Source organism: Candidatus Competibacter denitrificans Run_A_D11 (assembly GCF_001051235.1).
Lineage (GTDB): Bacteria > Pseudomonadota > Gammaproteobacteria > Competibacterales > Competibacteraceae > Competibacter_A > Competibacter_A denitrificans.
On record NZ_CBTJ020000108.1, the window covers coordinates 1 to 57,671 of the forward strand.

The 57,671-nt window shown below is 61.0% G+C and carries 50 protein-coding genes, 3 pseudogenes and 1 other annotated feature (1 of these 54 running past the window's edge); of the genes and pseudogenes, 25 read left to right on the plus strand and 28 right to left on the minus strand.

Going from position 1 to position 57,671, the window contains the following annotated elements:
* From BN873_RS20550 to BN873_RS16735, 4 genes and pseudogenes are all read left to right on the plus strand, one after another.
* Positions 1–423: hypothetical protein (locus BN873_RS20550; RefSeq protein WP_048676466.1), on the plus strand; the 423-nt coding region annotated here is incomplete at its 5' end.
* Between the two features lie 248 nt (positions 424–671).
* Positions 672–1,130 (plus strand): CFI-box-CTERM domain-containing protein, encoded by a 459-nt coding sequence (locus BN873_RS20555; RefSeq protein WP_048676470.1) that lies wholly within the window; start codon positions 672–674, stop codon positions 1,128–1,130.
* Positions 1,130–1,708 carry a PD-(D/E)XK nuclease family protein gene (locus tag BN873_RS16725; protein ID WP_048676474.1) on the plus strand — a complete coding sequence of 193 codons (579 nt, stop codon included), beginning with the start codon at positions 1,130–1,132 and terminating at the stop codon, positions 1,706–1,708. The genes BN873_RS20555 and BN873_RS16725 overlap by 1 nt, the downstream gene beginning before the upstream one ends.
* 723 nt (positions 1,709–2,431) lie before the next feature.
* A pseudogene (locus BN873_RS16735) lies at positions 2,432–3,319 on the plus strand (IS982 family transposase).
* Here the strand turns inward: BN873_RS16735 and BN873_RS16740 are convergent.
* The 5 genes from BN873_RS16740 to BN873_RS16760 all read right to left on the minus strand — a co-directional run bounded on the left by BN873_RS16740 (position 3,316) and on the right by BN873_RS16760 (position 14,436).
* The gene (locus BN873_RS16740; protein ID WP_139031762.1) at positions 3,316–3,531 is read right to left on the minus strand and encodes a hypothetical protein; all 216 of its coding nucleotides are present in this window, start codon (positions 3,529–3,531) and stop codon (positions 3,316–3,318) included. The pseudogene BN873_RS16735 and the gene BN873_RS16740 sit on opposite strands and share 4 nt — an antisense overlap.
* Before the next feature lie 257 nt (positions 3,532–3,788).
* Positions 3,789–9,317: a DEAD/DEAH box helicase gene (locus BN873_RS16745; protein ID WP_048676481.1), complete on the minus strand. Its 5,529-nt coding sequence runs from the start codon at positions 9,315–9,317 to the stop codon at positions 3,789–3,791.
* On the minus strand, positions 9,314–10,393 hold the full coding sequence (locus BN873_RS16750; RefSeq protein ID WP_048676484.1) for a hypothetical protein: 1,080 nt from the start codon (positions 10,391–10,393) through the stop codon (positions 9,314–9,316). Before BN873_RS16750 ends, BN873_RS16745 begins: the two co-directional genes overlap by 4 nt.
* Positions 10,390–13,209: a hypothetical protein gene (locus BN873_RS16755; protein ID WP_048676486.1), complete on the minus strand. Its 2,820-nt coding sequence runs from the start codon at positions 13,207–13,209 to the stop codon at positions 10,390–10,392. Before BN873_RS16755 ends, BN873_RS16750 begins: the two co-directional genes overlap by 4 nt.
* A 21-nt stretch (positions 13,210–13,230) precedes the next feature.
* Entirely contained in the window at positions 13,231–14,436 is a 1,206-nt protein-coding gene (locus BN873_RS16760) for a Druantia anti-phage system protein DruA (RefSeq protein ID WP_053085434.1), read from the minus strand.
* Between the two features lie 202 nt (positions 14,437–14,638).
* Here BN873_RS16760 and BN873_RS21460 point away from each other — a divergent pair.
* From BN873_RS21460 to BN873_RS16775, 4 genes and pseudogenes are all read left to right on the plus strand, one after another.
* Positions 14,639–14,740: pseudogene (locus BN873_RS21460) on the plus strand (transposase-like zinc-binding domain-containing protein); the annotation flags it as partial.
* A 36-nt stretch (positions 14,741–14,776) separates the two neighbouring features.
* Positions 14,777–15,001 (plus strand): hypothetical protein, encoded by a 225-nt coding sequence (locus tag BN873_RS20185; protein ID WP_139031763.1) that lies wholly within the window; start codon positions 14,777–14,779, stop codon positions 14,999–15,001.
* Between the two features lie 19 nt (positions 15,002–15,020).
* Positions 15,021–15,308 carry an IS1 family transposase gene (locus BN873_RS19150; protein ID WP_242434460.1) on the plus strand — a complete coding sequence of 96 codons (288 nt, stop codon included), beginning with the start codon at positions 15,021–15,023 and terminating at the stop codon, positions 15,306–15,308.
* Positions 15,309–15,320: 12 nt separating this feature from the next.
* A pseudogene (locus BN873_RS16775) lies at positions 15,321–16,537 on the plus strand (IS3 family transposase).
* Positions 15,599–15,715, plus strand: a sequence feature (AL1L pseudoknot). (Overlaps the previous pseudogene by 117 nt.)
* Before the next feature lie 304 nt (positions 16,538–16,841).
* On the opposite strand, the gene BN873_RS16780 reads toward BN873_RS16775, so the two are convergent.
* Positions 16,842–18,122 (minus strand): hypothetical protein, encoded by a 1,281-nt coding sequence (locus tag BN873_RS16780; RefSeq protein ID WP_048676494.1) that lies wholly within the window; start codon positions 18,120–18,122, stop codon positions 16,842–16,844.
* A gap of 427 nt (positions 18,123–18,549) precedes the next feature.
* Here BN873_RS16780 and BN873_RS16785 point away from each other — a divergent pair, with 427 nt between their 5' ends.
* Both BN873_RS16785 and BN873_RS16790 read left to right on the plus strand, forming a co-directional pair.
* Positions 18,550–19,086, plus strand: coding sequence for a hypothetical protein (locus tag BN873_RS16785; RefSeq protein ID WP_048676496.1), 537 nt, complete (start codon positions 18,550–18,552; stop codon positions 19,084–19,086).
* A 145-nt stretch (positions 19,087–19,231) separates the two neighbouring features.
* Positions 19,232–19,411, plus strand: a complete 180-nt coding sequence (locus BN873_RS16790) for a hypothetical protein (RefSeq protein ID WP_048676498.1) — start codon at positions 19,232–19,234, stop codon at positions 19,409–19,411.
* On the opposite strand, the gene BN873_RS16795 is transcribed toward BN873_RS16790, so the two are convergent.
* The gene (locus BN873_RS16795; RefSeq protein WP_048676500.1) at positions 19,408–19,659 is read right to left on the minus strand and encodes a hypothetical protein; all 252 of its coding nucleotides are present in this window, start codon (positions 19,657–19,659) and stop codon (positions 19,408–19,410) included. The genes BN873_RS16790 and BN873_RS16795 overlap by 4 nt on opposite strands.
* Positions 19,656–19,811 carry a hypothetical protein gene (locus BN873_RS20560; RefSeq protein ID WP_171820513.1) on the minus strand — a complete coding sequence of 52 codons (156 nt, stop codon included), beginning with the start codon at positions 19,809–19,811 and terminating at the stop codon, positions 19,656–19,658. The genes BN873_RS16795 and BN873_RS20560 overlap by 4 nt, the downstream gene beginning before the upstream one ends.
* Positions 19,812–19,826: 15 nt before the next feature.
* On the opposite strand from BN873_RS20560, the gene BN873_RS20565 reads away from it, so the two are divergent.
* The 13 genes from BN873_RS20565 to BN873_RS16855 all read left to right on the plus strand — a co-directional run bounded on the left by BN873_RS20565 (position 19,827) and on the right by BN873_RS16855 (position 31,094).
* Positions 19,827–19,964, plus strand: a complete 138-nt coding sequence (locus tag BN873_RS20565) for a hypothetical protein (RefSeq protein ID WP_171820514.1) — start codon at positions 19,827–19,829, stop codon at positions 19,962–19,964.
* A gap of 155 nt (positions 19,965–20,119) precedes the next feature.
* Positions 20,120–20,566: a hypothetical protein gene (locus BN873_RS16800; RefSeq protein ID WP_048676502.1), complete on the plus strand. Its 447-nt coding sequence runs from the start codon at positions 20,120–20,122 to the stop codon at positions 20,564–20,566.
* Complete coding sequence (locus BN873_RS16805; RefSeq protein WP_082161368.1) at positions 20,563–21,438, plus strand: PD-(D/E)XK nuclease family protein; 876 nt, start codon at positions 20,563–20,565, stop codon at positions 21,436–21,438. The genes BN873_RS16800 and BN873_RS16805 overlap by 4 nt, the downstream gene beginning before the upstream one ends.
* A gap of 263 nt (positions 21,439–21,701) precedes the next feature.
* Complete coding sequence (locus BN873_RS16810; RefSeq protein WP_048676505.1) at positions 21,702–21,923, plus strand: hypothetical protein; 222 nt, start codon at positions 21,702–21,704, stop codon at positions 21,921–21,923.
* A 92-nt stretch (positions 21,924–22,015) separates the two neighbouring features.
* On the plus strand, positions 22,016–22,384 hold the full coding sequence (locus tag BN873_RS16815) for an SH3 domain-containing protein (RefSeq protein ID WP_048676507.1): 369 nt from the start codon (positions 22,016–22,018) through the stop codon (positions 22,382–22,384).
* Positions 22,323–22,859 carry a hypothetical protein gene (locus tag BN873_RS16820; RefSeq protein ID WP_139031765.1) on the plus strand — a complete coding sequence of 179 codons (537 nt, stop codon included), beginning with the start codon at positions 22,323–22,325 and terminating at the stop codon, positions 22,857–22,859. The genes BN873_RS16815 and BN873_RS16820 overlap by 62 nt, the downstream gene beginning before the upstream one ends.
* An 88-nt stretch (positions 22,860–22,947) precedes the next feature.
* A complete protein-coding gene (locus tag BN873_RS16825) occupies positions 22,948–23,928 on the plus strand; it encodes an AAA family ATPase (RefSeq protein WP_048676513.1) in 981 nt (326 codons plus the stop codon).
* Entirely contained in the window at positions 23,921–24,652 is a 732-nt protein-coding gene (locus BN873_RS16830; RefSeq protein WP_048676515.1) for a hypothetical protein, read from the plus strand. The genes BN873_RS16825 and BN873_RS16830 overlap by 8 nt, the downstream gene beginning before the upstream one ends.
* Positions 24,653–24,754: 102 nt before the next feature.
* Complete coding sequence (locus BN873_RS16835; RefSeq protein WP_048676517.1) at positions 24,755–25,852, plus strand: DUF3150 domain-containing protein; 1,098 nt, start codon at positions 24,755–24,757, stop codon at positions 25,850–25,852.
* A gap of 80 nt (positions 25,853–25,932) precedes the next feature.
* Entirely contained in the window at positions 25,933–27,612 is a 1,680-nt protein-coding gene (locus tag BN873_RS16840; RefSeq protein WP_048676519.1) for a VWA domain-containing protein, read from the plus strand.
* 87 nt (positions 27,613–27,699) lie between these two features.
* Positions 27,700–28,563 (plus strand): hypothetical protein, encoded by an 864-nt coding sequence (locus tag BN873_RS16845; RefSeq protein ID WP_048676521.1) that lies wholly within the window; start codon positions 27,700–27,702, stop codon positions 28,561–28,563.
* 197 nt (positions 28,564–28,760) lie between these two features.
* Positions 28,761–30,146: a hypothetical protein gene (locus BN873_RS16850; RefSeq protein ID WP_048676523.1), complete on the plus strand. Its 1,386-nt coding sequence runs from the start codon at positions 28,761–28,763 to the stop codon at positions 30,144–30,146.
* A 3-nt stretch (positions 30,147–30,149) separates the two neighbouring features.
* On the plus strand, positions 30,150–31,094 hold the full coding sequence (locus BN873_RS16855) for a spermidine synthase (RefSeq protein ID WP_242434458.1): 945 nt from the start codon (positions 30,150–30,152) through the stop codon (positions 31,092–31,094).
* Here the strand turns inward: BN873_RS16855 and BN873_RS16860 are convergent.
* The 14 genes from BN873_RS16860 to BN873_RS16930 all read right to left on the minus strand — a co-directional run bounded on the left by BN873_RS16860 (position 31,081) and on the right by BN873_RS16930 (position 41,222).
* The gene (locus BN873_RS16860) at positions 31,081–31,935 is read right to left on the minus strand and encodes a hypothetical protein (RefSeq protein ID WP_048676527.1); all 855 of its coding nucleotides are present in this window, start codon (positions 31,933–31,935) and stop codon (positions 31,081–31,083) included. The genes BN873_RS16855 and BN873_RS16860 overlap by 14 nt on opposite strands.
* Positions 31,936–32,052: 117 nt before the next feature.
* Complete coding sequence (locus BN873_RS16865) at positions 32,053–32,463, minus strand: type II toxin-antitoxin system VapC family toxin (protein ID WP_048676529.1); 411 nt, start codon at positions 32,461–32,463, stop codon at positions 32,053–32,055.
* Positions 32,463–32,711, minus strand: coding sequence for a hypothetical protein (locus tag BN873_RS16870; RefSeq protein ID WP_048676597.1), 249 nt, complete (start codon positions 32,709–32,711; stop codon positions 32,463–32,465). The genes BN873_RS16865 and BN873_RS16870 overlap by 1 nt, the downstream gene beginning before the upstream one ends.
* 414 nt (positions 32,712–33,125) lie before the next feature.
* The gene (locus BN873_RS16880) at positions 33,126–33,407 is read right to left on the minus strand and encodes a hypothetical protein (RefSeq protein ID WP_048676533.1); all 282 of its coding nucleotides are present in this window, start codon (positions 33,405–33,407) and stop codon (positions 33,126–33,128) included.
* A gap of 45 nt (positions 33,408–33,452) precedes the next feature.
* Positions 33,453–33,659: a hypothetical protein gene (locus BN873_RS16885; protein ID WP_048676535.1), complete on the minus strand. Its 207-nt coding sequence runs from the start codon at positions 33,657–33,659 to the stop codon at positions 33,453–33,455.
* A gap of 329 nt (positions 33,660–33,988) precedes the next feature.
* Positions 33,989–34,771 (minus strand): PRTRC system ThiF family protein, encoded by a 783-nt coding sequence (locus BN873_RS16890; protein ID WP_048676537.1) that lies wholly within the window; start codon positions 34,769–34,771, stop codon positions 33,989–33,991.
* A 99-nt stretch (positions 34,772–34,870) separates the two neighbouring features.
* Positions 34,871–35,662: an N-6 DNA methylase gene (locus BN873_RS16895; RefSeq protein ID WP_048676539.1), complete on the minus strand. Its 792-nt coding sequence runs from the start codon at positions 35,660–35,662 to the stop codon at positions 34,871–34,873.
* Between the two features lie 94 nt (positions 35,663–35,756).
* Positions 35,757–36,284, minus strand: a complete 528-nt coding sequence (locus BN873_RS16900; protein ID WP_048676541.1) for a Mov34/MPN/PAD-1 family protein — start codon at positions 36,282–36,284, stop codon at positions 35,757–35,759.
* A 125-nt stretch (positions 36,285–36,409) separates the two neighbouring features.
* On the minus strand, positions 36,410–37,141 hold the full coding sequence (locus BN873_RS16905; protein ID WP_048676542.1) for a PRTRC system protein B: 732 nt from the start codon (positions 37,139–37,141) through the stop codon (positions 36,410–36,412).
* 115 nt (positions 37,142–37,256) lie between these two features.
* On the minus strand, positions 37,257–38,369 hold the full coding sequence (locus tag BN873_RS16910) for a hypothetical protein (protein ID WP_048676544.1): 1,113 nt from the start codon (positions 38,367–38,369) through the stop codon (positions 37,257–37,259).
* Positions 38,370–38,392: 23 nt separating this feature from the next.
* Positions 38,393–38,593 (minus strand): hypothetical protein, encoded by a 201-nt coding sequence (locus BN873_RS16915; protein ID WP_048676546.1) that lies wholly within the window; start codon positions 38,591–38,593, stop codon positions 38,393–38,395.
* Positions 38,586–38,801 carry a PRTRC system protein C gene (locus BN873_RS20570; protein ID WP_048676547.1) on the minus strand — a complete coding sequence of 72 codons (216 nt, stop codon included), beginning with the start codon at positions 38,799–38,801 and terminating at the stop codon, positions 38,586–38,588. Before BN873_RS20570 ends, BN873_RS16915 begins: the two co-directional genes overlap by 8 nt.
* Before the next feature lie 16 nt (positions 38,802–38,817).
* Positions 38,818–39,252: a PRTRC system protein E gene (locus BN873_RS16925; RefSeq protein ID WP_048676549.1), complete on the minus strand. Its 435-nt coding sequence runs from the start codon at positions 39,250–39,252 to the stop codon at positions 38,818–38,820.
* 149 nt (positions 39,253–39,401) lie between these two features.
* Entirely contained in the window at positions 39,402–41,222 is a 1,821-nt protein-coding gene (locus tag BN873_RS16930; RefSeq protein ID WP_048676551.1) for a PRTRC system ParB family protein, read from the minus strand.
* 262 nt (positions 41,223–41,484) lie between these two features.
* On the opposite strand from BN873_RS16930, the gene BN873_RS16935 reads away from it, so the two are divergent.
* Positions 41,485–41,739, plus strand: a complete 255-nt coding sequence (locus BN873_RS16935) for a DUF6364 family protein (protein ID WP_048676599.1) — start codon at positions 41,485–41,487, stop codon at positions 41,737–41,739.
* Complete coding sequence (locus BN873_RS16940; protein WP_048676554.1) at positions 41,739–42,170, plus strand: TA system VapC family ribonuclease toxin; 432 nt, start codon at positions 41,739–41,741, stop codon at positions 42,168–42,170. The genes BN873_RS16935 and BN873_RS16940 overlap by 1 nt, the downstream gene beginning before the upstream one ends.
* Positions 42,171–42,617: 447 nt before the next feature.
* Here the strand turns inward: BN873_RS16940 and drmC are convergent, their stop codons facing one another.
* The 6 genes in view from drmC to drmD are tightly spaced (at most 2 nt apart) and all read right to left on the minus strand, a layout consistent with a single transcriptional unit that may run on beyond the window.
* Complete coding sequence (gene drmC / locus BN873_RS16945) at positions 42,618–43,379, minus strand: DISARM system phospholipase D-like protein DrmC (protein ID WP_048676556.1); 762 nt, start codon at positions 43,377–43,379, stop codon at positions 42,618–42,620.
* Between the two features lies 1 nt (position 43,380).
* On the minus strand, positions 43,381–45,237 hold the full coding sequence (gene drmB, locus BN873_RS16950; RefSeq protein ID WP_048676559.1) for a DUF1998 domain-containing protein: 1,857 nt from the start codon (positions 45,235–45,237) through the stop codon (positions 43,381–43,383).
* A gap of 2 nt (positions 45,238–45,239) precedes the next feature.
* On the minus strand, positions 45,240–49,211 hold the full coding sequence (gene drmA, locus BN873_RS16955; protein WP_048676561.1) for a DISARM system helicase DrmA: 3,972 nt from the start codon (positions 49,209–49,211) through the stop codon (positions 45,240–45,242).
* On the minus strand, positions 49,208–51,178 hold the full coding sequence (locus BN873_RS16960; RefSeq protein ID WP_242434459.1) for a BbrUII/HgiDII family restriction enzyme: 1,971 nt from the start codon (positions 51,176–51,178) through the stop codon (positions 49,208–49,210). The genes drmA and BN873_RS16960 overlap by 4 nt, the downstream gene beginning before the upstream one ends.
* Positions 51,175–55,566: an Eco57I restriction-modification methylase domain-containing protein gene (locus BN873_RS16965; protein WP_048676563.1), complete on the minus strand. Its 4,392-nt coding sequence runs from the start codon at positions 55,564–55,566 to the stop codon at positions 51,175–51,177. The genes BN873_RS16960 and BN873_RS16965 overlap by 4 nt, the downstream gene beginning before the upstream one ends.
* Positions 55,563–57,671: the 3' portion of a DISARM system SNF2-like helicase DrmD gene (gene drmD / locus BN873_RS16970; protein ID WP_048676565.1), read on the minus strand. 1,020 nt of this gene lie beyond the right edge of the window; the window shows 2,109 of its 3,129 coding nt (coding positions 1,021–3,129); its start codon lies off the right edge, out of view; its stop codon occupies positions 55,563–55,565. Before drmD ends, BN873_RS16965 begins: the two co-directional genes overlap by 4 nt.

Here is a 57,671-nt window from a genome sequence, read left to right on the forward strand (position 1 = left end):
CGTATTGCGCTGCATATTGAACTGGTCTGGCGACTGGGCCTCACCCACCGCCAAGCGGCCAAGCTCCAACCCGCGCGTTCGTATCACCACGGCGTCTTCGATGTCCTCTGGGAAACGCCCCGCAACCAGGTCTGGCGCTATTGCATTAACACCGAACCCTTACAGGCGCTGATGACGAGGGCAGTGACTCTCGTGCCCGATCCGAACGAATCCGTCTGTCCGCCGCAGTTGGCCCTCACCAGTTGGCTTCGGTATGTCTATGATCTGCCGCGCACGCAGTGCCGCATCGGTGCACCGGGCGAACCGACCCTGCGGGCGTTGCGCGATCCCAGCCCGCCGATTCCTCAGATTCTCGACCGTGAAACCTATCTCCTGGCGCAAGCGGGCTGGATAACGCCCCCCAAGGCGGCGGCGGGCCGGTAATCGGATGAACCCGTCGGGCATATCCGCGAGGTCCCGCATCATCCGCAAGATCTGCGCTGGATCGAGCAGCAACTCGCTACGCTACCGAATCCGGTGGCGCGCTCGCAGGCGCGGCGACTGTGGGGTGGTCTTTCAAGCCGCCTTCGACGCTGAACCCCACCCCAGCCGCAAAGAAGGCAAGGCACGCTTTGCGGCCAATACCGATCTACGAAACCACCTAGAACAGCACACGCCCCAGGAGTCCTCTCGTGGCTGAAACGGATCATCGCCCAGTGAGCGTCTCGGATCTTGCGCAGCTGGCCCGCTGCGAACAACAACTGTTACTGGATCAGCAACACGGCAAGCAACGCCCCCCGGAGCGGGAACGCTTAGCGGCGGCCGGAGAAGCGGAGCACGCGCACCACGACCGTCTCGCACGGCATTATCAAGGTCGGCGCGCGCGGGTCGCCCGCGATCGGCGCTGTTTTATCGCGTCTGCGGTGTACGGGGAAACGGCCTGGCAGACCGAGGCGTTGCGCCAGTGGCGCGATCAGGTCTTACAGCCCACGCGGATAGGTCAGAGATGGGTGCAATTTTACTATGCCTGCTCACCACCGCTGGCCCGGTTTTTAATTCATTCGCCGCGCGCGTCGCGAGCCGTGCGCGGGCTTCTGGATCGATTCATCCGCCGGTGGGTCCTTCAAATCGCCCCAAAGGAAAGCGTGTGATGAGCAACGGAACCTGGCTGATCGTAGCGCTTGTCATCGGGTTCGCGTTGGTGCTTTTGAGCCGACGCCGGGGAAAGCGTGCCGCCTGGCTTCAACGCGAACACATGCCCGACGTGCTGAAAACAGCGACGCTGATCGCCAGTGAGCGGTTGTTTCGTTGTGAACATCCCGTGGCGCTGAGCGGGACGCCCGATCAAGTCTATCGCCTGCGCACCGGCTCCCTTGTCGTCGTGGATACCAAGCGCCGCCGTCGTGTGGCAGTGTATGACGCCGATATCGCCCAAGTGTCGACCTATCGGGTCTTACTGCAAAGTCAATCGCGCTTTCGTCATCAGTCCTTCGCAGAGTATGGATACCTTCGCTTGGTGACTCCTGCTGGGGTCCGGTATGAGCGGGTATCCTTGTGGACGCCAGAGCAAGTCATTCAGCTCCACCGTCGCTACTGGACCTTGCGGGAGGGGCTGGCAACTCCGCTGGGCGCAACCTTTGCGGGTTTATGCCGCCAGTGTGGTCACCGCCAACGCTGCGGACAGGCGCGATCCGCGTCGTCATCGTCAGCGCCGCTCCCGGAGAAATAACCGATGCGGTTTCTAAAGAGCCAGGATCGTCTTCACAAGACATGGGGTTTTCCAACGATCCGCCCGAAGATCGCTGGCACCCGCTGGGGCGTAGCGAGGCTCTTGGGTCTAGCCCTTCTCCTGGTGACCCCCCTGCCCAGCCAGGCCGCTCCCTGGATCGATTTACCAGGGGTTTATCTGGCAGACTGTGCGTGTGGCACGCAGGCAGGCGGTTGCACAGGGCGGTATCACGGCCGACGCTTTGAACTGTACTTCGTGTTTAGGGCCACGACCTCGTTTAAAGAGGGTCCAAAAGATCCTCTCTTAAAGATCTTTAAAAAGGGCCGCCGGATTTCCCCGGTGGATTCCTTTTGTCCTTCTAATCCCCGCGTGACCCACCCCAAAGTCCGCGTTGTCGATCTCCAAGGTTTTTGGGAAAAGCCAGGGATTTTTCGGGTCGCTGTTTTTACTATTCCCTAAATCACCAGACGGTTTTCGGCTCCGCCCGTCTTCTTAGGGTCCGATCTCGTCGAAAAATGGCAACTTGGTAGGGCTCGCGCCTTTGGCGGCTTCTTTAAGGGCTATCAGCCAATTGTTAAGATTTCCAAATCCCAAATCTTTCCAATTAAAACGCGATGTTCGACTTTTCGAAGGGAGGTAAAGCGATAGGGCAGGCTGAAGCGGCATGAGGGTCTGAGCTAAGCTGAGAGGAAGCAACCACCTCAACCGCACGAAGAGGCCGCCATGCCGCTGGAAGACTTTATCATCACGGTGTTTTGCTGGGTAGAAGACCATCTGGAAACTGTGCTGGGAAATCGGCGCTTGCGCCAACGGGGCTTTGCCCCGAAGTGAGCCGATAGTGAAGTGATCACGCTGGAGATGGTCGGTGAGTTTCTGGGATTGGATACCGATGTGGGCCTCTGGACGTATTTTCGTCGTCATTGGGGGGCGTGGTTTCCACAACGAGGCGCACGAACTACGTTCGCTCAACAAGCCGCTCATCTCTGGCCAGTCAAGCAACGGCTTCATCAGCATCTGCTGAAGGAGTTGGGTGCGGCGAGCGACCCTTTTCGTCTGGTGGATGGCTGCCCCCTGCCGGTCTGTGCACTGACCCGGATGTCCCGATGCCGGTTGTTCCCTGAAGTCGCCGATTTAGGTTATTGTGCCGCAAAAGGCCAGTATTATTACGGACTTCACGGCCATCTGCTCATCACCCTCAACGGCGTGATCACCGCTTGTACGGTGACCTCGGCAACAGGCGATGAACGTGAGGCGTTGTGGGAGTTGACCGAGGATTTCCAAGGCATGGTGATCGGCGACAAGGGATACCTCAGCAGCGGCCTTCAGGCCGAGCTGGCCACCCTCGGCATCCAGCTACAAACCCCGCTGCGGGTGAATATGCCCGATTCTCGCCCCGCTTGGGCTGTCCGGCAACTCACACGCACCCGCCGCCGCGTGGAAACCGTCATCGGTCAACTGACCGGGCAGTTCCATTTCGAGAAAATCTGGGCGCGGGATGCTTGGCACTTGACCCATCGCATCACTCGAAAAATCTTAGCCCACACCTTGGGTCTGTTCATCAACCTGCAAATCGGTCGTTCAAACCTCCAACTTGCGAGCCTAATCGCCTAAAAGTCGAACATCGCGTAATTAAAACAATCGGATTCAAATTGCTGCACATCCAACCACTCATCGCTCTCCAGCAGGGCTTTTTCGTGGTCAGACAACAATTTTTTCCTGCGAACCGGAGCCTCTTTAATCGCGTGCTCATGAATTAAGATAACGCATCCTTTTCCCGGATGGGCCAAGCAACCAAAACTCCCGTGTTTCAGTTCCATATCCATAGTCGTTACCAATTTTTGCGAGACGCCAAAAACTCGGTAACTGTGCAACGCTGACGGTTTTCTCGTGATCCCGAAATACCGCAGCACCAAAAAGCAGTCTACTCCGTCGATGGTGACGCCCTCGCAGCGCCGTCAACACCGTGCTTACATCTTAGCCGCCTTAGCCGCCTATCTTCACAACCTTGCTGAATCTCCCTAAGCCTGGCTTATAGTGAATTAAATTTTTGATTTATTTATAAAATTAAAAATAGCTCGCCTTATCTTAAGTTACTCTGAAGCCGCAAAATTGCATCTGGTAGATGTCGCCGAATGATAAGATCATTGGCACACTCTAGTATCGCCAGTCCTTGAGGGCTGAGCTTTTGGAGTGTGAGGTCGCTAGGAATATTTGGGGCTAGCGGAGAGCACAGAGCTATCCACGTTTCTGCACCTGTCGCCAGACGTGTTGCAACTATAGGGATAAGGACGATACCGGCCGTAACGTCATTGCGTAGCACATTTCGGGCAAAGGAAAATTCTGCCCTGTACTGGCGTTCAAGATCGCGGGCTAGTAGATCGAGAGAGCGATGCGCACGTTCGGGCGGATAGGCTGGATATCCGCCATTGAGTGCATGTTCTAAGAGCTGAATACCCAGCTTGCGATCCAGGAGAGAGTGCTCCATCCGGTTGCGGAAGCTTCGCAGGCAGCGATAGCAGGACGCATCGCAGCCTTCCGGACAACTTGCAAGCAGACTCTGGGCGCGTTCGAATAGTTCGGAAGCGCGGACGACAAACTCGGTTGAGAACCCGGCCCCTCCTGACAACGTATCGTAGAGGAAAATTTCGACTTCATGGCCACTGGTACCGTTCTCTGTCAAAGCGGGGCGATATTCTGCAAGAACCTCTCCTGGTTCGATATCGAGCGTCTGGCATGCTGCTTTAGCTAAAGCTTCGCATACAGTTCGAAGCGCGGATTCAGCCTCAATACTGCCGGGAAGCAATCGGAACGGATCCGTCAGCGGAAGCGAAAACAGCGCGATGTCAGTTTTGAAATCATTGCCGAGCATGACATGACGCTTGGCCGCCCCTCCGGGGCATGGATCGTCTTTATTGTCGCGAAACGGTCTTGCGTGTGGTTGCGAAAGAAGTTCATCGGGGGCGGCTGACGACTCGATTCGTCCGCAGGCGAGGCAATAATCATAGCCGTCTCCGTCGATGCCGGTATTCGAGACGAGAAGAAATTCTCTTGCCCTAAAAGCGCGCACCCGGTCGGACACTTGAACCCAGCCTTTGTCGGGCTTGGGGGTTTGCATGACCAGCTTGGCGCGCGTTGCCCGCGCGGTTTCGTTCGGCGCATCAGGCTCCGTTTCTGGCGGTGTGTTGATCGGATGGGCGAAGCCGACAGGACGGAACCAAACCCTTGCAGGTCCGAAAGAACTGGACGAGTTGCAGGCTGGACAGTTTTCTGTCGCATTCTCGCGTTCCTTTACATAAACCTCCGTCTTGGCATGCGAGCAAACATTGCACTCGAAATAAAGCTTGCGTTTTCCCCAAGCGATCCACCGGTCGTTGGGATATGGAGAATATACGGCTTTAGATGTGTATTGTTTTCCGTTGATCCAGAGCTGTTTGTTCGGTGCATATTGAGATAGCGCCAGCGTGAGACCTTGAGTAGGCGCATAGTCAATAACCGGTCTGAACGGTGTGGACTGATCGCGATTGAAGACGTGAAACGCCACAACGTCGGTGGGGAAGGCATAGCGAGGGACCACGCCGCGATAGAGCAGCCGATCCAAAAGCTTGTCAGTAGCGGGATCGACAATACGCCCGTTGTCGTCCGGCTCGGCCGTGATCTCAACTTCGGCCTGATCGTCAGATTTTTCTTTGTCCTCGACGGGCTTGTCTTCTTCGTCCTCTCCCTGCCTAAAATCTATAGCCTCGTCGATGGTGGCTGTTACGTCCATCGCCATTTCCGCAATTAATTTATGGCGGTCGTTCGTCGGTAGTTCCCTCGGCAACCAGCGATCCGCTGCTTGAGCGAGGTCCTGAGCATGATCTTCCAGCCATTTTGCGAAATCGTAGCGATTGAGCACCGATCCGTAGGTCTTGAAATCCCCAACCTTGCCTAGCACAGAAAACAGATTGGGATCGGCGCCGGGAGATGGTCCGGGGATACGGTCTTCGTGATAGCGTTGGAGCAGATAGGCGCGCAAATGGCGGCGGGCGATCTCTGGATTTTCCAGCGTGAGGCGCGGATCAATCACGCTGCCCCGGATCATTTCCCCAGGATCGGTGAAATAGTGATCGTCGTGGCTGTCGGCGCTGCCGAATGCAACGACTGTGGCCACTGCATTGGCACGTCGGCCGGCCCGCCCAGCGCGCTGCTGGTAGTTGGCGCGGCCTGGCGGCATATTCCGAAGCGCCACACCGGAGAGTTCGCCGATATCAATACCGACTTCCATGGTTGTGGTGCTTGAGAGCACGTCGATAGCTGGATCTCCGGGCCGGTCGCTATCCCTCCATGCAACGTCGATATCTTGAAACCGTATTTCGTGTCGCTCGGCGTGAGAGAAGGCTTCATCCGGCTGTGCCGCGCCAAGTTGCGCAGTGTGCTCCGCAGCGATGATGGTCATCAGTTGCGGGGCTTGGGCATGGAGCGCCAACGCTATAGGGTCGCGGTAGAAGCCCCGGCGTGCGCGGTAAACCTCATCGGTATCAGGATCGAAGTCGCTTACATCAGGGCTTTCGCAGTCAATGCATGTGCTGACGGTTCCGACGGAACGATGGACGGACTTGCAACTGTTGCAGCGCCGCCATTGACCGCCGAAGTAAAGAGAGAGCTTCGAGGCAAGCAACCTGTGGCCGCCCCCGCTCGTCTGCTCGGTGAAGATGGTCATGAGGGTGGAAAGCCACTGCTTCGTGAACACCGATCTCGCCTGCGCCGAGACGATCACGCGGTTCATGGCGGTGAACGCTCCTTTGTGAGACGTCACCCGGTCGTTCCACCACGAGCAGGGCATGTCTGAAAACCAGATGCCCGGATCAAGCGTCCAGCATCGCAGCCACGCGCGACAGACCGCCAGCTTGGCCTCGTCGGTCTCAGCGACGCCCGGCAAATTCGGAAGCTTGGTAATTTTGGCCGAGTGAGCAGGAGCCTCGCCTACCGTCGCGATCGCCAGCGCTTCCAGATCAAGCCCCATGTTAGTGTGTTTGAGTGCGTCAAAAATGGCCTGCATCAGACGCTGAGGGCAGCGCGACAATGAGTTATGGAGGTGAAACAGTTGTAAACCGGCAGGAGCCGGTCCGGGACTTGCCCCTTCCACTTCAGACAGTGTTTCCGCATCGCCAAGTTGAGGTCTGAGACGAACGCCGAGTTTATGCGCTGCCACCAGCACGGCCAGATAGGCATGGTTAAGCACAAGCGTCTTGGAGAAATCAGGATCGCCGCGCAGGATCTCGTAACCTACTGGCAGAAGCGCCCGTATCGCATCGCGCAGCGAGTAGTTTTGTAATGTGCCGGCAAGGCGTGCCGCCACCTGCCGGGAGTCCGAGAAGATGAGCACTTTGCGTCCGCGCAACGGCGCAAAGGAGGTCTGCTGTTGCGGACCAGGGGGTTGAATTCGAAGCTGAGATCCCAGAAGCGCCTGAAACGGCTGATCGCCCTTGGTCTGGTGGTCCTGAACGCTGGATTGTCCATATCCGGCCGACCGGCCACAGCAGGCGCACGGAGCGAACTGCCCCGGACGCGCGCCACGGGCCGAGTCCTGTGCGTCGGAGGAGACCGGCTTCTCGGGCGCAAGGAAAACAGTACGGTATTTCTCTCCTAGCTCGTCCGGATTGAGTTGGCCCGATACCAGATCGTAGTAGGCCGCCTTGGCACGATCCTCCGCAGGCGGTTCCTCGAGAAGAAGATCGAGCGGATGCAAACCTTCCAGAAGCCCGGAAGCTGTTTCGATTTTCTCTCCTTGCTTGGCCCACAGATAGCGTGGCTGCGCTACATCGTTTGTGTAGGCGCGCGCATAGGACGTGCCGCAATGACGGCATGTAAAATATTCCAGAACCGGCGCACCGCAACTACATCTTTCGTGCGGCTGGGCGAATAATCTCCCGGCCGGACTTTGTGTGTCTGCGGATGCGTCCGGGCAGTCAGAATCCATGCACGCCCATAGGCCCGGCAGCCCTCGGAAGAACGAATGTATCCTGCACGGCAAAAGACTCGCTTCGCCGGGCTTTTCCCGCGCGCGGCTTCCAAGTGCCAGCAATACACTGGCGGCCTTCTCTGCTGCATCCGCCGGAACAGTAGCATCGAACACAATGACCGGCAGTTCGGCGAGGGATACTGCGGCAACCATGGTTTCGTTGACGAGTCGATTGAACGGCCCATAATCACGTAACGCCATATAAAGTGTTGCGTCCACATCATCCTGGGAAGGAAGGCCTCGGAACGCTAGAAAGCTCTCGATCGCTGCCAGTTGTTGCTTGGGTTCCGCGGAATAGAACTGATCGAGATCAACTGCGGCTAGGACGGCGGCGTCGGCCGCCGTTCCAGTGACAGCGGGGGAGCGTAGCAAGAGTTCGCCGCGGATCGGCACGAAGGACTCTGTCGGGACGCCGGAGAGTTGTGCGCCGAACGTGCCAGCATTCTTCTTACCTTCCTCGCTGAAACTCGCGGTCGAGCAAATGACTTGGAACCTTTCGGCCGGCACACCAAGACGTTCACGCAGTCTGCGCATCAGCAGTCCAACTTCCGCACCCTGTGCGCCTCGGTAAAGATGCGCTTCATCGAGAACGACAAGAAACTTCTCGTTTGGACACGCCTCCAACCAGGCTTTCGTTGAATCGAAGACACGGCGTTCGATGGGCCGCATCATCATGTATTCGAGCATTGAATAGTTGGTGATTAGAAGATCGGGCGGCGATGCATGAACCTCATGGCGGGTAAGCAGTTCCGCATCGTGGGGGCGGCGGATCGCACGCTTCGCCCACGGCGTCGGCGCTTTGCCCAGCCAGTCGGACACGCTTTCCTTCGCGGGCCACTTTCCCCGCTTTTTTAGGGTACTAAAAAGTTCAACAGCGCGCCTTTCCTCATCGCCGGAAGAATTCTGTTCGTAGCGTCGCTTCGCGTCTTCGATCTCGCCAAAAAACTCGCCGATTGATGCCAGGCGATTGCCGTCTTTCTTCGCCGTGCGCAGACCCGCATAGGGCGTGCGGCTCGTGTATCGGGCAAACAGGGCAGGCCGCTTCGCCCAATTCTCAAACAGCGCAACAGTACGCGGATCACCGAACATAGTGCGCAGCCGTCCGAGTTGGTCATTGACGAGCGCGTTCATCGGGTAAAGCACCAGCGCGCGGACCGCGTTGTATCTCAAAAAGCCTTGCGGACGATCGCGGGCTTCGATAGCGAGTTTGCCTAGGATCGGCAGAAGGAAGGATTCCGTCTTACCGGAGCCGGTCCCCGTCATAATCATGAGGTTCCGGTTGTTAATGAGAATCTCTTGCAGAGCTTCCAGTTGGTGCAGATAGGGCCTATTGTAGATAATTGGCTTGCCTGCGCCTGTGTCGGAAAGAGCGCGTAATGCTTCCAGTACCGCGGACGGCAAATTGTCGATCTCGGTATAGGGTCTGGCACTTTGATACCGGGGTGTGGATTCCAGATAGGGGGTCTGATAAATGCCGCCGATCTGCTTCAACAGTTCGCGTCGTTGATCGACGAGTACAGGGTGGCTGATGTGATATGTGGCCTCGATGTAGTGCGTCAAGGTCAAGCGTAGATCGTCGATGGTTTGCTGAATTGTGGCGGTCGTCATGCTGTCCCCCCCTGATCCCGCGCCAGCCAAAGCGTTTTTTCGAGCCAGCGCAATTCGTCTTCGCAATTTTGTGAGGGCAGTGCGAAGCCCAACAAGGCGCGCGGCGGCGTCACACGCTCTCCAATCAAGCTAAGACGCCTGACCGCCCAAGTCGGAAGGGGCGATGTGAAGGACACCACAGCCTTTTCGCCAGCATGTTCAACTTTGACCCGCTGTGGGGTGCCGGCCTGCGTGTCGAGCGCCGCCTGCAACCGCCAGGCTTCGTCGCAATCTCGAAAGCGCACGTCCCTGGGATGAATATCAATAAAACGGTGAACTAGCCCATCCTGAACTTCGGTAAGTGACCACAGGTTTGCGCCATACCGTTGCGGCCGTCGGGAAACAAAAATTCCGGCATGCCGCTCGTTCAGCGGCCTCCATCGCCTTTTGTAATATGACGTCGTTACGCTCGTATCGAGGACTTCGAGATTTTCAATTTTTTCCGGATGTGGCTTGTCCGGAAGTTTGGCGACCCATGATCTGACGAATTCCTTCGCCGTAACCGTCGCTGGCGCGTGTAGCCATATTGGCATGGGCAGTTCAATGAGTCCGAGATCGAGAAGTATTCTCCGGCAAGGCTGTGCATCGGGCGGGGCGAGTGTTCGCAAACCGCTCGGTCGATAGAGGAGGGAAAAATCTTGCGCCTGGGATGGTGTGATCTCGTCTCCGGCAACACCCAATACGATGAATGTTCCGTCGCGGCGCTGCACGAACGCCGGAGGTGCTGGCCGCAGAACAAGGTTCGTCTCCCCGGTGATTTCGCTTCGCATCTCCAGAAGATCGCCCATGGCAATCAGACTGTCGATAACGTCATCGACACGCATCCTTAGTTCTTCGGGATCGTCGACCAGCGGCCTGAGCGCATCGACGACAAGCGCACACGCAACTCTTGCGGAGCAAGGTGCGGCAATGAATACGGTTCTACGCAAGGATTGAGCGATAAGCGCATTGTCAAGATTTGCTGGGCCAGGGAGCCCCAATGAACGAGCAACACATTGAAGAGAATCGGCGCGGCTAAGCATGACAATTCCGGTCATGCGGCCTCCGATCTTGTACCTGCTGCCCGCAGATCAGCCACCAGCCGCGCAAAATATGCCCCACGGATCAGTGCGGAGTTTCGCAGGCTATGGAGTGCATCCCCTGATGGAAGGTCGACAGGATTCAACACATGCGGCTGAAACGCCAGCTTCAGACAAAGATGGTAAAAGGCGTTGGCATCCGGAACCTTATAAGCATCAATCAGCCGTAGGAACTCGGACTCCGCAGCCGCTGCATCGGTGTCATATTGCCAATCGTAGACACGCAAACCTGCGGCGAACCCATGCGAGAAATAAACCTGCTTGTAGAGGGCGCCAATTTCCAACGCACCGGCGCGTACCTGGCCCGCATCCACGATCCACTTATTGCCGCATAAAAATAGCTCGAGGGCTTCTTTAAGAGCGCGCATGGCATTGCGCCGCGCCAGAAAGGCCATGGGGCCTATGAGACTCCGAGCGGCTCGCCAAAGTTTCAAAGCGCTGATGATTGCCGGGAGATGCTGCTCGCCAGCAGATACTCGGGCTGGAACACCGAGATCACTGAAGTTCGACAGTTGGCGTTGAAGGGTCGTCGCAACTGTTTCGTATTCATGGCCATTGAGATTTGCGACCAATAGGCCTCCCTTTCCATGGAGTTCGATGCCCACCAACGCCTGTTGATAATCCACGTCATGACTGATCTCAACAGAATTGAGGTCGTATTGCCTTACAGAGGGAGGCGTTGTTTCAGCGGTATCATCGGAGAGCCGGATGGTGCGTTCATCCACCCGCAACCATCGGAGAGGTTCAACGTCCTTGTCGAATACGACGCTTTCGTAGCCATACTCGTCTAGCGATATAAGCGCCTCAATCCGTGCGGACCGCTCCACATGCTCGACCTGCGCATCGGAGATCAGCTTTTGTATGAAACATGCGGACACTCTCTCATCGGAGACAGGCGTTTTGTAACGGCCGACCAGTTCTTGATGGAAAAGCATTCCGTCTGCGCCGTAGAAGCGGATTTTAAGTTTGACGGTACGCTCAGCCGGAGCCGAAACGCGAAGGATAGCAGCATGGTCGAGAAGCTGATCCAGGGTGGCGTCTCGCGGTTCAAGCATGAGGGCAACACCCGCTTTTCCTGATGCTGCCTTTTGCCACGGCAACTCGGGGCGGACGGTAATGAGAATTTCTTCCGCAGCGATATCACCATCGCTGGCAGCACCAATCGCAGATACTGAAACGCGGTGCCGACCTAGTGAAAGCTTGCCGAGCGCGACAAGCGTATTTCCGACCGCAGCCGGTGCCAGGCGTACTGGCGGGCGTGTATCCATTGTGATCTGGAACTCGCGCACCGCAACATCCGACATAAGGTGGAACATGGCAATCTCGGAGTCGAGGAAAACCAACGTTTCGTCCACATCATCCCACCGGGCCGTCAGACCCAATGGCTCGGCACGTATGCCTAGCGTGTATCCGAGCCCGATAGTTCGTAGCGCGGCGATCTTTGTGGAATCCAATCTCGCAGGAACAGAAAGGTGCCAAACATGAGTTGCTGCTGTCTTTGTGTGGACAGGAGCAAGCGCGAGGATTTTGACGGTTTCGGTAGGCATGGGCCCGGAAGCCACAAGGATATAAGACTGGTTTACCCTGACATGGCGTCCCGCGACTTCAACCGCCGTACCGTCTGCACGAACCTTCAGGAGCCGTAACGGCGCTGTTGGAAAAACCAATCGATCTCGTAGAGCGGCCATGATCTTCTCTACTGGACGATCAAATTCGAAGACCGTGAGATCGGTGGTCAAATATGTCGCGAGCGGTTCTTCCGAGTCGCCGCTGTAAGAGAACAAAGCTCTTCCTGGCATCCATGTATTTCCCTGACCGTAAGAACGAAAACGCATTTGAGAGCATTCAGGGTCGCGAGGCGATAGTCCAGCTTTGAGCAAGACTGTTGCAAGGTCGGGAAGCGCCAGCGTGAGATTCCATACCATCTCGCCGATCTGGCGTGCCAGTAGCCGAGGTCTTTCCAGATGAGTGACCGGGATGAGTGCGTTATTCTGTGTAGCCTTTGTCTTAGGTACAAACCCCGACCTATAGGAGTTGATGAAATGAATCTCACGGAGAACGCCGCGTACTTCACGTAGCCGAGTGCCTAAAGAACCGAGTTTGTCGAGATCATCAAGGATCCGCTGGAGCGTGGTTTTCTCGATCGGTGAGATGGTGTCCTCGACGTCTTCGAGACGCATCGCCATAACGATCCGGGCTGTCAGCGCTTTTTGCTGCAAAAAACCTTCAAACCGAGAAGAACCGCCATGATATCTTTCGCTGAGCAGTTCGCCGAGTTCTCCCAGGGTAAGTTCGCTGTTTCGGACCAGCATATGGCGAAGATCGTAGAGATGATCGGCAAAATAGCGCTGCAAATATTTCGGCAAAATCGCTTGCGTGATCGGCCACGCAATAATCGGAAACTGCTGTGCCCATGGCCCCGAGGGAGCGAGTCCACTGAATTGGGACTTGAACTGCTGGTACCATTTGCGGATTCGATCGCGATCGCCGAATCGAGGCCAGTCAGGAAAATTTTTATCAAAGGAATCCCAGTATTCGCCTCCATTATAGTGGTAGCCGACCTCTGCGGCAGCAACGATCCATAATAACCAGAAAGCGTTGCTCGCACGCCTATTCGAAATCAAGCTAGCGTTAAGAAGTACTTTGGCAGTCGAAAGCTCTTCAGCAGTCAGCCCGTGTTCAATAACGTAAACGGGATAGTTCTCGGTCGCCCGTAAATCGCGTAGCTGCGTATATTGCTGCAGTAGTTTCTTTTGGAGTTCCGCTAGATCCATCCTGATCCTCGCCTAACTACATTATGCAGTTCTAACCTTTGACATTCCTGTTGGTAAGCCTCGAATTAGTCGGGGAATGTCGTCGCGGCTCCAAGATTTGTAGTCTTCTCGCCTCAAAGCGCGAGGTTCGATCCACCGTCTACGAGCCATCTCTGAAATTTCATCAACTGTCTTCAAAGTCGAAAGGTCGGGTTTCCCTTTACCTGTGGCTAGGATTTTCCGAGCGTTCTCTGCTAGCTGGCAGAAAAACACCTCCCTTCGGATACCATGTCGCAGGACAGCCTCGTTGATTCCGAGTTGCTTGAGCGCCACTCGGATAGTTCGCAGACGCCAATTAGGACCCTCACCGAAATGGTGGTGGTCAGCATAAGGATGTTTTGATAAGCGTAAATATTCCCGCATCTGCTCGAATAATTCGTCGGTGATGTGGAAATGTCCCCAGCCGACCGTGTAACCGATAGATTCGAAGTAGCTCACTCCATCGAGTTTCAGGCGGTTATAAACTGATGAACGACCCATTGAGGAACTTGTCGTCACAGCTAGCAGACGAGCACTCTTCTCTTCGCCTGAAATAATGCCGGTCGTTGAACCATACGTGCTTGCAAAAGCATCATAGATATCGCGCGAACGGACAAGACATGCGATTGCCTTGCCGCCTAACAGCATGTTGTAGGGAGGGACAGCGCCGAGGACATAGGCGTCTAGTATGTTAACCAATCGGCTAGACCGCTCACTGGAAGTCCATCCAATAAGATCGTCACGCACCGAAAGATTGAAAACAGGGTCGCCAAGCGCAAAAATTCCAGCGAGCCGATCATGCCCATCATCCCATACAAGATACCGCAGACGGCGGCCATAGCCATTCGAAACGGGCACAGACCATGTAAGAGCTGCAGTTCGGAAAAGGCTCGACTCGAATGTATTCGCCTCTACCCGTATCAGCGATAAACGGATCATGGCCGGATCAATCTCGCTACCACTGGCAAAATAACGCAAAGCACCCGGTAAGAACTCTGATAGAAGGTGCGTAGCTGATTCTATGCGTTCGTCGCGTTGAATATGATGTAGTTGACGGATTGAATCTTTACTTGAGGCAGGACAAACGAGCGTTCCATCAGGCCTCTTACTGAAGCCCAAGCGTGTAAAATGCAAGCGTATCTTACGCTTTAGCGTAGCTTCTAGAGTAAAAACCGGGATGACTGAAGCTTTTGTTCTTTGTCGTTGCAATTGGCTGACTCCGATGCCAACTTCCTAAAGAATTCGATTTAGATGCTTGCTTCAGAATTTTACGACATGTAGCCTTTGATCTTAGCAATTTTATCAACTGACTACTTTTGACTTCTTGGTTTTTAATATCGAGAGTCCTAACCTAAGATAGTTACAATATTATATTATAGGGGTGAAAGGCTGAATTGAAGGGAGATGAGGGATGGAAAGCGGTGGCTGCAAGCGGTGCGGAAGTGATTTGTCGGTCAAGAGTGGTCGTGTACGGGGCTTGCAACGGTATCGGTGCAAAACGTGCGGCTATCACTTTACGGCAACGCCTGCACGCGGGAAGCCTGCGGCGATGAAGGCACTGGTGGTGTTGCTCTATGCGATGGGGAATGTCAGTTTCTGTTCGATTGCGCGCCTGTTGCACGTCAGCGATGTGGCAGTGTTGAAGTGGGTGCGCACGGAGGCGCGGAAACTGCCCATCCCGGAAGTCGCAGGAGAAACCGTGGTGGTGACGCTGGATAAGATGTGGCATTTCCTCAAAAAAAACCGCCAAGCTTTGGGTCTGGCGTGCGTATGACCCTGACTGTCGGCGAACCCTGGCCTGGGTGCTGGGTGGCCGTGATGACGCCACTTGCCAAAAGCTGCTTGACCGGATCGGTCTCCAGGGCAAACGATTCATTACCGACGACTGGCCCGGTTACCACCGCTTGATTCCCGCCGCACAATTGACGACCGGTAAGCACCTCACCGTCCCCATTGAGCAAGATAACAGCAACATCCGCCACTTCCTCGCTCGCTTCCGTCGCCGCACCAAGGTCGTCTCTAAAACTGAAGAAATGGTCGATCTGAACCGCCCCGGGTTTGTCGGAGGCTCCGACCTTTGAGAGGATGGAGCGATGAAGACAGCGACGAATTTTTCAGTGGGAGTGAAAGAGCGTGCGGTTCGGCTGGTGCGAGAGCATCAAGACGAGTACGAATCGCAATGGGCTGTGATCTGTTCGGTGGCGATGAAGATCGGGTGTGCGGCTGAGACGCTGCGGCGTTGGGTGCGGCAGGCCGAATGTGATCACGGCGAGCGAGCGGGGTTGACGAGTGCCGAGCGAGAACGGATCAAGGCGCTGGAGCGCGAGGTGCGGGAACTGCGTCAGGCCAACGAGATTTTACGCAAGGCATCGGCATATTTTGCCCAGGCGGCGCTCGACCGCCCATCCAAACGATGAACGCCTTCATCGACACCCACCGTGGCGTTGATGGGGTCGAGCCGATCTGCAAGGTGTTGCCGATTGCCCCATCGACCTACTACTGGCACGCCGCCCGACGGGTCGATCCCCGCCGAAGGCCCACCCGAACCCAACGTGATGAACGGTTGTGTGAATCGATCCAACGGATTTGGGAAGAGAACTTTCAAGTCTACGGTGCCCGTAAAGTTTGGTGGCAGTTGCGGCGTGCAGGGATTATCGTAGCGCGCTGCGCTGTAGAACAACTGATGCGGCGGCTGGGTCTGAAAGGGGTACGGCGGGGCCGGTCCATCAAAACCACCCTCAGCAACCGCAATGTCCCTTCCCCGCTGGATCGGGTTCACCGCCAGTTCACGGCGGATCGTCCCGATGCGCTGTGGGTCGCCGATTTTACGTAGGTCTCAACGGGGCAAGGCTTCATCTATGTGGCTTTCGTGATCGACATCTTTGCTCGATCTATCGTCGGTTGGAAAGCCTCCCGTGCGGCGGGTACTGACTTCGTGCTGGATGCGTTAGACCAGGCTTTGCACGCGCGTCGGCCGTTCCAGCCATTGATCCACCCTAGCGACCGTGGGGTGCAATACGTCTCGATCCGCTATACCCAGCACTTGGCCGAGGCCGGAATCGAACCCTCGGTCGGCAGCGTGGGCGATTCCTACGATAACGCCCTCGCTGAAACCATCAACGGACTGTACAAGGCTGAGGTGATTCATCGACAATCCTGGAAGAACCTGGCGGCCGTCGAATGGGCTACCCTGACTTGGGTTCACTGGTTCAATCATCGTCGGCTGCTCGAACCGATTGGCTACCGGCCACCTGCTGAGGCGGAAGCCGCTTATTATCAACAACGCCATGAGTCTGCCATGATGGCTTGACTCACAACAAGCAGCCTCCCAGATTCTCGGTGCGATTCAATCTTTCCTTGCGCCTCTACCATCATCCCCATGACCAACCGACCGCTTTCGCGGCCCTCTCTGCAACCTTGTTATCTATCTTTGGTTAGGATTCTCTTAATATCTGCTGCTTGAGGTCAATCAATAAGACCAGAATGCCACGGCTCTAGGCACGGGCAAGCAGCATCAAAAAGCCGTCTACGCCGTCGGTGGTGAGGCGAGATCACACGAATGCGCCGGATAGTCGCCTGCGCAAGCCAGAAAGGCCCTCGCCGCGCGGCCTCGATTAGAGCGGCGGCCCTGGCAACAGCCGCCCCTGATAGACTGGGACGCGATGGGCGTCTGCATACAGGCTAGCGGGTAGCTTAAGCGCCGAAATCAGGCGCGGGTACTGGCGACCGGGATCGGCGACAAACCGCTTCCAGATCGGCTCACGCCCCTCTAACAGCACCAGCCCTTGACGCGCCAGGCGGCGGTAGAGCGTGCGACGCTGCGGCCAGGCCAAGCGGTCATCGCAGGACGCCTCGCTTTGGAGCTGCTGGGCGAAGGTCTGCGCCACCACCCAAAACGCCTCCCCGCTAAACCACACCGCCCCGGCTTGATGATTGAACGCGGAACTCAACACGAGTTTTTCCAGCGTGGCGCGCACCGCCGCACATAAGCGCGTTTCCAGGTCCCCCGGCGGTGGGTTGCGATAGAGCGGACGTGCGGCCCGACGGGATCGCTCTGCGCGTGTCCGGGGACGACGGGGCAGTGGAGTCGGCTCCCGCGTGCCCGTCAAGGCACCCAGAGGATCGTGGGCAGAGGGGCCTGCGACGACCGGCGGCGTCTCCAACACCGCAACCGCCGCGTCCGACCCCACGGGCCTAAGGCAGGTTTCCTGTACCGGCGTAGCGTCCAACGAAGACACGGGCGGCGCGTGAACGGGCGTGGGTGGGGCGGGGCTTTCCGAAGGGAGCGGCTGGAACTGCGCCCAAAAAGCCGTCGTATCGGACCACGGCACGCCAGCGGCGTGGGCGCGATAAATTTGGCGTTGACCGTCTTCTGAAAAGCACGCCCCGACTATCAAGGCCCCCAGGCCCGGCATCTTCAAAGGCCCCACTGATTGCGGCGCCAGACGCCGCGGGGCCGGATTGGGATCGGGTAGGCGAGTGAGCGGACACTGGGTAGCGATCTGCTGTTGGCCCAGAAAGCCGTAGGCGCCTTCCAAGGCATCGACGGCCAGGCGCGTAAAGATCAGATACCGCCAAGGGAGGTCGGCGGGCATCAGGGATGCGGGCAACGGCTCCGGCAGCGTCTCCAAGAGATCCAGCACTGCCACAAACCAGGCCGTCGGGGTCGGATTAGCGCGTGTAGCATCCAGAAAGCAGGGACTCGCACGCAACAAAATCGTCGCCGTTTCCTGAGCTAGCCGCACCGTATCCGGGTCGTCTGGGGCAAACCAGGCCACCACCCGCCGCAGCAGGGGCGCGGTCACGTCGAGCGGCGGCCACGGCGGCGGTACGGGGGGCTGCGCTTCACGCGCCGGGCGCGCTGATCGGGGGAGACGAAAGACGTTGAGCGGCATGGGTGTTTTTCCTCCAAACCGGCGCACGCGGCCATCTTGACGACCTGGGCGACGTGCGCGATAGTGTACTCACTCCATAGGTTTCCCCGCACCTATTCAAAAAAGAGGGGGCAGAGCGCTCCGTCTGCGAAACGGGGAGCATGACACGTTGGTTCTCCGATCCAACAGAAAAAAATCGGCGGAGGGGTTCAGTCCTTCGACAACGCTCACTGAACCGGTCTCGCCCGCCCGGCGAGATGTGTTCATTCACGGACGAGTATCCGGGGTGACGTGGGGGTAACCCGGTAAAATCCGCCCTACGGGCCGCGGGCGTCGCGTTCGGGCTGGAACGCGGCGTAGATCGGTCATGACGGTTATTTTCCCGACGGGGACGTGCAACCCCCGACGGGGCGTGGTGCGTCCTTTTTTTTCATCAAAGGAGCACACCATGTTTCATCTTGTACGTCCTCTCTTGATCGCGGGCCTCCTGTTGGGGCGCTTGCGCGTTTCTTGTGGCCTGACCCTCATCGGGATCAGCGCCGTTCTCCTCATCAGCGTCGGTCGGGTTCTGAACCGGACGGCGCATGTCTTGACGGGTCTGTGGGTGCGCTTTGCGAACCCCCTGACGCTGTGCATCGTGGCAGCCTGTGGGGTCGTTCCCCTGATGCAAACGACCTGGGGTCGCACCGCCGGTGGCCTTGCGGCCTTTTGGTGTCTTGCGCACTTAGGCGGCGTGTTCCGTTCTGGGTTGCGTCCTTCACGTCGCCCTCCTGCGGGCGCAGCGCCCCAATCCCCCTTCGACGAGGCGGCGTTTATCGCCATGACACCGCAACCGGATCGCGTGTTACGCCAATTGGTAGTCCGCGAAGGTTTGGAGGACTTCAATCTGGATGCCAAAGCGTGCAAAGCGGCGGCGAAAGGTTCGCAACCCTTCCGCCGTCCAAGTCAACGCGCCGTTTGCATCCCGGTGATAGAACCGTTGTGAAGCGTCTGTCTCGTCCAATCGGGGGGTCTCCAAGATCAAAAAGATCGTCCGTCTAACCTGTTTTTTTTCCAAAACCCCACCGGGGACGTCCACGTCCCCAGGGGACGCGGCGTCTCCTTTTTTTGAGAGATCAAAGGAGCACACGATGGAATTGTGGAAAATCGAGCAGTATTGCGAAACCTCGTCACTCGATACCTTACGCAGGATCGAGGTGCGGTTGTCTCAACTCATCGAGACCCGGCAACTCACCGGCACGAACGCCAACCTTGCCTTACAAAGGGTTCGCGAAGCCATTCTGTTGCGCGAATTGTTTGAGGCGCATTAACTCTGCCACTCCGGCAACGCAGCCATCACCTGATCGAGCCGCGCATCGCAACCTTTGAGGGTCGCTGCCAAGGCGCATAGTTCTTGGTGCGTGACCGCACGGGCCGCCGCGCGCGCTTGCTCAAGCGTTTTCAGGGTTTCCAGGCGAATGCCTGCACGGGCAAAGCGGGGACCCAGCGCCTCACGACCGGTCGCGGTAAAGCCCAAGCGTCCGGTGGCCGGATCAATCAGGAAGTAAGGGGCGTTCAACGTGCGTCTCCTTGCGGGTGATGCAAGACGTGAAGGCCCAGGGCATTACGCCGATCCAGGACGTTTAACAAGCGTTGGTATTCGGCCGCGTCGCCCCGGGCAATGGCGATCAGCGCGTTCCGTTCCAGCGAACGTGGCCCGTTTTGGGCCATCGCCAGTCAGTGATCTTGAAAGCCGCTCGCGCAGATTCGCCGCGCGGTCTCCAGGTCATCGACCGTGCGGATACGCTCCAGGCGAATCCCGAAGCGGTGAAACCAAGGGCTGTAGTGATTCCGGCCCGCCGCTGTCCAGTGGAGCACTGGTGATCCACCTGATAGAGCGGTTCGCGTTCGTCGTCGGGCATGGCGGTCTCCAAGAGAACGGATACCGTCAGCATAACCGATTTTTCCAAGTAACCCCATCGGGGACATCCACGTCCCCTGGGGGCGTGGTGCGTCCTCTTTTCGTTGAAGGAGGAACCATGCATTTTCTACGTGCCGATCATCTGCAAACGCCCTCCATGAAGGCGGTAGCGGAAATCGCCGCCCATGCCGGTCCTGGCATGGCGGTCACCGCCCAGCAATCGATTCCGGGTCCGACCGGGACGGTACAGATCTGGTCGTTTACCCCGCAGGTCGCGCCCCTGGATCGGGCGGCGGTCATCGTTGGGGTCTTCCTGGTCCGCGGCAAGATCGCCCTTTGGACGCCTTTGGCGGAGTCCTTTGAGGCGGCGGTCGCGCGGTATGAAGCGTTGGTGGCAACGATGCCCCAAGACGCCGCCGCTGGACTGGATACGGCCGTAGCGACGCCGGGATCGACATTGCAGCTGCGGGGATTACCCGCGGGGGTGCGCGTCACCTGGACCGGCGCCCAACCGCCGCAGATTGCGGGTAAGACCGTGTGTTTCAGCCCGGACGCGCGACCATGATCCGGCTCTCGCCTACGGCGGTCCTGAAGTACGAGACCTGCCCGCAGCAGTACTGGCTGGAGGAGGTGTGTCGTCTTCGGCCTGTGCATCGGGCCGCGAATTTGGTGTTTGGAACGGTCATCCACCGCACGATGGCGGACTGGCTGACGGGGTGGCATCAGGATCAGCCCCCCTCGCCGGTGGATCGATTCCAGCACCATTGGACGGACGCGCAACAGCACGGCATTGCGTATTCGGCGACGCAATCGCCCGAATCGCTCAGGGCCATCGGCGAGGCGCTGGTGCGGCTGTGGCCGACGGTTTGGCCGCGCTGGGATCGGACCTTGGTCACGGATCGCACGGGCGCGCTGCTCCTGGAGCGCAAGCTGGAAGTGCGCATCACAGACACCGTGACCTTCGTCGGTCGATTGGATGTGCTCACGCGCACGGCAGCGGGCGTGCTGGAGTGTTTGGATCTGAAAACACCCCGCACGCCAACCGACCCGGCCTGGCTCACGGTCGCCGATCAACTGACCGGCTACCAGGTGCTCCTGGATGCTCATGCGCCGCACCTGGGGATCGCCCCGGTCGAGCGCTTGGGGTGGGTCGAGCTGATCAAGCGCAACGTCACGGCCAAGGGCAAAGGGCCCGAGGTCTGCACCCCGATCACCGTCGCCCGCCGTACTCCGGCGCAAACCCAGGATTATGTGCAAAAAGTCCTGTGGGTCGCCGAAGACATCGCGCGCGGGCGATTTCCCAAGCGCGGTCTGATGGCGCACAACAGCCCTTGCACCCTCTGTGCGGTGCGGGGGCTTTGCCAAGACGGCGACATGGAAGGCTTGATCGTTCCCGACACGGCCTCGCCTGTGGCCGCTTCCGGGGACTTTTTTTAAAACCCAACGGGGGGCCGCTCCCCGTCGGGGGCGTGCGTCCCGGCCTTGGAGGTGAGTATGGGCAAGGGCGTGTTTGAAAGGCCAGGCGCTCAGACGGTCCTCTTGCAAGCGCCGACGTTGATGGTCCGTGGGAGGCGGAGCCTCCCGAGGGGTCTGCTGATGATCGTCAGGGGCAGTACGACGATTTCGTGGCGAACCTCTGCGCGCGCTTGCCGTGCACGGTCCACCCGCTCCAGCCCCCGCGCTGGGCGGATCAGAACACGATGATCATTGCGGAGAATGGACTCGATGCGATGGGCTTCACCGATGGGGAGGACGCCTTTGATCTGTCGGTGATTCCCAAGGCGGGGGAAAACGGCGTTTCGTCGTTGGCGGTCGCGAATGTGGCGCACGCGGCCGAGGGGGTGTTTGAGTCGTGGCGGCTGGATGACCCCTTGTGGGTCCGGGCCAGCGCTTGGACCCCTGCGCCGTATCCGCCCTTTTAAGTCAGGGTTTTTCACATCAACCCCCAGGGGACGTCAGGGTCCCTGCGGGGGCAATGCGTCCCCTTTTTTTCGATGAAGAAGGAGACGTTGTGATGTTGAAGACACGAGTCATGCTGGTTGTTGCAGCGAGCCTGAGCCTGAGCCTGAGCCTTGGCGGTTGTGAAACCTTGAAGGTGGTGGATGCGCGGATTTCCGCGCGTCTGGAGCGTTCCGGCTTCCTCAAGCCGCCCACCGTTTGGCAGGTGAAGCCCGCCAAAACGGGAACCGCCGTCACGTTGCGCTCGGGGCCGGGTACAGAACATCCGGTGATTCGGGTGCTCGCCGTGGGTGAAACGGTGACACCGCTTGGAATCACGGAGGGTTGGCGTGCCGTGCGGATGGGCGGAAACGAGACCGGCTTTGTCCGAGATCGGGATCTCCAACCCGTCGGTCTTGGGCCGCAGCGGTTCGCGACGCCCTAGCCTCTCACCGTTCAATCCCTTCGGGGCGTGTCTCGCCCCAGAGGGGGTGTGGCGCGTCCCGGAGGTGGGGGAAGCGGCCATGCAGCAGCAAGGTGAGCTTTTTGTGTGGGAGCGACCGGCCTTCGCGGCGGTCGCACGTCCGAGTGATCCACCCAAACGCGCCATCCGCCGTGACGCCAAAGCCGAGTACGAAGGGCTTTGTCAAGATCGCGCGTGGCTGGCGTCCCAGTGGGAGGCCCTGCATGTGTGGCTGCTGAAACGGCAGCTTCACATCCTGGTCTGCCCGCACACGGCCCCTGACGAGCAAGCGGACATCCTCGCCTGGATGGAAGCGCCGTTAGCGTCAGGCGCACCGCCGCCGTTTAGTTTTCAGGCGTGCGTCATCCTCTATGACCCGCGCATCGCCCCAGACGAGTTTGGTGAGGCGGTGCGCGCGTACTATCAAAAGCGTCTTCAGCCCCGCAAGACGGGCTAGGCGCTCCCGTTGTTAAACCCCGTGGGGGGGCGTTCGCGATCCCCTGCGGGGGTGACCTGCGCCCTCTTTTTCATTGAAGGAGTGCGTCATGTTTCAATCGACTGACCGGCGGTTATCGCAATCGACTGAATTTCCCGTCAGTACGACCTTTGGGATTGCCGCGCCGGCGAACATTCGGGTGCAGGGTTTTGCCGCCCCGCACCCGTTAACGCCGCCGCTCGATCCGGCGTATCGGTTCCGCGCCGCGCTGTTGTCCGATGTCTTACGTTGGCATCGGGGCCTCAGTGCGGGTGAGCACCACGATGGCTTATGGCTCACTGGCCCCATGGGGTCGGGCAAATCGAGCGTGATTCGCCAAGTCGCGGCGCGCTTGAACCTGCCGCTGATCGAAGTGAACGCCAAGGCCCGCCTGGAGGTGGCCGATTTGATCGGCTATCGCACCGTGTTGGGCGGCGACATCCTGTTTCAGGATGGGCCGCTCACCCAGGCCCTGCGGGTAGGCGCTTGGTTATTACTCAATGAAGTCGATCTCATGGACCCCGGTGAACTGGCGGGGCTGAACACCGTCTTGGACGGCGGACCGTTGGTGATGGCCGAAAATGGTGGCGAGGGGGTTCACCCCGCACCGGGCTTTGGTCTCCTGTGCACCGCCAATTCAGCGGGCCACGGCGACCGGTCCGGTCTGTATGCGGGCGTGCGTCGGATGAACGGCGCGCTCCTGGATCGGTTTTGGGTGGTCGACGTCGGCTATCCGACCGTCGACGAGGAGCAGGCGCTGCTGGCTCAACAGTTTCCGAGCCTGCCCGCGCCCGTGCGGGAGTGGATGGTGGCGGTGGCCCACGAGGTGCGCCGTCTTTCCACCCCAGAGGAGACCGACGCCCAGGCACTGGATCTGCCCTTCTCGACCCGCGCGTTGGTGCGCTGGGCGTATTTGACGCTTCAGTTCAAAGGGGCGCCCAGCCCTTTACACCACGCGCTCAAACGGGCCTTGACCGCCCGCGCGGAGCCGGAAACTGCGGAGGCGATCCATCAAATCGTCCAGCGCATCACCGGAGAGTCCCATGCGTGAGGTGCAGCTGTACCGCAAGCAAAACCTCGATGGGACCCGCAAGGATTGGGCCTATCCGCTAACGCCCGATCCGGCGGGCTTAACGGTCTATTACGGCCGCACGGGATCGGTGTTACGCCTCGCGTACACGCCCGCCCAGCAGTGTCATCACGGCTCACCGGGGCAGGAAGCGCGGGCACGGGCGTTCGAGAAGGCGCGCAACGGCTATCAAGACTTAGGCGCGCATCGATTGGCCGACAATCGGCGGGATCTGACCCCGCTCGCGGTCGCGCCCTCTGTGGGAGGGACCGTCGAGCCACCCTTAGCACCGGGCTGGTATTGGCGTTGGGGGTTTAACCGCTCACACGCCGCCAGGCATCAAGCGTTGGAGGTGGCGTATGCCGTCGTCGCCGCACAGTTCGAAGCCGTGGGGTGGTCGCCGCCGCAGGGACGGCCAGACCACGGTGGACCGCGCCTACGGTGCTTGTGGTCCAAGACCGAACGTGACGCGGGCTGTGCCTGGCAACCGGGTGAGACGCTGGGCCAAGCCGCTTTTTGGCTGTTGCTGTCGCGTACGTTGCCCGAATTTTCGCTTCAGGATGCGGCAGGGCATGGGATCAGGGTCTGGCCCTGGCCGCTGTCCACGTCGGGTGATTGCGTCAGTTACTTGCAGCAATTAGGCCTGCTCCAGACGGTCGTCAGCGATTGGCTCAACGACGCCTTGGATGTGGGGTGGTTTTATTAGTGGGGGCGTGAATTCACATCCCGTCCGGGCGGACGTCTCTCTGCCCACCGGGCGGTGGGCGTGCGCCCGGCGGTTCTTTGGGATCGTTTAAGGAGAACCGCGATGCAAGACCAAACCTTCAACGTCGATACGTTAGAGCAGTTGGTGTTTGTCAATGTCCAGATTTCCTGCTGGTCGGGGAAGAAAACCCTGACGCCAGAGGATCTGGGGTTGGATCGGGACACGCTCCCGCCAGAGACCCTGGTGTCGCTGGGTGATAAGCAGCTCATTCACCCCGATACGCTGCGCGCGTTCACCTCCATTCGCAGCGCCGCTCGGCGGCATTGCCTGGCGGTGGGCACCCGCTTCCTCGGCGGCTATGCCGTACCGGCGCAGAAAGCACAGGGGTTGCTGGATCGGCTCACGACCTTGGGGCAGCGCTACCAGCAGGCCAAAACGGCGTTTCTGGCGACCTATGACCAGAAACTGGCCGACTGGACGGCGCAGCAGCCATCCCAATGGCAAAAGCTCATCCAAGATGCCCTGGTGCCCGCCACTTACGTCGGGGGACGCTTGCAGTTTCAGGTGCAGGTCGCCCGCGTGAGCGCGCCACCCCCAGCGGTGCAACATCCCGGTTTACACCAGGCGCTCGCCGGTTTGGGCGATCAGATCTTGGAGGAGATCGCTCAAGAAGCGAAGGACGTGCTGGAAACGTCCTTTCAGGGCAAAACCGAGGTGACTCGCCGCGCGCTGAGTCCCTTGAGCGCCCTGCGGGACAAGCTCGACGGCTTGGCGTTTATCGAGGGCGGCTTTCGGGCCGTCATCGGGGAAATCGACCGGCTGTTGGCGAGCATCCCGGCCAAGGGCATCCTGACCGGCCGGGTGCTGGACGATCTGGTGCAGTTCCTGGCGCTGGCCGCCCAACCGCACGGCTTAAAAACCTGGGCGGCGGCGGCCCCGGTGTGGGTGAATCCCCATCCGGCATGGGCCTGGCCCTCGGCGGAGTCGTCACCCCGCATCGGAGCGTCAGCCCTGACGTTCTCCGAGGAGGCGGCCGAGGCGGCCCTACGGTCCGCATCGGCCGTGGACGTGGCCATCGTGCCGTCGGCCAACGCGGCTTCCTTACCGGAAGATGACGCGGAAGCAACGGCCCAACGGCCAACATCGGCTGTGGACGTGGCTCCCTTACCGGAGCCGGCCACGGAACATTGGTTCTTCTGAGTATCCACCCCGGACGTGGGGCGTTGCGCGCCCCACCGGGGGCGTTCGCCGTCTGCGTCCTCTCTTGACGAGGTAGGACGATGAAAAGTTCTTTAGTGGGGGCGTTACCGCTCATTGCCCAAATGTTGGGCCGGAAACGCGGCCTTCGCGTGGTCATTGAAGGCCAACGGGCCTTTACCGACTTTCAAACCATTACGATCCCCGCGCTGCCGCCGGATGATGTTCTCGCGGGCGTGTACGCCCATGGTTTTATCGACCATGAGTCGGGGCATCTACGTTACACCGATCCGGCCATTTTGAAACCGGCCGGGCTGTTGGGGTTGTTGCTCAATCTTCTGGAGGACATCCGCATTGAGCAGGCGTTGGGTCGTGCCTATCCCGGCAGTCGTCAGAACCTCGCGGCGCTGATGACGGCCTTGGAGGCCCAACAGAGTGTCGTCCCCGCAGCGGACGCGCCCCCGGTGCAGCAGCTGGTGATGGGGTTGCTCGCCCTCTTGCGATGGCGGGTCTTAGGGCAAAGCGCCTTGCAAAGCGCGGCCGCCCTACTGGAGGCGCGCTTAATGGCGCTCCTATCGGAACCGCTGTGGCGCACGGTGTGGACCTTGGCGTTCGCCGTGCGCACCGCGGAATCGACCGCGGAGGTGCTCGCGCTGGCGCAAGCCATGGTGCAGGCGCTCACCGACGCCCTGGCGGCGCCTCAGCACGCTTTACCGCCGGGTTTAGGTCACGAGGCACCCGTGTCCGGCCCGGACGCCATGCCAGCGACCGACGCCGGTGCAGGTTCGGATACGACCCCCTCCGGCAACGCTGAATCAGGCCCGGACGCGATGCCAACGGTTGACGCCTCTGCATCCCCCACGGCCGATAGGATTTCACCGGATCGTGCGGTCTTGCAGGCGCTGTTAGAGACGACGGAGAACGTCTCGGCAGCGGATATCGGTGCGCGAGTCGCGGCGCTGTTGGAGGCGAAAGCCGCCCAGACCGATGGGTTGGGCGTCACCGTGGCGGGTGTTGATCCGCCACGGCCCCCTCGCCCGAACCCCGCGCTGTGCCGGGCCGCGCGGGTAGCGACGCGGGCGCTGTCGCGGCGCTTGGCGACACTCTTGGAAGCGCACACTCACGGATCGACGGCGCGATCGCGGCGCGGGCGGCGGTTGGATCACGCGCATCTGGATCGTCTCACAGTGGGGGACTCCCGGCTTTTTCAGCAGCACGTCCGCGGCGAGACGGTGGATACCGCGGTAGGGTTATTGCTGGATCGCAGCGGGTCTATGCAAACCGACCTCGCGCTGGCGAGCCAAGCGGTGTTGGCCTTGGCGCTGGCCTTGGACGGGATTGCTGGGGTGCGCTGTCAGGCCCTGGCGTTTCCGGGCCAAGGCGACACCGTGATTCCGCTCAAGGACTGGGCGGAACGCGCGCAGGCGGTGGCAGGACGCTTCGCCTTAAGCGCGCACGGCGGCACGCCGCTCGCGCCCGCGTTGTGGCGGCTGGCCTTTGAGATGATCCAGCGTCCAGCCGCGCGGCGGTTGGTGATCGTCATCACGGATGGGGAGCCGGATCACTGCGCATCCGTGCTGGATATTCTCACGCGCTGCCGCGCCAGCGGTATTGCGGTGTTAGGGATCGGCGTGGGCCTCACGCTGGAGGCCGTGCAACGGGTGTTTGGCCCGGCACACGCGATCGCGATCCAACAGGTCGAGGCGCTCGCGCCCCGTCTGTTTGGTCTTTTGGAGCAGCACCTGTTCGGCGCGCGCGCCTAGCGCGTCCACCCGTTCAGTCCGTCAACCCGTCTGGGGGAATACACCCCCAGCGGGGGTGGCCCTCCAGACGTTTTTGGAGGCAAGACAATGCAAAAAACGAGGCAGTGGTTTACGCCAGAAGGCGATGCGGTCACGTATCGCACCCTCGCCACCCGATTGCCGGATTTCCTGGCGAGCTATGGACCGGCGCAGGGTTATGCCGTGACCACGGAGTTTATGGACCCGCTCACCCTGAAGCCGGGGTTACAGGCGCTCTATAGCGCCGCCATCAGCGCGGGCCACAAACCGGAGGCGGTGGGTTTACCCCCACTCACGGCGGCGCTGACCACCACGATCTGCCGCGCGGTACTGCAAAACACCCAAGGGCAGGTTCTGGCCACCGCCACGGCGGCCAAGGCCATTCAGGCGTACAAGGATCTGGAGATCCTGGAGACCGCCGCCCGACAACGCTTGCTCGCGGCGTTGGGCTTTGGCGGCGAGGCGTTTGAGGACGACGAGGCGCAGGATTGGATCGATCAGCAGGTGGCCTCGCAAAGCGCAGCCGGTGACGCGCCCCGTGGGTCGATTGCCGTAACGCCCCTCCTACCCGAACCCCGGCCGGAGGCAACGCCGCAGGCGTCCCGTACCGCGCCGGATAGCCCGGTGATCGCACCGCTCGCAACGGACGCGGCCCCGCCGATCCCGGCGGTTCCCGCCGCGCTAGAGGCGGCGCCGGTTTTCAGGGAATCGTCCGACGTGACGCGACCCGATCCCGCAGGGTTGGCCGCAACGCAAGACCCCGCCCTGGTGGCGCTCGGTCGTCAGATCGCGCATCACGCGCGTTTGCGCGGCCTTAGTCCACCGGCGTTTAGCACGCGCGAGGAGGCGCGCCAAATCCTGCGGGACTGGCTGACGCCAGCGCCCACCGGAGCGCGCCCCCGCTTGCCCCAACCCCACACCGGGGTAGGCTGAGTTCAGGGATTCCCCCACCGCCCTTCAGGGCATGGGGGTGTGCGCCGGGAACGGCCGGTCGCGCGAATTTCGCGGGAGATCCCGCACGGTGAGGAAGCCCCGGTTGTGCTTCTGTCCTCTCCACCCGCGCGTCCGTTCGCGCGCGGGGGTCATCCACTGATCGGTTCGCGCTCGCAGGCCGCGCTTGAGGAAACCGTATGCGCCCTTTCTCTCTGTTTCGCTTATCGCTCCAGTCGCTCGCGATCGCGGGCCTCTTGACCACCGCCACGCCGACCTGGGCGGATAGCCTGTTGGTCGGAACCCGCTACACCACCCTCACGTTAATCAAGGATACCCTCGCCGCGCTCCCGGCGTGTCTGAAATATTGCTTTCTGGGGATTGAGGTCCGCCTGGAGATCAGCCTCACCAAGGTCAAGATTTGGCTCGTGCCCCGCGTGGAACATCACCTGGCGGCGTTGCACGTCATGGCCTCGGATCGCTTCCCGAAAGAACCCTATATCGAGTGGGCGGCCACCGTGGGCGTCGTCCAAAAGCTTCTGCTCGATCAATTGGGCCAGGTGCTCTTTATCGCCATCAGCGGGTCCCCGCTGGTGGAAAGCAGCGGGGGTCAAACCCGCTATGGCCGCTATGGCGATCACCAATCCACCAACTTTAAGGAAGTGGAAATCATTGGCCATCCGGTCGCGGTGCTGCCCGCGCTGGTCGATAAAGACGGGGCGTTCAAAAAAGATAGTTATACCGACGGCCCCACCGGCGGCGGCAGCTATGGCTATGGCGGCGGCAGCGGCAGCGGCAGCGGTGGCAGTGGTGTAAGCGTCACGAAGGTCAACCTGGAGACAAAGAATTTCATTACGCAATGGGGCGATTGGGCGAAATCCTGTATCCATAACCCCAATGCCTGCGCGGTGGGTCCGCTGTTGCCGCTGACCCTGATTAGCCTGTACTTTCAAATCAAGGATCTGATCGGGCAGATTTACGCCATCGCCAACGCGATCGTGAAGTTTCAAAAGCTGGCCCAGGATCTGCGCGAACTGACGGAAAAACTCTCGATAGATCTGGCCTTGGGCGGCGGCATCAAGATCGACCGGCTCTTGTGCCCGAATGAGGTGAAGTATTTCTATCCCTATTACCTCTCCGGTCCTGATGCGCTCTTTTGGCGTTCCGGCTGGCCGATCACCGATGTGACGAAAACCCTGACGATGCTCAATCCACTCTCCTCGGATCGCGTGGGCGTGGGCTTGGAACTCTGGGGACATCTCTATCCCCGCCATGGGTTTTTGAACAATGAACATCCCGGTCATGTCGCCCCGGTGATCGCCGCGCGCGGGGCGGATCTGGTCGCCGATGCCAGCGTGAAACTCCGGCCTAAACTGACCTCCGTCTACGCGCAAGGGGATTGGCAAAGCCTCTCGCCCCATCCGACGAAATACTGTGAGAGCCATATCGCCACCCTCCCAACCCCCATCGATGCCGAAGGCGGTTACGCCTATAACCTTTGGCCCAAATTTAGTTGCCCCTTGAGCGATGTCGGTAAGGTCGTCGCGTTTATTCCCTTTCGCTTCTGTTTCAAGATCGGAGACTGATCGATGTTGAATCTCTGCACGACGCCCAAGCCGGGATCGCCTCGCACCTTTCAGGAGAGGCGCACCCTACGATTCGTTTCGAGTCTACTCAGTCTTCTTTGGATGGCGCAGTCCGCCCTCGCCGCCCACGTTCTTCACACCGAAAAGTTGCTCTATCGCCATATCCTCGTCTATGAGGACGGTGGCGAACGCTGTATGGCCTTTAGCCAGCGCGATCACGGGACGCGGCAAACCTGCCGATCCTTAACCGATCCTAACGTGCTGGTTTTTCCGTACACGCGCCTGCTCATGGGCGCTTTGTATCTCAATCCGCAGCCGCAACGCATCTTGATCATCGGGCTGGGGGGCGGCGTGCTGCCCATGGCGCTCGCATCGCTCTATCCAGCGGCCGACATGGACCTGGTGGAAATCGATCCCGCCATCACCCGCGTCGCCCAACACTTCTTTGGTTTTAAGCCCAGTTCATCGCGGCGCGTCACCGAGGAAGACGGGCGTGTGTTCGCCAAGCGCGCGATCAAAGCGCAACAGCACTACGACTTAATCCTGCTGGACGCCTTTGATCACCACTACATTCCTGAGCATCTGCTCACCCAGGAGTTTTTAACGGAAATCAAGAGCCTTTTAACACCCCAGGGCGTCCTCGCCGCCAATACCTTCTCTACCAGTCAGCTGTACGATCACGAATCAGCCACCTACGAGGCGGTGTTTGGCACGTTTTACAATCTGCGCCTTGAAAACAAAAACCGCATCATTCTCCTCCAACGCGACGGCGTGCCCAGCGCCGAAGTCGTCGCGCGCAACGCCGCCGCGTTGGAGGCAAAATTAAAGCCGCTGGGGGTGGGTCAAGCGGAGTTGCTGCCGCTCTTTTCCAGCGCGCGGGACTGGAACCCCAACGCCCGCCTCCTGACCGATCAGTATGCCCCCTCCAATGTGCTCAATACGCCCTGAGAGGGGCGGGGGGCGCTTCACCACCCGTCGCCATCCGCTGCACGATGAGCCGCAACAAGGCGATCAGGCCCTGGTCTGAGAGCCAGGGGCTGGCTTGCCGCAAGGGCCGAAGGCACAGCGCCGCCAGATAAAAACAGTCGGCGGCGTTGATGGGTAAGGCCAGTAAAGGGCGATCCTTCTGAAAGACCCGGACAAACAGGTGGCTCCCCTGGTGTTCAAGACGAAACCCTTTGTTATTCTCAGGGCCGTGATGTTTAAACTCGCAGTGGGGGGTTAATCCCAACACCGTCGCGGCCACCCACGGTAACTCCTCGCGCGTCAGTTGCAGGCTGATCTTTTGTTTCCAATCATAGAGTTTGGCACCCGTCGCGGGGGCCGCCTCCAGCCGCAACGTCGGTTCGTGTTGGCGGGTTTCGTCCAGTTCCCACAGCAGCGCCGCCTTGGTGGCGTAAATCCGATGGCGCGAGCGCGGATCGGGGAGTGCGCGTTCAGTCGGTGCGCCTACCGGAGGGCCAGCCTCCGGCGTGGGCATCGGCTGCGGGCGCGTCGGCGTGGGTGTGGAGGCGGAGCTTGGCGCGGGCGTCGGCTGCGGGTGTGTGGGCGGCGGCGCGGCGGTTGACTCCCGGCGGGGCGCAGGCATATCCCGAGCGGACGCGGGCAGATTGCGGATCAAATACAGTCGCGCCCCCGCATCGTTTTGCTCGGCGCAGTGCACCGCGTGCGTTAACCGTTCAACCGTCACTGTAGTCGATAAGGCGGCCAACGTGTCAGCGGTTAAGGTCGGAAGTTGAAGAGCGCTTAACCGGGGATTGAGCGTCTGAAGAAGGGTGGCCGGGTTCATCGTTGTTTCTCCTTGATTGATAACGCTATCCTGGCACGATGCAGCGTCTGGGCAAGGCAATGTCGGCTTGAAAGACCACGCGCTTGGCGGTTTCTAGGACCGCTGAAAAGAGTCGCTTCAAGTAACCGGCGGGATCGTCCAATCTTCCAGCGTCAGTGCCGCCACCCGCTTAAACTCCTGCGTATTATGGGTAACCAGGATTAAATCGTGTGCTCTGGCGATGGCTGCTATTTGCAGATCGTAAGGCCCAATCGGTGTGCCTTGTCGCGCTAGCGTGGCTCGGATTTCGCCAGCGTGCATCGCGGATTCACTGGCAAACGGTAGACTTGGGAGCCACGCTAAGAGTTGCAATAAGCGGCGGTGGTTCTCTTCAGGGCGGCTACTTTTCCAGACGCCAAACCACAACTCGGCCTCCACCGGCGCGCAAAGACGGAGCGCAGCTACACCCACGTGCCGTACCTGCGCAAGCACGCTGGCCTGCTGCTTCATCAGCGCAATCACGATATTGGTATCTAAAAGATAGCGCATTAATCGAGGGCCTCGCGTCGGATATCTATCCCCAGATCAGCATCGGTGATCTCGTCTGGAAAATCAGCGCTCAAGTCGTCGGCGATGTCCGCTAGAAAAGCCTCCGTGTCGTTGGCCCCTCGCAGAGGGGACGCTACCGTGGTGATGGCGTAGCGTGTTGCCAAGTCTTGGATAAAGACTAAGGCTTCCTGCGCAGCGGATTCAGGTAACTGGAGACTGTGTTGATAAATCAGTTCGGCAACATTCATAGACTTTTCCTGTAGAGTGCTAAACGCAGAGCCTTGTTGAGGCAATGGAGCCTGATCCATTGTCTTTTGTGACCCTGCGGCAATCAAGGTGATCCATCGGCGTTTGAAAGTCATCCAGGCATTCGCCGTTCCTGGATGGCGAAGCGTTAAAGTGTCTCCGCAGCCGCTACGCTATCGCGCGTCGCACGATGGGTGAGCGCACGCGGCGGCCCTTGATTTTCCAAAGCCCAGCTCCCGCAGGGGTAGCGCGTGCTAGGATTGACGGCTTCTGCGCCTGCGCGCCATCCCGCTGACTCAGCGTCCAGGCTATTTTTTTAGTTTGCATTTGGCCCCTTTCCAAGAGATAGCGCAGCGGGCCGAGTGTCTCTTGTTTCATCGCTTTTTCCAGACGGTGAGCATTCCCACCACAGAGGGTTAATGGTTGTGGCGAAGGAAATCCAGCAGCTTGCGCAGTCCGCGCTGATGGCGGCCGGTCCCCTGAATCGCCCAGACACCCGTATCCGGCCAGAAGTCGATGCAGGGGGAGCGGCGATCGCGGACCTGGAGCTGACCGGCCCTGGGATACGCTTTCATCACCCAGGTCTCAGCTTGCAACCGGGCCAGGGAGCTGCGTCGCCGATCTTTCGGGGTGTGCCGCAGTTGCGAGATCCCAGGCGAGAGGGGACGACCTGCGGTCTTCAACTCAATGGACCTCATTGATATCTCCAAAACGCCTTCCCTGGCGAGGGGCTAAACGGGAAATTAACGCGCGGTGATGACGACGCGACGGGTCTTGGGATTCCAGCGCAGGCGCTGGCCGCGCTTTGCGAGTTCCGATCCCAGGGTGGATAACGGTGGCGCAGGTGAGTCGGTGAGGGCAGCGAGCGCGTGCAACAGGGTCTCAAGCAACGCCCGTGCGGGGGCTGTGAGGGTGACCGTCGGAGTTGTTTTCAACGTGACAGTGGACATAGCGTTCTCCAGTGGATGTGACGCTTTTAGTTCACCGCAGAGTTCAAAACGGGCAAGAGACGCGGGGTGAAGTGCGAACGCCCCGCGCCATTCAACAGAGTCGCGCTGGGCGATTCGGTCACCGCGTGCCCGCGTTGTCGGGCTAAAACGAGCGTGGTGGGATCGGGATGCGGATCAGACTGGGGCGGAAGGCGGCGAAAAAAACGGGTTTTCCGCGTCTGGCGTGGACGCGCGCCGGGGGTGCGTCCAGGCGCGACGCGGATGAACGCGCCGGGGGTACGACGCGCCCCGGTGCAGGTTGGAGGACACCCTGTTACCGTGCAGGGCGTTTAGTCTGGATTCGTCCAGCCAAAACTGGCCCAAACCCTGGGATCGGTGTGTAAGGGCCGCACATGCAGGGTCTGAAGATCAATCCACGCGCCGTGCGTCTCGATGCAGCCTTCACGGAATAAGCGCCACAGCAAGGTCAAGGCGGTATCGGCCACCAGCCGATTGATGGGCAGCCACTGACGGGCGAGCGAGGCGGCGGCGGAGCACGAGGGTTCGCGTTGGGCGCGATCATCGATCCTGGCCAGTTCAGGATAGAGTTGAAAGATATTGGGAATCCAATCGGGTCCTGCTTCGGCTTGCCAATGCCCCAAGACGACTTGCGCCTCAAAGGCGCTGTTGCCGGTATCCAACCACCAAATCGGATCAGACAAAGGGTACGACAGCGCGTGCGTTTGACGGCCCAGCGTGGCGCGCACGCGCGCCTGATCGACGGCCGTGATCAGCAAATCAACGTCTCGAAAATCGGCTGACGGGGTTGAAAACCGCTGGGGTACGGCCACCCAATCCAGTCCTAATCCGAGATTGACGCGCTGCACCAAGGCAATGGCCTTATTTTGGCCGATTTCGGCAGGCCAAAACGCCTGGCGACCGATATTGGTGGGACTGACGCGATCCGGGTCAAAGACCGTCACCTGTAACCCGCCCGGATGATCGAGTGCGCGTAGAGAATGATCGAGCGCGGCTAACGCACCGAACAGGTGAGAGCCGGTCCCGCCCGCGCCAATCAAGGTCACGCGCACCGGACGAGTCAGCCAAACAGGCGGAATTTGAAGGTAAGGCATCGACGCGCTCCAACATAAAAAATCCTATTCACAGCATCAGCCCAAGGATCGCGCCGGCAAGCCCGCGTGAGCGGGCGTTATCCAGCGAGGGCCGGTGACCTAGGCGGCGTCCGCCCCCTCCACGGGTGTTTCCACCATCGGCAGGCCGAACGCATCCAGGCGCATTTCTGCCGCTGCTTTTAAGGCTGCCGTGCGCGCTGGATGCAGGGCGGGCACGACCGGACGCGATCCACCGGGCGTCATCGGCGTGGCGACCTGATGCACCACCACTCGTAGATTCTGGGGCGGCCCCAGCGCATCGCCCTGATACACGATCAGTTCGCCGAGCGGGGCTCGATGGAGAACGCTGTTGGCCAGCAGTTGCGCCGCCGTGAGCGCCGCGCACGTTGCATCCCGATCAATCGCCGTCAAGCTCCAGGCACATAACGCCGCAGGCCCCTGCCGTTCATACAGCCGTTGGCACAGCGCCAGCAGCAAGATCCCAGAGCCACAGGCCGGTTCGCACACGCGCCAGAGTCGATCCACGGGTGGCGGCTTCCCGTCGTTGAGCGGCACGGTGAGTTCCACCATGAAGCGCGCGATGGGCAAGGGCGTGAAAAACTGGCCGCGATACCGTTGATCGCTGGCGCAAATCACGCCCATGAACAACGGTCCCAACAGATCGTCAAACGGCGGCGCACTGATAACTGCTTGGGCATACAGGCGGGCCAGATCCCGAAGGGTGGGTCGCGCCTCGGTGGGCGGCGTCTGGCGCGGACGCTGGCCGGTCAGATCGGCGAGCACGTCCTCCAAAAACCATTCAAACAACTGTGCGGATTGCCAGCCGGACTGGCTCCGTAACGCGGTAGCGAGGGGTTTTAAAATAGGCGTATCGGAGAGGAAAACGGCCATGACGATCTCCAGCGGTGGATGTCTTTCCACCCTAACCGTGGAGACCGTCTGGGCAAGTCAACGTGCCGGGGCTGCGTGTCAGCCGCTCCTTCGATCACCCGTTGATCGCGTCTGGCAGCATCTGTGCCCTGGACGCCGCATCGAGCGCGAGCAACCAGCCCCAGACCACCCAGCGCCACGCGGCGGTCATCGTCGCCTGTGCGCCGCAGCGTCCCAAGACGAGGGCGAGATAGACCCCTTCGCCGCGTTGATCGGCCACATCGTCTTGGGCGGAAAAAAACGCCGCGCCATGACCGTGGGAGTGGATATGGGCGACCAGGGACGGGCGTGCCGGACGATCAAGCACCTGATCGGTCAACTGATGGGCGCTGCGTTCCAGGACCGGGGTCTGGTGAATTTGATACCCTTCCGTGAGTAAGCGATACGCGCCCCACTGAGGACATTGCGCGTACGCGCGGTGTTGGCATTCCTGCCACAGGGCATCCGGCAACGGCGCGGCCTTCAAGCGCAATCCTGGACGGAGCCGACCGTAGGGCATCTCCTGGGTCCAGGTCGCCCAGGGGAGACAGGCGTCCAGCGCGGCGGTCTGGGTTTGCAGGAACAACCCCTGTTTCGCCAGCACGAAGCGCTACGTCTCATCGGGCACGGGCGGGAGCGCCGCCCCGCTCGGCGGCTGAATGAGGGTGGGGGCGCTGGCGAAGAGGGCCTGATCGAGCGGGTCGGCGAAAGACGGTGGGTAGGGGAGCGTCATGGCAGCACCGCCGCCAGCCAGTCGGTCAGGGTCTCGTCGCGCGTGACCAGCGCGGCGGTGGGAAAGCGGCTTTTTCCATCCAGCCCCTGCCAAAACCGTACATGGGCGTCCGTGCTGACCTCGGCGTGATCAGCCAGCTTGAGCGTCTGTGGGTGCGAGACATGGGCGAAGTTCGTCTGGCACACGGTCGCTTCCCAGGCCGCCTGTTGGCCGGGTGCGCACGAGGGCGGCGGTGCGGCGTTCCCCAAACAGACCGCCCCATGGCGATCCATATTCATGAGCGGCGCGTGATAAAGCGGTGTTTGCGCCGTGGGGCGGCGATTTTGCGCCAAGGCGGCGCACCACAAGTGCTGGCGTGCGGCGACCAAGACCAACGGCGGCCAGGGAACGCGAAACCCATACCGCTGCCCACCGATGACAAACCACATCGGCGCGCGCCGAGCCGGTCGCCACCACACCAGCACCCCTTCCTCCAGCGCCAATAGGTGCTCTGGCAGGAGGGTCAGCGCCGGGGCGCGGGCTTGTCCGGCCAGATCCAGGAGCCAGCCCTGAAGGTCGCGCTGCGTTAAGGGCCGACCGACGCCGATCACGGCGTGTCCGTTGCGGGTCGCGCTCAACGGATGCACGGTGGCCAGTAGGTGCGCGTCGATCTCGTAGATTAAAAAAGCCGCGCGTGGCTGGATCGTTTCCCGAAAGACCGGGAGTTCAGGGGGAGCCAAGATCGTCAAGGGGGTGTCTCCTGGGTGCCGTTAAACCGAGATCGAAAACCAGCCCTCCACCGAAAGGGGAATGCCTTGATCGTCGCACGCGATTAAAATCAAGCCAGACCCCGCCGGGCGCGACTCAAAGGTGCGCCAGGTCGCGCCCCTGGGTCAGGGCATCCGCCTGACACGCCCCGATCAGTAAACCCTGGCCGGTGGCGAACGCCTGAAGTGTTGCGCCCAAAGCATTCGTGGTCGGATCACACGGCAAGCGCCAGCCACAGTCCTCGCCGGATTCCAGCCAAGTGGTGTAATAATCCTCGCAAAAGGTCGGTTCCCAGGGTTCATCGAAGGACAGGGCTTGGGCCATCTCCAAGGACGTTCCCCCATCCTCCTCCAGACCCGCTGGACTCATACCGGGACGTGTGCGGTGGGGCGCATGACGCCGCGTCCAGCGTAGCACCCGGATCGCCTGGCGCAGCCAACGCCACCACGGCAGGCGGCGCAACGCGGCCTGGTGTCGTAAGCGCCAGCGGCGGCGGATGATGCCGCGTAACCGCACGTCCGTCGGCCGCCAGGGGCGGCGCAACCAGCGTCGAAGCCAGATCGCTTGGGGTTGGTCATAAGCGTCCATCCGTGCCCACCAGTCGGCAAAACTCGCTTCGTCCCAATCAAACCAGTTCAGCCAATCGGTCTGGTCGTGGACATACGCCCAGCGGGCGGCGTCATCCGGCAGGTGCTGGTCACGGAGCGCGGCATACGTGGTGTGATCCTCGTCCAACCAACACCCCGCCAAATCCCGCAGGAAACACGCCGGGGTTAATTGCTCACCGATCAGGGCGAGCGTCTCGGCAATGGCTATTGCCAAGCGGGGTGGCAATCCGTCCAAATGCACGGTGTGCATCCACACAGACTGGACCGCCAACACCAGAAACAGCGCCTCATCGGGACCGTCATCGAGGCGCAGCGCCACGAAGGGTTGCCAAGACGGCATCGGCGTGGGTTCCAGCAGGGCGCGGCGGGCGAGGGCGTCCAGCCAGTCGGGTAAGGCGGTTAAGGTCTGTTCCAGCAGCCGATACAGGGCGGTTTGCGGCGTCGGGGCCGCGAAGGCCGCCGTTAATGCCGTGGCCGGATACAACCCAGACTCCAGGCCCACGCGCAACAACGCCGCCACGCCCACCCGCCGGCCCGTCAGCCAACCGGCATACGCCTGTTCCTGAAGGCGCGCGAACGTGCGGCCCGACAGATCGCGCACGCCCCGCGGCCCTAAAAACGGGTTTACGGCGGCAGCAGGCGCGGCGGCGCGGCGAAGGGTGAGCGAAGATCGCGGGATTCGCGGGCGGGTCGTGGCGCTAGCGCGTTGATTCGATCTAGACATACGGCGGTCTCCACTCGCACGGGCCGATCCAACGGATCAGCGAGCGCCAATGGCGCGGTCGCCCGCGCCCAGGCCAGCAGTTGTTCCAAGGGATCAACCATTGGTCTTCACCGGCATCTTTTCGACCGGGTAAATCAATAGCCCGTCGCGTTCTTCAGGGTCGCCCAGCAAGCCGTGGGCGCAATGGGGATAGCTCGCTGCTAAGAGCTTCACCGCCTCGGTCGGCGATAAGTGCGGGGCAGGATCAGGAATCTCTAAAGACGCAATTTTGAAGCGGCGGGTCAGGGGTTGCAGGGTCAACGCGGTCATGGGGATTCTCCAGGGATTAAAATAAGCTGTCGGGATTCGTGGTCTCGAACGCGGCCGGGGGCGTTGCAGCCGGAAGCGCATTCGGCGGCGGTGCGCCCGCCCCGCCACCCACCGCCGCACCCGCGCGGCGGCGCTCAACGGTCTGCTGGGTCTGTTGCACCACTGCCGCCAAGGCGGTGAGGGTCTGGTCGCTGGTGTGGAGGGCGCGGCGCTGGCTGGCATACGTGGTCAGCGTTGCCCATAACGACTGATCCAGATCATCCGCCGTCCCGCGCACGATCAACGGATAGGCCAGCGCCGTGTGCAAGGCGTGTTGATCGGGGTCGGTTGGAGAACTCGCTTTCAGTTGGGGTAACACCAAGACGGTCAGTTGCGCACCGTCGCAACGCAGTTGGAAGCTCACCTGCTCATCAGGACCGAGACAGGCGGCGATGTGGCGAAATAAACTCATAAAACATCTCCGAGCAGTGAACGGTTTTAGGTTCGCATGAAACGGGGGGTGGGCAAGATCGGTACAGCCGCAAACGGGGGACGGGCAAGGGCGACGTGGCCGATGACGTGGGGGCGCGTGGCGTTCGCCCCCGTCATGATGGAATGGGGTTAGGAACGCGCCGCCTTGAACCGACGCGCAATGGCGTTGGGCAGCCAGGCGGAGAAATCAAAGGCCGTATGGGTTAAGGCGTGGATTAAATCGCTTCCTTTGCCGTTGAGGAGGCGCTCCAAAGCTTGGGTATCGGTGGCGGATGGGCGAGCCGTGCGCCCATACCAGGCCGCGAAGGATTCGCCATCGGGCGCGATGGCGGTTCGCAGCAAATCCGCGATCCCTGATTTAGTATGCGCTTGCCAAAAACCCGCATCGGGGGTAAAGGCGGCGGTGAGATCGGTCTGTGCCGCGTGAAGACTCGCCTGCGCGGCGGCGACCAAGGCACCCGTACCGGGGAGGGCGTCGGGTTCGGCCTTGGTCTCAATCACCTGGGCTAACAGGGCTTTCAGTAATCGCGCGTGCGCCTCCGGCGGGAGCGCCACAACCGCTTCGATCCACGCCGCGCGGGTGGCGGCCTGTCCAGGCGAGAGGCCGCTGTCGGTGAGGACCGCCTCCGGTCGGCCGGCATCCAGGTACAGGGCATACAACAGCCAGACCCGACAGAGCGTTTGATCGGCGAGCACCGCGCGCGCGGCCTGCTGGCGGACCCAGCCATCGACCCAGACGTCAACCTTTTTAGGGATAGCGCTCGCTTGGGCGATGGGCGCGGCGGATACGACAGCGGCAACCGGCGCTGGGGTGGCCGGGGCGCGCGCCGTCGCAGGCGACGCCGGGGATACAGGGACGGTTTTAACGGGTGCAACGGCGGCGATTTTCGCGCGATGACAGGCCAGATGGACACACAACGGCGCGTGAACCTGCCCTTCCCGGCCCGGTTGGGTGGAGAGTTGGGCCGCGTAGTGCTGGCAACCTTGGCACGCTGCTAGCTGCGCCGCACCGACGCCGGTCGGACCCTCCGCCGTCAGGCGCGTGTAAGTGTCAGCGGCGCGCTCGGTGTCCAGAAAGACCGCCGGATACTGCGTTTGCAAGTCCGCTTTCTGGCGCGCTAAAGCCGCTTGGGTTTTTTCGGCATAACAACCCCGATTCTGGCAACGGCCGCTGGCGAGCGCTTCGGCAAACAAGACCGCTTGCGGGGCGGAGTTGTGCCGACAGGCCCCACAGTCCGTGATGTCAAACGGGGCAGCGGCTAACTCCAAGGCAAACCCGCTGATGCGGGCTTTGAGATCGGCGACGGTAATCCGATCACTGAGGATTTTCGCCAAGGTGCCCTCTTGGGTCACCTCCGGCAGGCCCGCCAGCAGTTCCGCATGACCCAGATGAATGTGCCGTTGGGTGAGCGCCGTCAAGACGCCGGGCGCAGCGTGCAGCAGCAGCAAGCGAGCGTCCAACTTGGTCGTTGACCAGCCCAAAAGCGTCGCGGCCTCCACCCGGTCGCCGTCACACGCGCCGACGAAGCGTTGCGCGAAACGCGCTTCCTCCGCCGGCGAGAGATTGATCCGCAAGGCGGGGTTGTTTTCCAACTCTGCCAGCATCAAGGCTTGACGCTCCCCGACACAGCGCACGATCACCGGCACGGTGGCCATCCCGGCAGCCTGGGCCGCGCGTAGACGGCGTTCGCCGGCAATCAACCAAAATCGGGGCGTGCTGGCGTCGTAGTCCGGTGCCGGACGAACCCACAGCGGGTGCAAGACGCCTTCGCGTTGAACGGACGCGACGAGTTCGGCAAACTCCTGATCTTCAAAAAACGTCCGGGGATTAAAACCCGGCTGCACGGCAATCCACGGTAGCGGTAGATGCAGGAATTGACCTTCGGTGACATCCAAGGGCGTTGCAGGCCCTGCAACGGCGGGGATAAAAGACGAGACGGGTGCGTTCATGAAACGGCTCCAGCAGTGGATGACCGTTCCAGCATTGCATTCAACTCCAATCGGGCAAGAATTGAACCGATGCCGAGGACGGAAGACCTTCTCCTCGCCGAAAACGCTCCAGTCCACCGTTGAGCGAAAGTCCTGAATCGTTGTTCTTTGCATTTATCTCAAGCGACGACCATCCGCATCACCAGGGGAAGAACTAGCGCTACTCCGCGTGATGCATCATAATCAGCGCATCAAATCATCATTTTCCTTAAACGAGTTCCATATGCGCACCACCTTGGATATTGACGATGATGTGCTCAACGCTGCGAAAGAGCTAGCGCGACGCGAGCGCCTGTCAATGGGACGCATGGTCTCGCGCTTGTTGCGCCAAGGTTTAACCGGTCATGCCTTGGCGAGGCCACCCCTGTCGCCTCAGGAACAGGAGCAGGTCGCCATCACCGGGTTTCAACCTTTTCCGGCCGGTCGGCTGGTGACGGATGAGGCGGTGAATCGTTTGCGTGATGCTGAGGGCATTTGATGCGAGCGTTGCTTGATGTCAATGTGTTGATCGCTCTCCTGGATGCGGGCCATCTCCATCATCGCCTCGCGATGGACTGGCTGACCGCGCAGATCCATGAAGGCTGGGCATCGTGCCCTTTGACTCAAAATGGGTGTATTCGGATTTTTTCACATCCAGCCTATCCCAATGCGGTGTCCGCTTTTCAAATCGCTAACCGCTTGGCGCAGGCCACCGCGCAAGAAGCTCATGTGTTTTGGCCTGACTCAATCAGTTTATTGGAGCCACAGCGGCTGGCCTGGGATCGACTACTCAGTTCCCGACAGGTGACGGATGCCTACTTGCTGGCGCTCGCTGTTGCCCATGGGGGGCGTTTAGTCACTTTGGATCAGCGTATTCCTGTAGCGGCTGTCTCTAACGCCGAAGCAAAGCATCTGGTCGTCCTTTCTTGAGGTGCTCTGGCCCATTCGGGTCTCCATGCCAAAGTCTCTTCAGTTTGACTGCCTATGGAAGAAATTTCTGGGGCATTACCATTACCAATCCATTACCCCCGCCCAGATCACCTCTTTAACCTCCTTTCCTTACATTCGAAAAATTATGCAGGGGGATTATGGCTAATTGGTATAAGAGATTATGGAAATTATGTGGTCTGACTATAAATTGCGTTTTGAACGATGAGCGTGGTGCGCTGCATTGTGGGGCGGTGGCTTAGGATGACTGGTTTGGCCATCGTCGGCTGCTGGAGCCAATGAGCCATCGGACGCATTCCGAGATAAAAACTTTTTACTATGAACAACTTAACAAGTCCTCCATGACCGTGTGACTTATAAAAATCAGCCTCCAAAATTCCAGAGCGATTCAGTTTACATCAGCAGTATCGGAGGTACGTTATCCAGAACTCACGTTAATGACACTATGTTCGTATCAATTAGGGCCTGCAAATGATCTTGCAGCAACATCGGGATTTGACCACCAGTGATGAGCACGCCAGCTTCCATGTTCTGCTCCATAGCATGACCCGTAAGATTGGCGCTGGTGATGAAACACACGTCACCGTCGGCGACTGCGACCTTGGAATGAACTCGCCCGTCCACGAACGGTTCCGCTCGTTTGTGCCAAGCGTAGATCTTCGCGGAAGGAACCAGCGCTCGCATCTTGCCAATCACGTCGAAAGAAATGCTGCCGCCGTGATTCTGTGACGATTCGAGCAGAATAAAGATACCCACACCTCGCTCGCTCGCATTATTCAATGCCTTCACGATGGTCGAGACATCGTAGGCCACGAAACTAGTGACGAACAGAGTTTGCTTGGCCGCGCCGATGACTTGCAGCAGCGCCTGCTCGGTTCGGCGGGCGGAGACGAATGACGTCGTCGGCCCCGTCCACACGAGTTCGGTGGACTGGTGCCTCGATACGTTCTCGAACGTATGACTGGCGGCGAGCAGCATCGAGGCCAGTTCGCCGGAGCCGATCGACGTGGCTCGCCACGCATTGACGAGCCGTTCGACGACGGTCTTGGCCGAAGCCGTGCCAACGACGTCCGACAGTGCGACATTCGCCTTCGCATCCTCGATCTTCCGAATGCTGCCCGCCAGCGCACGAACCTTCTCCGGCGAAACGAGACAGACCACGGCTGTGACGGCTTCCAGCAGTCTTTCCATGTCATAGCCCCGAGAAGAACACGGCATCCCCTCGGTCGAGGGTCTGCACCAACAACGATCTGTCGAGGTAGCGGTTGCCCCGTTCGCAGGAGGTTTCGGCGACCAAACTGCACGCATGACAGGCTGCAGCATGGAGCGAACGATCCTTGGCAGGATCATGTTCGGAGCACAGCGGGTCGGACGAGCAGACCTTGGATCGGTTCAGTGCCTGACGGAGCAGCCGACCGAGGTTTTCCGGTTTGCCCAGATCGACGAGGCCGCCCAGCGTCCCATCAGAATCGGCTGCCGCCGTGTAGATGAGGATGCCCGCCTGGGGATTCGCATCCGACACGTCGGTGTAGATTCGTTCGCGGATGCTCGCTGCGTTGTAGCCGCATTCCAGCGCCAGTTCGCGGATGAGCAGGTGCGAGAGCGTGTGGAGCATGGCGTACCGGATGCCGGGGTAGCCCTCGTTCGGATTGAGGTGGCGCGAATTGCGCCATCCACGATGGCCGTCTTCGAGCATCCGATCGACGAGCTTGACGCCACTCTGCGCCTCCCACGTCCGCAGCGCCGCTTCATCGAATTGGATGAAGATTCCCTCGCCGTGAACCTGATTCGCAGGAACCCAATCCGGCTTGCGGCGCGCGAGGCCCGCCATCTGAGGACGCTCACCCGGATCGCTCGATTCTTCGGGAGCCTCCACGCGGGTGAAGCCCAACAAGGCATTCACCTCACGCAGCCTCTCCAGCAGCAACACTCTGGCGATCCGGCTCTCGAAGCCCGGCGGCGTAGTGACCTTCTTGCTCATGAAGTGCGGGTAGTCCGCAGGCGGGTTGGCCGCCGTCAGCACTTCCCACTCCGGCCCCTTGATGTCGGCCTCACCAACGACCTCTTGCCCGCCGCCATTGCGATGGGCTTCGATGGCCGCCCAGACATCCGACGGCGGGTACTTGTCGATGCCCGGCAAGGCTCCGGTCTTCTTCAATGTCTTCACCGTCACCGCGACGGCGGCCTCCGAATCCAGATCGTCGAAGAACTCCCATCCGTCCTGAATCAGTTGGCCGAGCGGGTCTTTGGCCTGAGGGATGGCAAGCGCCGACAAGGTGATCGGGAACCAACTGTTCGTCGAACCCAGCAGGACTGCCCTCGCTTCCTCGTCGCACTCTTCGTCGAAATGATTGAGGTGAGGATGTCTGCCTCGGCAACTCGGCAGGTTTTCCTTTCCTGCCTTGCCGAAGGCGTGTGCCATGCTGCGCGATGCGCCGCAGGCATCGCACTTCACCCACAGGTTCTCGGTCTGCAACGAAGCCCCGCTCTCGAAGAAGCGCAGCGTGCCCTTGCAAGAGTTGTTGCCACCGTGGACGAAGTAATGCCAAGGGAAATCGTCAAGGTGGCCGTCGCGGCAAGCCAAGAGAAAACGCGCCGGAACGGCGTCGGCGTCCTTCGAGGACTGGTCGCCTTTGGAGCCACGACACCCCTTGTGGACGAAGCGGGTTCGTTCCGGACGGAAGCGGTTTTCCTTGATCTCGAACAGCCCCGCGTCGAAGGGCGACAGCAGACCGCACTTCACGCAGCGCATCCAGCGCGGAAACGGGCGGACGGGAACACCGATGTTCGCCTCCGCCGACCAAGGATCGACCAGTTCACTCTTCTGGAACGGCGGCACGCGCAGGTTCTCCACCTGCGACCCGAGAACCTTGCGGACGGCGGCGAGCAGGCGGGGCTCGCCGATGGGCTGGCACCTGACTTTCTCCCACTGATCGATGCCCAGTGTCACCACCGAGAGGCTCGGCAGATCGATCAGTGCGCCCGGCCCGTATGTCCAGAGCAGTTGGCTGGGGCGGACTTCCCCGACGGGTGTTCGATTCGTGGTCATGGTCAGTCCTCATCCTTCGGCACCGGACGCGGCTTCCACCCGTGGTCGTCCGAGATGTGCCCCGTATTCATGATCAGGCGCACGCCCGGCTCCACTTCACGCATCGACATCGGAACCGTCCAGTTGTCCCAAGCATGGATGCCCGGCGACTTGAGCAGCCCGACCATCGTCGCCGCCTGTGCGCCTCGCTTTTCGTAGGCCAACATCCGGCCGGGAACGCTCACTTCCTTCGCCCATTCGTCCGCACGCTCCTTCAGCTCACGCTCGGCCAGACTCTTGATGGTGGTCGTATCGCTGACGTTCCATGCACGCCTGACCAGCACATCGATGGCGTCAAGGATCTCCGGCTTGTCGGACTTATCCAACTCGCCCGCGCCCACGTTCGGGCTGAAGGCGTCGTTATCCAGGCGCATCAGGCTCAGGAGCGCGCCGGTCAGGCCCCGATCCATGGCACGTGGCGAGAATGGCGTCACGGACTGCGCTTCCACATGCTTGTAGAAGGTGGCGTGGTAGTGCTCGAAGGTTTCGTAGTGCGAGAGGTCGCGCGGACGTGCCCATGTGAGCACCGTGCAAACCAAGCCGGGGAAGGAGCGCCCCACGCGGCTGGTGGCCTGGATGTATTCCGCCGTGCCCTTGGGCTGGCCGTTGACCGCCATCAGGCCCAAGCGATTCACGTCCACACCGACCGACAGCATGTTGGTTGCCAACACCACGTCGATCGCGCGGGTGTCGCCTTCGTTCCATTTCGTCACGTACTTCCCGGCACTCGCATCGAACGCGGCCTTGAACTTGACCTCGAGATCGTCGAGGTACTTCGGGATATCCTGACTGGAGACGCGTGACGTCAGCTCGCGGATGTTGTTGACGCTGCGCTGTGCGAGCGCGGGCCGTTCGACCATACTCATCTGGACGCGGTAGGAACGCGTCTGCACGTCGTCCTCGGCCAAACGTCGCATGCCGCCCAACTCGCGCAGCGAATTGAAATAGCCGACCATGGTCATGTACGGATCGGCGGGCTCACCGAAACGGTCGAACAGCGCCTGCGCTGCAGTGAGGAAGGCGGTATAGACGCGAATCAGCATCGCGGGCCGCGAACTGCCGGGCGAACACACGCCGAGATAGCGGCGTCCGGGCCGCTCTTCGATCGGACGCTGCACCGAGAAGTAGTTGTCCTCCACGTCCAAGCCGTGCGGCGGGAACACCGACACACGCCGCATGAACACGTTGTTTACCTGTTCCTTGACTTTGCGCACGGTCGCCGTGGACGCGACGATCTTCGGCTTGACCGTCTTGTCATCCAACGTCCACCCACACAGCTCATCCACGGCGGATTCGTACAGGCCGACCATCGTGCCCAGCGGGCCGCTGATGAGGTGGAACTCGTCTTGGATGATCAGATCGGGCGGCCGGATCGGCGCAACGTTTCTGACCTTGACGGCAGGCAGACCCTTCCCGGCGGTGTGATTGCCAGTGCAGCAGTCCGCTTTGTGCCACAGCAGACCGTGGCGCTCGCATTCCTGGCTCACCCGACCGAATAGCGTGCGCACCTGTCCCCGCCACGCCATCATGGCGAATTTGTCCACGGTGGCGATCATCATCGTCGGCGGGCGGTGGTAGATCTCTTCGTCCACTGTCAACACTGGGATGCCGGGGTGCGGGAGCTTGGCGGATTTACCGCGAGAGAACTCGCAGCGACCTTTCTTGTCGCCGCAGTAGACCAAGGTGCGCCCTCGATCCTTGTCCACATCCACTTCGCGTCCCGGCGCAATGTCCGAGCCGCACCACGGACAACTGGTCAGTTGCGCAGGAGACGTTGCCCCGGCGTGATTCCTGCCGGGATTGCGGATGTCCTCGATGGCGCGGTGACTGTCTTCGGTCGTGCCCGGTGTCACCTTGTTGCCGACCCACAGGCCGATGGTGAAAGGCTCATGGCCCAAGGACGAATCACCAGCTACCAACGCATCGCGCCGCAGCACCTCCATCGCGCAGATCAACGCAGTAGCGCGCTGGAATTGCTGCAAGGTCAGCAGGCGCAGCGTGTAGCGCATGATCACGGCGAGGCCACGAGAGGCGTCGTAGCCACCGAGCTTGCCTTGCAGGCGTCGGATCGCCATGGTGAACGCCGCCACGCCAAGGTATGCCTCGGTCTTGCCACCACCGGTGGGGAACCACAGCAGATCGGCATGGGCTTCCATCGGCTGCACGCGATCCGGATTCGTTGGATCGGCCAGCGATGGAATCGACAGCAGCAGGAACGCCAACTGGAAAGGACGCCAGCTACGGTTCTTCGGCAGATCGAATTGATCTACGGAGACGTCCCGGCCTCGCCGTACTTCGAGCGCGTACTGGCTGCGCACGCGCTGGATGGCCATCGCCTTGTTGGCGAAACGGAAAGCCGCCAGTGCCTTTTCATCGCTCTTCAGCGTGTCGATGCCCTGCTGTAGACGCTTCTGGATTTCCTGACACCGATCCAACGCCTGTGCAGCCGAAGTGTCATACCCGACCACGTCCTCGCCGATGCGGACGCGCTGCTCGGCGATCCACGCGGTGTAGTCGTTCGTCAGTACGTTCAGGGCGGCGACCAACTCATCGACGCCCAATGTGGCGAGGCGCTGCATGTCGAGCAGACCGCTCGCCACCATCGCCTTCATCGCTGGGCGGTCTGCGGCGTCGAGTCCCGGTGTCTCCGTGACCTGCACTTCGTATTGAGGCAGCACGGTAGTGCGCACTTCGGTGGCCAGATTCACGTCGTCCGCCGTCTCGGCATGGACGGCGACGCCGTGTCCGACCGCGAACTCCACGCGGTTGCGGTAGATCATTTCCAGCGATTCACGCTCGGCATCCATGCCGTCGGCATTCAACACGGGGCGGCGGCGGAAGATGGCGCGATTGGAAGCCTCCGCTTCCGCGCGCACGATCAGTTCCGGTTGGAACAACCACGCGGTATCGCGGTTGGCGTCGGGCTCCTCCTGGGCGTTGATCAGAAACAGCGTCACCAAACGGTCGCCGTTGGTGTTCTTGGCACGGATGGAACCCTGTATCCGCACAGCCGGACGATTCGCGTCCGGTGCCTGATGAGGAATCAAGCCTTCGGTGAGCGGCAGCACCAGCTTCCCGCCGCAGGGGATGCGTTGCCAAACCTTGGCTTTCTGTCCGCTGGGGCGCGTCAGCTCATGTTCCTCGTTTGGAACTCGCTCGTAGCTTCCCCAGGCCGCCTCTATCTCGATGCGCTCGACGTCGCCATCGACGCAGAAGGTCATGCCGAAGCTGCTCGGCACCAGTGACTGATTGCTGGCGGCTTCGATCTCGTCCGTCGAGTCGGCCTCAGGCTCCACCCGTCCGGTCGCCGTCCCAAACTCTGCACCGGGTTCGTGCTGGCCGGGCACGATGGGATCGGAGGGTTCCTCGACCTCGTCCTCAGCCAACGGGCCTTCCAACCCCTCGATGCCGCCCTTGGCATCCTCACGCGGTGCCAGCTTGCCGACCAGATAGCGGTCTCGCACGCCCATGTCCACGATGCGCTCGTGCGGGCCGCCCGCCGGACCGAGCAGGTCGTCCACAACGGCAAGTTGCAGCAGCTCGCGGATGTAGGTTCGATCCTCGACCGGCGGCACTCCGTCCACCGTCTGGCGCAGCGCCGTGGACAAGGCCGCGACGAATTCCTCCCACTGGATGCGACCGATGCTTCCCGACGACGGCGGAGCCAGGGAGACGCTGGCGACCGGCACCGGAGCGTTGATGACGGACACCTGATCGAAGAATAGAGTGGTGGTTTCTAGGTCGGAGCGAACTCGCAGCGCACGCCCGGCACGGGTGATCTCCCCGGTGGGGTTCAGCACGATCACCCAATCGTCATCGGCGACGGCCTGATACAGGGAGCGATCACCCTTCGAGACCAGCGTGTAAGGCGCGAGCCTGCGATCGGTGCCGAGACCTTGGTCGATGGCGATCCATGCGTTTGGAGTTCTTGTCATACCTCGGCTACCTCAAATCCTGTCCACGATCTTTTCGAGCTTGTCGAGCGCCTTGCTCTGGAATAGGCCTCCTGCGCGCCACGGATCAGGGTGCCGTAATGGACGATACGACTGCCCGGTGAGATTGATGCCATTGACGACTTGAGGCGATCCGGGTTGGATGCTTCTTCGTCGACGGCCTTGCCGAGGACGAAGATCACCTCGATGTCGGGACTGGTCTGGTTCTGCTCACGCAAAATCTTCATCAGCTTGTCGACATAGGTTTGGCCTTGCTCCACCAGTTCGAGCAAGCCCATCTTGCGGCCGACCTTCTTCAGTTCGACGATGACGTGCTTGCCTGCATTGGTGCGGTAGGCGATGTCGACACGGCCCAGGCGCTCTTTCTCGGTCATGTCTTCGATCAGCACGCCTTCCGTCGTCAAGCGCGACTCCATAATCGGGCTGCCCGTGGCGCGTTCCCACGCAGGATCGAGCAGCCAGAGATGGTCGAACAGGTACTTCTGGAGCACCCGTTCCTTCGCGTCTTCGTCGATGATGGTTTGAAAGTCGCGGATCGCGTCCAGACGCGACTTCACGATGTCGCGGTAGAGCGAGGCTTCCAATGAGTCCCGGTCGGCGAGCACGGCCAGCAGCCGGTCTGCGCTCTCCACGCTCGTCACGAACTCCTCCGCCGAGCCGCGCAACTTCATGCGCTCGAAAGCCAGGATGCCGTGCCGGTACATGAGCTTGCGGTCGTCTTCGTCATCGACCGGCAGCGCACTCAGTTTGGCGATCAGCGTCTCCGCGCTCTTCCTGTAGCCCTCAGGCAGCGTCTCCAGCCACTCGGCGAGGGCTGGAGATGTTTCCTTCGCCTTCTCAACCTCGTGCTTCCTGCGCCATTCGTTCCTGCGCTTTTCGAGCTTGTTGAGCTGTGATCCGAGGAAAGAGATCAACTGGATGTACCGCTCGTCGTCCTCTTGCACGCGCTGGCGGTCGCTGGTGGCGATGTCCGGCTGATCGTCGGCATCGAGGAAGTCCGCCTCGATCTGCCCGGTGAGATATTTCGTGTAGAGCCGTCCGTCGTTCAGACGGTCGAGCACGTTTTCATGAAACAGGCGGCCTCGGGCGAAGACCACGATGCCGTTGAGATTGCCAGCTTCGTCGTCGTCGAGGTCCTTGGGCTTGCGTGCGGTGCCGAGCCAGCCGCTCACGCGCCATGCCGAATCCCACGCATCGAAGCGGGCAGACAGCGATTCGCGCTCCATGACGTGTGAGATGGTGTTGGCCTCTGGTTCGTGACCCTCGAACGTCCAGAGGAACTGGACTTTGGGCAAGTCGCCGCGATCGGCCGCCGTGATGGGCTGACCGTCGATCTTGATCTCGAAGCCGTTGGCCTGACCGATGATCGAGAAGCGCCGGGCGAGGCGTTTGCGCAACGCGCTCACCCCCTTGCCGAGGCGCTGCCGCTTGATTTCGTGCAGCACGATCTTCGTACCCCGCGTCACGGTGAGCGTTTCGCTCGCCAGAGGCTCTGGGTGGTATGGGCGCTTTTCCTGCACTGCCTCGTGAATGCCCGGCACGCTCATGCGAAAGCCGTGCGTGTCACCGTTCTTGGAGGACTGCACCTCGATGACGTTTGCGATCGAGAACAGCGACAGCTTGCCCAGGCCCTTGCGGCCCATGGCCGGGCGGCCCTTGGCGGTCCTGCGCCCATGCTCCGCGTCCTCGTCGCGGCGGCGATAGCCGACACGCAGGTACTTGCCGTTCAGGTCATCGACGGACATGCCGATGCCATCGTCTTCGATCTCGATCCATTCGCTGTTTGGATCGACGCGAATCTGCACACTCGACGCATCCGCGTCCCATGCGTTGGCCACCGCTTCGGTCAGGACGGCGGCGATGTTGCTGTAGAGGTTGATGCCGAGGTGTTCGAGGACGTTGAGATCGACGGTCATCTCGAACGTCGGCGTGGCTTGGGTTCGAGTCATGACGTCCCCTCGTGACGGTTGTCCCCGTTGCCGGGCTGGATGCGGTAGCGCGCGCCGCGCCTTTCTCCCTGGCGTTCGACCCTACCGCTCGAAATCAGGGCGGCGGTCGCAGCGTTCCACTGGCTGTCCGTGATGCGGGTAGCGTCAAGGATGTCGGATTTGGCGTGCCAGCCGGGATGGCCCTCTAGGTATTCGACGATGGCGTGTGCTGCGCCGATCCGATAGTTGGCTCGGGGCTCGGCGACTGCGAGGTAGGCGCCTTCGTTGGCCGGACCGGCATCGAAGTCGAATGACGGCTGGCGCGGGGGTGTTCGCTCTATACGTGCGGCGCGAGGCTTGTGGGTCCCGGAACCGGCGGTCTTGCTGCTGTGCAATCCGTTTGTGACCTCTTCCTCGTAACGCTGACGGTTCAGCTCCGACAGCCGCCGCAACACTTCAACGCGCGCAGCTTCCGAAATGGTGAAGCGGACACGGTCGTGCTCCGGCAGATACGGCACTTCGTGGAAGCCGTGACCGAGATCAAGGTCATCCCAGCCATATGCACGCGTGATGGCGATGTCCAGTTCGCGCTGCAAAGCGCGTAGTCCTTCAATGCGAAGGCCATGCTCTGTATTCGCATGGAATCGGTTATAGAGAGCAGTGAGACCTAGACCAAACTCTGCACAGATGTCTCTCCGGGTAGCCTCGTAGCAAGTTCCAATTTCGGCGAGACGTTGGTCGGAAAGATCGGCGAGAGGCAGAGTCTCGAATGCATCACTCGGCGAGTAGTTCAGCCGAGTCTCCAGGGACGAAGAATTTTTCCGTGCCCACACATCATTTATGGAAGATGCCAAGAACGCAAAGACGGCCATTGAATCAGTAGCAAAGACAGCGAGCCTATGTGCATAGACCCACTGAGCATCAACGACCGCAATGCCGAGAAACTTTGATACGAGGGAGCACGTGAGGACGCTCCTTTGCTCGTGAGCGAGATTCCACTCGTTTGGATGGCGATCAAAATAGTGACCGCGGCCGATGGCGTGATACAAGGCGGGACGCTTGTCGGCGTACTGCCACCAGCGAACCGGCAGTGGATTCCGCAGGACAAATCCACCTTTCTCGTTGCAACGCTGTCGTTCCGGCTTGACTCGCTCCTCAATCCATTGCCAGGGCAACTTGTACGCTCGTGCGCGCTCTTCTGGCCAATCCCAAAAGTTGATCACCCAGCGGCTCGGACGCTGTCCGGGGTCTGAATTGAGATCATCACCATTGACGTAAGGGAAGATGACGTCGGCGTTCTTCGGGTCGGCATCCTGCATCCGTTGTGCTTCATCCGGTGAAAGCACGAAACCCATGCCGAGCACGATTGAGCCTTGATACGCGATGCCCTCGTTGGCTTTCAAGCGCTTCGGACTCCATTCCTCACGATCGGACAGGAAAGCCGATATGAAGGGAGCCGGTCGCCCGAGCAGCGAGCGTTCGCCCCGCCACTCGCCCTTGTGGAAATGCACACGGCTGGTGACGACCGCTGCCTTTCCAGGCCAGGGCTCGTTCGGGTAGGCTGCATGGATGACGGCACCCGCGCCGATCATGGCCTCTAGCCCGAGCTGCCGCGTGTCGCCTTCCGCGATGGTGTTGACCGCGAGCAGCCCGAAGCCGCCACCGTCGCGCAGCAGGCTCAATGCTCGCAGGAAGAAATAGGCGACCAGATCCGCCGAGCCGCGCCGCCCCTCGGCTATGTGAGCAACCAGCCAATCGCGGAAAGCAGTGCCCGCGACGCCGGTGATGCGCTTTCCTCCCAAGAAGGGCGGATTGCCGACCATGCCGTCGAAGCCACCGCGCTCGCGCGCGAACACCTCCGGAAACTCCAACGGCCAATGGAAAGGCCGACGCGCAGGCTTGTCGGCAGACAGATCGGTCGAGAGCGCGACAACCGATCTCCGGCGCATCGAGGCGAGCACTTCGCGGTCGCCATCGATGGCCTGCCCGGCCTGGATGGTCAGTGACGCCAGCGCGTTCTCCAGTGCCGTGCCGCCGGCCGATGCGAACACCTCCCCGATAAAGGCATCGGCGATGCATTCCGGTACTTCGAGCCTGCGGCGCGCGTCGGCGTCCAGATGCGCCATGGCTTCCACGTCGCGGATGTCGCGGATCGGCATCTCACGCAGGCGCGAGCGTAGTTCGATGGCCTCACGCACGGCCTGCTCAACGTTCTGGCCGAACAGGCGTAGCTGGCCCTGGCCGGTGGGATTCATCGAAAGCTGCGTGAGTTGATCCAGCCGATGGATGCCGAGCAGGCTGTCGCCACAGTGCAGGTTGTGGTCGAGGAAGCCGAAGGGACGCCCCTTGGCCAGCGTCACCAGCCAGATGGAGAGCTTGGCCAGCTCGACCGCCAACGGGTTCAGATCGACGCCGTAGAGGCAGCGTTCGGCGATGAGGCGGCGGGCGACGACGGTGCGTGCCTCGGTGTCGCGTGGCAGTGGTTCTTCGCTGGCGTCGGCATCCACCAACTTCCCATTGATGCCGACCATGCGGCCGTGCGCCTCTGCTTGCGCCCATGCCTCAACCAGCCGGTCGGCCAGCCAGCGGCAGGCTTGGACGAGGAACGCGCCCGAACCCATCGCCGGGTCGCAGATTTTCAGGTCGAGCAGTTCGTCGGGCGATTTCAGCATCCAGTTCGCGCGCGGAGTACCTTGCGCCGGGCCGACGTAGGCGATGGGCGTGAGCGTCTCGGCGACGATAGCTTCGGTGAGGGATCTCGGCGTGTAGTGGGTGCCGGTCTCGCGCCGGTCGGAGCCGGTGGTGACGATGAAGGCCCCAGCGGTATAGACCAGCGGGTAGCCCCAAGGATCGGTGCGAACCAGATGGCCAAAGGGCTTGATGCGATCGCGTAGCGCCGTATCACCGTGGCAGGCCGTCAGCACCCGATCGGCGAGCGCATCGTCAATGGGACGAGCCAGATCGTTGCGTACGCGACTGGCGGAACTACCAGAGCGCTGCTGGATCAGTTCGGCGAGTCTTTCGGCACCGTCCAACCGAGCCGATTCGAGTTCGGCCAGAGTGACCCAAGGTGACTGGGCGCTCTTGGTGGCGTCGAGTTCCAGAGTGACCTCGGCGGTGCGCTTGACGGTGCGTTCCAGCAAGCCCTCATAGATGTAGCCGATCTGTTCGACGTCCAGCGCCCGGTAGGACAGCGTGCGCCCCTGGAATTGCTGGATGGCTTCGAGCAGCAGCAAGACGGTGCGGTTGTCGATGGGCAGCGGATTGGCGACGTCGATGCGCCAGTTGGAGCCTTTGGATCGGCCTTCGAGGAAGGGGAAACGGTCCGGGTCGAACAACGAGCCGCCCAATGCGGGCAGGCGCAGGTTTTCGTGCTCAATGCCGCCATACACGGCGCGGAACACGGCCAGCAGACGTGACCATGCGTCCCAGCGGCGCTCCAGAATCTCGTCCGATTCAGCGCGCAATTGCATACGCAAGGTCGAGAGCGCGTAGTTCGCCTCGTAGCGTTCGTCGCCCAGGAGCAGCAGGCCGCGCTCCTCGGCGGAGAGGAGGAAGACCAGCCGCATCATCACCGTCAGCGCGGCGTCGTAGAGTTCGGCTTCCTTCACGCCGCGCAGCAACTCGCGGCTGCGGTCTTGGTCGGCCTTGTCGAGCGCCTGGATCAGCACTTCGACGGCGCGCCGCACCTGCTCGCCCAAGGCGTCGGTCACGTCGTCCTGGAACTTCAGCGAGCGATCGAACAGCGCGGGGAGTCGTTCGGACTCGTCCACGAAGAAGCGCCGGATGCCCAAGAGGTGGACGAAGGCTTGGAGGGTGACTGGCTCCTGACCCCAGATGCGCGCATACCAACTGGCGAAGGTGGTGACCGCGCACTCCGGCGCATCGACCAGCATCCAGCGTTCGCCGTTGGTGATGAGGCCGAGACGGCATCCCGTGGCGCGGCAGAGCGTCACCATGCGTTCCGCCGGTGTGCTGGCCCAGCCGTCCAGCTTCGAGGTGGCATCGAGATCGACGTCTGACCCGTAGGCGTGGACGAGCATCAGCGGCTTGTCGTCATTGCCAACGACAGCGAAATCAGGCGACAGGCTGACTCCATGCTCGGGCAAGCTGACGTTCGAATGCGTGGCGCACCAGTCCTTGCCCTTCAGCACATCGCCACGACCGTCCTCGTCGAGCTCCAGTCCGCGCGACAGGACTTCATCGATCCATGCCGTATGCAGATCGGCAAAGCGCGGATCGTCCTTTTCCTGAGCTTCGTGCCATTCGTCGTAGGCTTGGCGCAGTCGCTTGCGCTTGGCTGCGTCGAGTTCTTCCAACCCCTGCGGGAAGACCTCCTTCAGGACGGGGACGGCGAGGAACGGGCCGGAAATCTCGATCAGCGAGAGCCATTCGTGGTGCATGCTCATGCGACACCTCCGGCAGACTCCGGCACGACAAAGATCACGGCCACAGGGAAGGTGCGGTCGTAGAGCTTGGCGTAGCGAGCTTCGATGGCGAGCGTTTCCATCCGGCGCTCATCGGGAATGCGCGCGAGGCGCGCTTCCAGTGCCGCGATGTCGCGGCGGAGCTGTGTGCGCTCGTCCTCGGTGAAGAGCGAGAGCTGTTCGGGCTGCCGCTCCTTCTTCAGTTCGGACTGGATGGCCCTTTCCAGATCGTCCAGCACGGTGCCGATGTCGTCGATCTCCTGCTGCTTACGGGTCTGGAGCGTGTTGGTCAGGAATCTGAGGCGTTCCTTCGAACGGGCATCGACGGCTTTCAGGATGGCTTCCTGCTGGCGGTCGAAGCGGGTGCGAAGTGCATCGAACAAGGATGGGGCTGCGGTGATGGGCTTTGCCTCATCCAGCCATTGCTGGACGCGGGTAACGCCTTCTTCGCGCCGGAAAGCTTGATCCCGAAGGTAGCCGCCCGACACCGTCAGCTCTTCGTGCAGCCGATGATGGTTGCCGCCCGTGACCACCAGCCGCGAGACGACGACCACGGCAGGGCCGTCGATCTGCGCGTCAGGCACCGTGCGGACGGTGACACGATGCAATTTCTTCACGTCGTCCTGCGCCCAGATCTCCGCGCGCAGCAGGCGTAGGCACATCTGCACCAGGCGATGGTTCAAATGGACGAGCACGACGTCGTCACGGCCACTGGCGACGGCGTGGTCGAAGGTGATTGGCCGTATCCGCTGGGTGTGCGGGTGGCGCAGACCCTCCAGACATCGCGCCCAGGAGCCGGAAAGCGCGGGCATCCGGAAGACGCTGCCCGAGGGTGCGCCCGCCAGTTCGACGGGTTCCAGCGGCGGGCGGCCAGCCAGCACGAGACCGGTCTTCACCGCCATCAGAACATGGCCGGGCGTGAGGTGGAAGTCCTGCTGGGTGGTGAGCAGACGCTCGTGCAGCTTGGCGACACGCTCCTTCAACTCGCGTTCGGCACGGACGAAGTTCTTGGCGCGGGCGATCCGCGCTTCGGCGAGGCGGGTGTCCAAGTCCTTCAGCGAGCCTTCTATGAGGCCGGACATCTGCGGTGCGATGACGGGATTGACGCTGCCCATGTCGGCGCGCATCGAATCCAGCTTCCGCAAAGCGCGCAGGATGTCCTCGCCGTGGCCGCCGACCGATGCCCCGTTCGTGTCGCCACCATCGACCGGGTGCCAGATCAGCACTTCCTTTTCGCGCTGGCCGTGGCGGTCGATACGACCGTTGCGTTGCTCCATCACGTTGGGGTTGTAGGGAATCTCCAAGTGGATGAGCCGATTGCAGTGGTTCTGCAAGTCGATGCCTTCGGACGCCGCGTCGGTGGCGAGCAGGATGCGGACGGGTGAATCCTGTGGAGAGGCTTGAAACGCCGCCTTGACGGGTTCGCGCTCTTCTTGGGAAAGGCCGCCGTGTAACAGGCCGAGACGATCACCGCCGAAACCGTGGCTGGCGAGGATTTGATGTATCCACTGGTGCGTGGTGCGGTACTCGGTGAACAGGATCACCCGGCGGTCGTTCCACTGACCGTCCGGCTTGAGGTTGGCCGTGAGCCAGTCGAGGATGGCCTTGGCCTTCGAGTCGGCCTGATTTCGGGCGCGTTGCGCCCATGCCCTCAGTTCGTCCAGCATCCCACGCTGCTCCGCCGTCAGGGGCGAGGCACGGCGTGTCGCTTCCTCGACGGCTTCGGCTTGGGCGTTCTCGACCTCCCGATCGTCGGCGTAGTCCTCGTCGGTTTTCAGGATGGCCGTGTACAGAATGCGATCGGCCATCGTGTCCGGCTTCGCGGGCCGAGCTTCGGACAGCGATGCGACGTGCTTCTCGATCGTGGATGCGAATGCCGCTGGCGACGAGAGTAGGCGCTTCTTGAGGAGGCGGTTCACGAAGGCGGTGCCGAAGCCGTTGCCAGCTTTCCCCGCGTCCTTCTCGCGGCTGACACAGTAGTCGTCCAGCTTGCGATGAATCTCGCGCTCCTCCGCCGTGTACGGAACTTCGAGCGCCTGCAAGGTACGGCGGGCATACAAAGGGTTGTCCTGCGCATCGACCAGATC

Bases quoted from the DNA above. Each gene is read 5' to 3' on its own strand.
- BN873_RS16810 (WP_048676505.1), top strand. From the start codon at position 21,702: ATGATCATTGCGGAGAATGGACTCGATGCGATGGGCTTCACCGATGGG.
- BN873_RS16965 (WP_048676563.1), bottom strand. From the start codon at position 55,566: ATGAGCATGCACCACGAATGGCTCTCGCTGATCGAGATTTCCGGCCCG.
- drmC (WP_048676556.1), bottom strand. From the start codon at position 43,379: ATGGAAAGACTGCTGGAAGCCGTCACAGCCGTGGTCTGTCTCGTTTCG.
- BN873_RS16855 (WP_242434458.1), top strand. From the start codon at position 30,150: ATGTTGAATCTCTGCACGACGCCCAAGCCGGGATCGCCTCGCACCTTT.
- BN873_RS16755 (WP_048676486.1), bottom strand. From the start codon at position 13,209: ATGGATCTAGCGGAACTCCAAAAGAAACTACTGCAGCAATATACGCAG.
- BN873_RS16960 (WP_242434459.1), bottom strand. From the start codon at position 51,178: ATGACTCGAACCCAAGCCACGCCGACGTTCGAGATGACCGTCGATCTC.
- BN873_RS16880 (WP_048676533.1), bottom strand. From the start codon at position 33,407: ATGAGGTCCATTGAGTTGAAGACCGCAGGTCGTCCCCTCTCGCCTGGG.
- drmA (WP_048676561.1), bottom strand. From the start codon at position 49,211: ATGACAAGAACTCCAAACGCATGGATCGCCATCGACCAAGGTCTCGGC.
- BN873_RS16830 (WP_048676515.1), top strand. From the start codon at position 23,921: ATGCGTGAGGTGCAGCTGTACCGCAAGCAAAACCTCGATGGGACCCGC.
- BN873_RS16780 (WP_048676494.1), bottom strand. From the start codon at position 18,122: ATGCCGCTCAACGTCTTTCGTCTCCCCCGATCAGCGCGCCCGGCGCGT.
- BN873_RS16925 (WP_048676549.1), bottom strand. From the start codon at position 39,252: ATGAGTTTATTTCGCCACATCGCCGCCTGTCTCGGTCCTGATGAGCAG.
- BN873_RS16785 (WP_048676496.1), top strand. From the start codon at position 18,550: ATGTTTCATCTTGTACGTCCTCTCTTGATCGCGGGCCTCCTGTTGGGG.
- BN873_RS16890 (WP_048676537.1), bottom strand. From the start codon at position 34,771: ATGCCTTACCTTCAAATTCCGCCTGTTTGGCTGACTCGTCCGGTGCGC.
- BN873_RS16930 (WP_048676551.1), bottom strand. From the start codon at position 41,222: ATGAACGCACCCGTCTCGTCTTTTATCCCCGCCGTTGCAGGGCCTGCA.
- BN873_RS16825 (WP_048676513.1), top strand. From the start codon at position 22,948: ATGTTTCAATCGACTGACCGGCGGTTATCGCAATCGACTGAATTTCCC.
- BN873_RS16800 (WP_048676502.1), top strand. From the start codon at position 20,120: ATGCATTTTCTACGTGCCGATCATCTGCAAACGCCCTCCATGAAGGCG.
- BN873_RS16915 (WP_048676546.1), bottom strand. From the start codon at position 38,593: ATGGTTGATCCCTTGGAACAACTGCTGGCCTGGGCGCGGGCGACCGCG.
- BN873_RS16850 (WP_048676523.1), top strand. From the start codon at position 28,761: ATGCGCCCTTTCTCTCTGTTTCGCTTATCGCTCCAGTCGCTCGCGATC.
- BN873_RS20185 (WP_139031763.1), top strand. From the start codon at position 14,777: ATGAAGGCACTGGTGGTGTTGCTCTATGCGATGGGGAATGTCAGTTTC.
- BN873_RS16845 (WP_048676521.1), top strand. From the start codon at position 27,700: ATGCAAAAAACGAGGCAGTGGTTTACGCCAGAAGGCGATGCGGTCACG.
- BN873_RS16940 (WP_048676554.1), top strand. From the start codon at position 41,739: ATGCGAGCGTTGCTTGATGTCAATGTGTTGATCGCTCTCCTGGATGCG.
- BN873_RS16750 (WP_048676484.1), bottom strand. From the start codon at position 10,393: ATGACCGGAATTGTCATGCTTAGCCGCGCCGATTCTCTTCAATGTGTT.
- BN873_RS16840 (WP_048676519.1), top strand. From the start codon at position 25,933: ATGAAAAGTTCTTTAGTGGGGGCGTTACCGCTCATTGCCCAAATGTTG.
- BN873_RS16725 (WP_048676474.1), top strand. From the start codon at position 1,130: ATGAGCAACGGAACCTGGCTGATCGTAGCGCTTGTCATCGGGTTCGCG.
- BN873_RS16870 (WP_048676597.1), bottom strand. From the start codon at position 32,711: ATGAATGTTGCCGAACTGATTTATCAACACAGTCTCCAGTTACCTGAA.
- drmB (WP_048676559.1), bottom strand. From the start codon at position 45,237: ATGACCACGAATCGAACACCCGTCGGGGAAGTCCGCCCCAGCCAACTG.
- BN873_RS16740 (WP_139031762.1), bottom strand. From the start codon at position 3,531: ATGGATATGGAACTGAAACACGGGAGTTTTGGTTGCTTGGCCCATCCG.
- BN873_RS16895 (WP_048676539.1), bottom strand. From the start codon at position 35,662: ATGGCCGTTTTCCTCTCCGATACGCCTATTTTAAAACCCCTCGCTACC.
- BN873_RS16865 (WP_048676529.1), bottom strand. From the start codon at position 32,463: ATGCGCTATCTTTTAGATACCAATATCGTGATTGCGCTGATGAAGCAG.
- BN873_RS16835 (WP_048676517.1), top strand. From the start codon at position 24,755: ATGCAAGACCAAACCTTCAACGTCGATACGTTAGAGCAGTTGGTGTTT.
- BN873_RS16790 (WP_048676498.1), top strand. From the start codon at position 19,232: ATGGAATTGTGGAAAATCGAGCAGTATTGCGAAACCTCGTCACTCGAT.
- BN873_RS16860 (WP_048676527.1), bottom strand. From the start codon at position 31,935: ATGAACCCGGCCACCCTTCTTCAGACGCTCAATCCCCGGTTAAGCGCT.
- BN873_RS16815 (WP_048676507.1), top strand. From the start codon at position 22,016: ATGTTGAAGACACGAGTCATGCTGGTTGTTGCAGCGAGCCTGAGCCTG.
- BN873_RS16935 (WP_048676599.1), top strand. From the start codon at position 41,485: ATGCGCACCACCTTGGATATTGACGATGATGTGCTCAACGCTGCGAAA.
- BN873_RS16745 (WP_048676481.1), bottom strand. From the start codon at position 9,317: ATGACGACCGCCACAATTCAGCAAACCATCGACGATCTACGCTTGACC.
- BN873_RS20570 (WP_048676547.1), bottom strand. From the start codon at position 38,801: ATGACCGCGTTGACCCTGCAACCCCTGACCCGCCGCTTCAAAATTGCG.
- BN873_RS16805 (WP_082161368.1), top strand. From the start codon at position 20,563: ATGATCCGGCTCTCGCCTACGGCGGTCCTGAAGTACGAGACCTGCCCG.
- BN873_RS16885 (WP_048676535.1), bottom strand. From the start codon at position 33,659: ATGTCCACTGTCACGTTGAAAACAACTCCGACGGTCACCCTCACAGCC.
- BN873_RS20560 (WP_171820513.1), bottom strand. From the start codon at position 19,811: ATGGCCCAAAACGGGCCACGTTCGCTGGAACGGAACGCGCTGATCGCC.